The sequence below is a fragment of the Enterococcus lemanii genome, from assembly GCF_016909125.1.
Lineage (GTDB): Bacteria > Bacillota > Bacilli > Lactobacillales > Enterococcaceae > Enterococcus_I > Enterococcus_I lemanii.
The window spans coordinates 1-57671 of sequence record NZ_JAFBFD010000011.1 but is presented as its reverse complement, the minus strand read 5'-3'; the positions used below and the strand labels follow the sequence as shown (position 1 = coordinate 57671).

Annotated in this window: 56 protein-coding genes and 1 pseudogene (1 of these 57 running past the window's edge); 9 read left to right on the top strand and 48 right to left on the bottom strand. The window is 36.6% G+C overall.

The window, feature by feature from the left end; genetic code table 11:
• On the top strand, positions 1-793 hold the 3' portion of the coding sequence (locus JOD14_RS04640; protein ID WP_239576081.1) for a YdcF family protein. 404 nt of this gene lie to the left of the window's left edge; only the last 793 of its 1197 coding nucleotides appear in the window; the start codon falls outside the window, past its left edge; the stop codon is at positions 791-793.
• A 131-nt stretch (positions 794-924) separates the two neighbouring features.
• Here the strand turns inward: JOD14_RS04640 and JOD14_RS04635 are convergent, their stop codons facing one another.
• Both JOD14_RS04635 and JOD14_RS04630 read right to left on the bottom strand, forming a co-directional pair.
• Positions 925-1431, bottom strand: a complete 507-nt coding sequence (locus JOD14_RS04635; protein ID WP_204653647.1) for an HD domain-containing protein — start codon at positions 1429-1431, stop codon at positions 925-927.
• Positions 1432-1540: 109 nt separating this feature from the next.
• Positions 1541-2320 carry a TrmH family RNA methyltransferase gene (locus JOD14_RS04630; protein ID WP_204653645.1) on the bottom strand — a complete coding sequence of 260 codons (780 nt, stop codon included), beginning with the start codon at positions 2318-2320 and terminating at the stop codon, positions 1541-1543.
• Between the two features lie 94 nt (positions 2321-2414).
• Here JOD14_RS04630 and JOD14_RS04625 point away from each other — a divergent pair, with 94 nt between their 5' ends.
• Both JOD14_RS04625 and yidC read left to right on the top strand, forming a co-directional pair.
• Complete coding sequence (locus JOD14_RS04625) at positions 2415-2687, top strand: acylphosphatase (protein WP_204653643.1); 273 nt, start codon at positions 2415-2417, stop codon at positions 2685-2687.
• 109 nt (positions 2688-2796) lie between these two features.
• Positions 2797-3741, top strand: coding sequence for a membrane protein insertase YidC (gene yidC, locus JOD14_RS04620; RefSeq protein WP_204653641.1), 945 nt, complete (start codon positions 2797-2799; stop codon positions 3739-3741).
• A 39-nt stretch (positions 3742-3780) separates the two neighbouring features.
• Here yidC and JOD14_RS04615 read toward each other — a convergent pair whose 3' ends face one another.
• From JOD14_RS04615 to JOD14_RS04535, 17 genes are all read right to left on the bottom strand, one after another.
• Positions 3781-4779, bottom strand: coding sequence for a sugar kinase (locus JOD14_RS04615; protein WP_204653640.1), 999 nt, complete (start codon positions 4777-4779; stop codon positions 3781-3783).
• Positions 4780-4789: 10 nt separating this feature from the next.
• Entirely contained in the window at positions 4790-5536 is a 747-nt protein-coding gene (dagF, locus tag JOD14_RS04610; RefSeq protein ID WP_204653638.1) for a 2-dehydro-3-deoxy-phosphogluconate aldolase, read from the bottom strand.
• 4 nt (positions 5537-5540) lie between these two features.
• The gene (locus tag JOD14_RS04605; protein ID WP_204653636.1) at positions 5541-6656 is read right to left on the bottom strand and encodes a DgaE family pyridoxal phosphate-dependent ammonia lyase; all 1116 of its coding nucleotides are present in this window, start codon (positions 6654-6656) and stop codon (positions 5541-5543) included.
• Entirely contained in the window at positions 6640-7752 is a 1113-nt protein-coding gene (locus JOD14_RS04600; RefSeq protein WP_204653634.1) for an amidohydrolase/deacetylase family metallohydrolase, read from the bottom strand. The genes JOD14_RS04605 and JOD14_RS04600 overlap by 17 nt, the downstream gene beginning before the upstream one ends.
• Before the next feature lie 8 nt (positions 7753-7760).
• Entirely contained in the window at positions 7761-8849 is a 1089-nt protein-coding gene (locus JOD14_RS04595; protein ID WP_204653632.1) for a DUF871 domain-containing protein, read from the bottom strand.
• Positions 8850-9232: 383 nt separating this feature from the next.
• Positions 9233-9937 (bottom strand): GntR family transcriptional regulator, encoded by a 705-nt coding sequence (locus JOD14_RS04590; protein ID WP_204653631.1) that lies wholly within the window; start codon positions 9935-9937, stop codon positions 9233-9235.
• Positions 9938-9984: 47 nt separating this feature from the next.
• Positions 9985-12057 (bottom strand): glycine--tRNA ligase subunit beta, encoded by a 2073-nt coding sequence (glyS, locus tag JOD14_RS04585; RefSeq protein WP_204653630.1) that lies wholly within the window; start codon positions 12055-12057, stop codon positions 9985-9987.
• Position 12058: 1 nt separating this feature from the next.
• Positions 12059-12973, bottom strand: coding sequence for a glycine--tRNA ligase subunit alpha (glyQ, locus tag JOD14_RS04580; protein ID WP_204653629.1), 915 nt, complete (start codon positions 12971-12973; stop codon positions 12059-12061).
• Positions 12974-13250: 277 nt separating this feature from the next.
• On the bottom strand, positions 13251-14048 hold the full coding sequence (gene recO / locus JOD14_RS04575; protein WP_204653628.1) for a DNA repair protein RecO: 798 nt from the start codon (positions 14046-14048) through the stop codon (positions 13251-13253).
• A gap of 36 nt (positions 14049-14084) precedes the next feature.
• Positions 14085-14984, bottom strand: coding sequence for a GTPase Era (era, locus tag JOD14_RS04570; protein ID WP_204653627.1), 900 nt, complete (start codon positions 14982-14984; stop codon positions 14085-14087).
• Between the two features lie 15 nt (positions 14985-14999).
• On the bottom strand, positions 15000-15398 hold the full coding sequence (locus tag JOD14_RS04565; protein WP_338031668.1) for a diacylglycerol kinase family protein: 399 nt from the start codon (positions 15396-15398) through the stop codon (positions 15000-15002).
• Positions 15382-15855, bottom strand: a complete 474-nt coding sequence (gene ybeY, locus JOD14_RS04560; protein ID WP_204653625.1) for an rRNA maturation RNase YbeY — start codon at positions 15853-15855, stop codon at positions 15382-15384. The genes JOD14_RS04565 and ybeY overlap by 17 nt, the downstream gene beginning before the upstream one ends.
• The gene (locus tag JOD14_RS04555) at positions 15845-18055 is read right to left on the bottom strand and encodes an HDIG domain-containing metalloprotein (protein WP_204653624.1); all 2211 of its coding nucleotides are present in this window, start codon (positions 18053-18055) and stop codon (positions 15845-15847) included. Before JOD14_RS04555 ends, ybeY begins: the two co-directional genes overlap by 11 nt.
• A 29-nt stretch (positions 18056-18084) precedes the next feature.
• Positions 18085-19056 (bottom strand): PhoH family protein, encoded by a 972-nt coding sequence (locus tag JOD14_RS04550; RefSeq protein ID WP_204653622.1) that lies wholly within the window; start codon positions 19054-19056, stop codon positions 18085-18087.
• 245 nt (positions 19057-19301) lie between these two features.
• A complete protein-coding gene (locus JOD14_RS04545; protein WP_204653620.1) occupies positions 19302-19751 on the bottom strand; it encodes a GatB/YqeY domain-containing protein in 450 nt (149 codons plus the stop codon).
• Positions 19752-19782: 31 nt separating this feature from the next.
• Positions 19783-19959: a 30S ribosomal protein S21 gene (gene rpsU, locus JOD14_RS04540; protein WP_002356740.1), complete on the bottom strand. Its 177-nt coding sequence runs from the start codon at positions 19957-19959 to the stop codon at positions 19783-19785.
• 128 nt (positions 19960-20087) lie between these two features.
• Entirely contained in the window at positions 20088-20552 is a 465-nt protein-coding gene (locus JOD14_RS04535; RefSeq protein ID WP_204653618.1) for a Fur family transcriptional regulator, read from the bottom strand.
• Between the two features lie 91 nt (positions 20553-20643).
• Between JOD14_RS04535 and JOD14_RS04530 the strand changes: the two genes are divergently transcribed.
• On the top strand, positions 20644-21501 hold the full coding sequence (locus JOD14_RS04530) for a pyruvate, water dikinase regulatory protein (protein ID WP_204653616.1): 858 nt from the start codon (positions 20644-20646) through the stop codon (positions 21499-21501).
• A 79-nt stretch (positions 21502-21580) separates the two neighbouring features.
• Here the strand turns inward: JOD14_RS04530 and thrB are convergent, their stop codons facing one another.
• The 5 genes and pseudogenes from thrB to trxB all read right to left on the bottom strand — a co-directional run.
• Positions 21581-22456: a homoserine kinase gene (gene thrB, locus JOD14_RS04525; protein ID WP_204653614.1), complete on the bottom strand. Its 876-nt coding sequence runs from the start codon at positions 22454-22456 to the stop codon at positions 21581-21583.
• A gap of 1 nt (position 22457) precedes the next feature.
• The gene (locus tag JOD14_RS04520) at positions 22458-23729 is read right to left on the bottom strand and encodes a homoserine dehydrogenase (protein ID WP_204653612.1); all 1272 of its coding nucleotides are present in this window, start codon (positions 23727-23729) and stop codon (positions 22458-22460) included.
• Between the two features lie 126 nt (positions 23730-23855).
• Complete coding sequence (locus tag JOD14_RS04515) at positions 23856-24149, bottom strand: ArsR/SmtB family transcription factor (protein WP_204653610.1); 294 nt, start codon at positions 24147-24149, stop codon at positions 23856-23858.
• 35 nt (positions 24150-24184) lie between these two features.
• Complete coding sequence (locus JOD14_RS04510; RefSeq protein WP_204653608.1) at positions 24185-25909, bottom strand: phospho-sugar mutase; 1725 nt, start codon at positions 25907-25909, stop codon at positions 24185-24187.
• Between the two features lie 367 nt (positions 25910-26276).
• Positions 26277-27206 (bottom strand): annotated as a pseudogene (trxB, locus tag JOD14_RS04505) (thioredoxin-disulfide reductase); the annotation flags it as partial.
• Between the two features lie 182 nt (positions 27207-27388).
• Here trxB and JOD14_RS04500 point away from each other — a divergent pair.
• Both JOD14_RS04500 and JOD14_RS04495 read left to right on the top strand, forming a co-directional pair.
• Positions 27389-28756, top strand: a complete 1368-nt coding sequence (locus JOD14_RS04500; protein ID WP_204653666.1) for an MATE family efflux transporter — start codon at positions 27389-27391, stop codon at positions 28754-28756.
• A 156-nt stretch (positions 28757-28912) separates the two neighbouring features.
• Positions 28913-29389 (top strand): glutathione peroxidase, encoded by a 477-nt coding sequence (locus JOD14_RS04495; protein WP_204653604.1) that lies wholly within the window; start codon positions 28913-28915, stop codon positions 29387-29389.
• A 25-nt stretch (positions 29390-29414) separates the two neighbouring features.
• Here JOD14_RS04495 and JOD14_RS04490 read toward each other — a convergent pair whose 3' ends face one another.
• From JOD14_RS04490 to JOD14_RS04470, 5 genes are all read right to left on the bottom strand, one after another.
• Positions 29415-31193 carry an ABC transporter ATP-binding protein gene (locus JOD14_RS04490; protein WP_204653602.1) on the bottom strand — a complete coding sequence of 593 codons (1779 nt, stop codon included), beginning with the start codon at positions 31191-31193 and terminating at the stop codon, positions 29415-29417.
• The gene (locus JOD14_RS04485) at positions 31193-32944 is read right to left on the bottom strand and encodes an ABC transporter ATP-binding protein (protein ID WP_204653600.1); all 1752 of its coding nucleotides are present in this window, start codon (positions 32942-32944) and stop codon (positions 31193-31195) included. The genes JOD14_RS04490 and JOD14_RS04485 overlap by 1 nt, the downstream gene beginning before the upstream one ends.
• Positions 32945-33006: 62 nt before the next feature.
• Complete coding sequence (locus JOD14_RS04480) at positions 33007-33222, bottom strand: YneF family protein (protein ID WP_204653598.1); 216 nt, start codon at positions 33220-33222, stop codon at positions 33007-33009.
• Between the two features lie 93 nt (positions 33223-33315).
• The gene (locus tag JOD14_RS04475) at positions 33316-34209 is read right to left on the bottom strand and encodes a deoxyribonuclease IV (protein WP_204653596.1); all 894 of its coding nucleotides are present in this window, start codon (positions 34207-34209) and stop codon (positions 33316-33318) included.
• 77 nt (positions 34210-34286) lie between these two features.
• Positions 34287-35192, bottom strand: a complete 906-nt coding sequence (locus JOD14_RS04470; RefSeq protein ID WP_204653594.1) for an AEC family transporter — start codon at positions 35190-35192, stop codon at positions 34287-34289.
• Between the two features lie 163 nt (positions 35193-35355).
• On the opposite strand from JOD14_RS04470, the gene JOD14_RS04465 reads away from it, so the two are divergent.
• Positions 35356-37791, top strand: coding sequence for a transglycosylase domain-containing protein (locus JOD14_RS04465; RefSeq protein ID WP_204653593.1), 2436 nt, complete (start codon positions 35356-35358; stop codon positions 37789-37791).
• 44 nt (positions 37792-37835) lie between these two features.
• On the opposite strand, the gene ccpA is transcribed toward JOD14_RS04465, so the two are convergent.
• Complete coding sequence (ccpA, locus tag JOD14_RS04460; protein WP_204653591.1) at positions 37836-38837, bottom strand: catabolite control protein A; 1002 nt, start codon at positions 38835-38837, stop codon at positions 37836-37838.
• Between the two features lie 198 nt (positions 38838-39035).
• On the opposite strand from ccpA, the gene JOD14_RS04455 reads away from it, so the two are divergent.
• A complete protein-coding gene (locus JOD14_RS04455) occupies positions 39036-40142 on the top strand; it encodes a M24 family metallopeptidase (RefSeq protein ID WP_204653590.1) in 1107 nt (368 codons plus the stop codon).
• 63 nt (positions 40143-40205) lie between these two features.
• Here the strand turns inward: JOD14_RS04455 and JOD14_RS04450 are convergent, their stop codons facing one another.
• From JOD14_RS04450 to hprK, 6 genes are all read right to left on the bottom strand, one after another.
• Complete coding sequence (locus tag JOD14_RS04450; protein ID WP_204653589.1) at positions 40206-40772, bottom strand: YtxH domain-containing protein; 567 nt, start codon at positions 40770-40772, stop codon at positions 40206-40208.
• A 15-nt stretch (positions 40773-40787) separates the two neighbouring features.
• A complete protein-coding gene (locus JOD14_RS04445; RefSeq protein WP_204653588.1) occupies positions 40788-41216 on the bottom strand; it encodes a DUF948 domain-containing protein in 429 nt (142 codons plus the stop codon).
• A 79-nt stretch (positions 41217-41295) separates the two neighbouring features.
• Positions 41296-42210 (bottom strand): UTP--glucose-1-phosphate uridylyltransferase GalU, encoded by a 915-nt coding sequence (gene galU, locus JOD14_RS04440; RefSeq protein ID WP_204653587.1) that lies wholly within the window; start codon positions 42208-42210, stop codon positions 41296-41298.
• Between the two features lie 12 nt (positions 42211-42222).
• On the bottom strand, positions 42223-43236 hold the full coding sequence (locus JOD14_RS04435; RefSeq protein ID WP_338031667.1) for an NAD(P)H-dependent glycerol-3-phosphate dehydrogenase: 1014 nt from the start codon (positions 43234-43236) through the stop codon (positions 42223-42225).
• Between the two features lie 52 nt (positions 43237-43288).
• Positions 43289-44113 carry a prolipoprotein diacylglyceryl transferase gene (gene lgt / locus JOD14_RS04430; protein ID WP_204653585.1) on the bottom strand — a complete coding sequence of 275 codons (825 nt, stop codon included), beginning with the start codon at positions 44111-44113 and terminating at the stop codon, positions 43289-43291.
• Positions 44114-44124: 11 nt separating this feature from the next.
• The gene (hprK, locus tag JOD14_RS04425; protein ID WP_204653584.1) at positions 44125-45060 is read right to left on the bottom strand and encodes an HPr(Ser) kinase/phosphatase; all 936 of its coding nucleotides are present in this window, start codon (positions 45058-45060) and stop codon (positions 44125-44127) included.
• A 134-nt stretch (positions 45061-45194) separates the two neighbouring features.
• Between hprK and JOD14_RS04420 the strand changes: the two genes are divergently transcribed.
• On the top strand, positions 45195-46895 hold the full coding sequence (locus JOD14_RS04420; protein WP_204653582.1) for a M3 family oligoendopeptidase: 1701 nt from the start codon (positions 45195-45197) through the stop codon (positions 46893-46895).
• A gap of 140 nt (positions 46896-47035) precedes the next feature.
• Here JOD14_RS04420 and JOD14_RS04415 read toward each other — a convergent pair whose 3' ends face one another.
• The 12 genes from JOD14_RS04415 to prfB form a co-directional block, all read right to left on the bottom strand.
• Complete coding sequence (locus JOD14_RS04415) at positions 47036-47398, bottom strand: phage holin family protein (protein ID WP_204653580.1); 363 nt, start codon at positions 47396-47398, stop codon at positions 47036-47038.
• The gene (locus JOD14_RS04410) at positions 47398-47709 is read right to left on the bottom strand and encodes a PspC domain-containing protein (RefSeq protein ID WP_204653578.1); all 312 of its coding nucleotides are present in this window, start codon (positions 47707-47709) and stop codon (positions 47398-47400) included. The genes JOD14_RS04415 and JOD14_RS04410 overlap by 1 nt, the downstream gene beginning before the upstream one ends.
• On the bottom strand, positions 47690-49228 hold the full coding sequence (gene liaX, locus JOD14_RS04405; protein WP_204653576.1) for a daptomycin-sensing surface protein LiaX: 1539 nt from the start codon (positions 49226-49228) through the stop codon (positions 47690-47692). The genes JOD14_RS04410 and liaX overlap by 20 nt, the downstream gene beginning before the upstream one ends.
• A 150-nt stretch (positions 49229-49378) precedes the next feature.
• Positions 49379-50056 (bottom strand): phosphate signaling complex protein PhoU, encoded by a 678-nt coding sequence (gene phoU, locus JOD14_RS04400; RefSeq protein ID WP_204653574.1) that lies wholly within the window; start codon positions 50054-50056, stop codon positions 49379-49381.
• A gap of 30 nt (positions 50057-50086) precedes the next feature.
• The gene (pstB, locus tag JOD14_RS04395) at positions 50087-50845 is read right to left on the bottom strand and encodes a phosphate ABC transporter ATP-binding protein PstB (RefSeq protein WP_204653572.1); all 759 of its coding nucleotides are present in this window, start codon (positions 50843-50845) and stop codon (positions 50087-50089) included.
• A gap of 20 nt (positions 50846-50865) precedes the next feature.
• Positions 50866-51672 carry a phosphate ABC transporter ATP-binding protein PstB gene (pstB, locus tag JOD14_RS04390; RefSeq protein WP_204653570.1) on the bottom strand — a complete coding sequence of 269 codons (807 nt, stop codon included), beginning with the start codon at positions 51670-51672 and terminating at the stop codon, positions 50866-50868.
• A 10-nt stretch (positions 51673-51682) separates the two neighbouring features.
• Complete coding sequence (gene pstA, locus JOD14_RS04385; RefSeq protein WP_204653568.1) at positions 51683-52567, bottom strand: phosphate ABC transporter permease PstA; 885 nt, start codon at positions 52565-52567, stop codon at positions 51683-51685.
• Between the two features lie 3 nt (positions 52568-52570).
• The gene (pstC, locus tag JOD14_RS04380; protein WP_204653664.1) at positions 52571-53440 is read right to left on the bottom strand and encodes a phosphate ABC transporter permease subunit PstC; all 870 of its coding nucleotides are present in this window, start codon (positions 53438-53440) and stop codon (positions 52571-52573) included.
• 162 nt (positions 53441-53602) lie between these two features.
• Positions 53603-54457, bottom strand: coding sequence for a phosphate ABC transporter substrate-binding protein PstS (locus JOD14_RS04375; protein ID WP_204653566.1), 855 nt, complete (start codon positions 54455-54457; stop codon positions 53603-53605).
• 273 nt (positions 54458-54730) lie between these two features.
• Positions 54731-55615, bottom strand: a complete 885-nt coding sequence (ftsX, locus tag JOD14_RS04370; RefSeq protein ID WP_204653564.1) for a permease-like cell division protein FtsX — start codon at positions 55613-55615, stop codon at positions 54731-54733.
• Positions 55608-56294, bottom strand: coding sequence for a cell division ATP-binding protein FtsE (ftsE, locus tag JOD14_RS04365; protein WP_204653562.1), 687 nt, complete (start codon positions 56292-56294; stop codon positions 55608-55610). Before ftsE ends, ftsX begins: the two co-directional genes overlap by 8 nt.
• A 96-nt stretch (positions 56295-56390) precedes the next feature.
• Positions 56391-57498 (bottom strand): peptide chain release factor 2 gene (prfB, locus tag JOD14_RS04360; protein WP_204653560.1). Its coding sequence is split into 2 segments (ribosomal slippage): positions 56391-57425 and positions 57427-57498, totalling 1107 coding nucleotides; the frame shifts between segments, so codons are not numbered across the junction.
• Between the last annotated feature and the right edge of the window lie 173 nt (positions 57499-57671).

The window sequence follows — 57671 nt, the reverse complement described above, 5'->3', positions numbered from 1 at the left end:
GAATGCAATCATTGTTTGGCGTCGTGAAAGATTTGCTTTAGGAAATTTATTGACTTTGATTTTGGCTCTTTTTTTAACTTTTTTGTTGATCTATAACCATTTTATCGTAGAAATTCTCCCAGAGTGGTTAGCTATTTTATTTGCTTTTGTCCCGCTCTCGTTTTCCTATTTTGCCATTGTTTTTCTAAATTTCTTAACTATTTCACTAATCTATCAATTAAACCAGCCACCTTTTAAGCAAGACTTTATTATCGTTTTAGGTGCGGGATTGTTAAACGGTGAGAAAGTGACTCCTCTACTTGCAAGTAGAGTCGATCGTGCACTTGAATTTTATTCACACCAAAAAAAACAAGCTGAAAAAGGGCCTAAATTAATATTTTCTGGCGGTCAAGGACCTGATGAAAAAATATCTGAAGCACAAGCTATGAAAAATTACGCCTTACAAAAAGGGATTCCTGAAGAAGATATTATTTTAGAAGATCAATCAACAACGACTTTCGAAAACATGAAATTTTCCAAACAAATCATTTCAAAGAGCCAAATCGCTCAGCCGAAAACTATTTTTAGTTCGAATAATTACCATATTTTTCGAGCAGCGATTTTCGCTCAAATGAACCAATTAAACGCAGACGGTATCGCGGCAAAAACTGCTCGATACTTCTTGCCGAATGCCTTTTTGCGAGAATTTATCGCAATGGTTACTATGAATAAAAAAAGACATCTTGTTTTCTTGCTTTGCCTTTCCTTTTGTCTTGCAATCTTAGCTTTTGTTAGCCATATCAATGTTTATTAATGCTTAATGACAACAACTTGGAAGAGGACTACTGTTCTTTTTTCATGTAAGGCTTGAAAACTGGTCTAAAAAACTAAAAAGAAGATCGCTACTTAATTAAATGAGTAGAGGATCTTCTTTTTGGTCATTTATTAAACGATCGATTGATTTCTTAAAACAAGTTGCTGCCAGCGTATTTTCAAACGACCGACAACTGGACCAGTTGCTTCTTTAATTGCACAATACTTATCAACCATTGTAACAATGTAACTTTCTTTATAGCGTGGAAAAGCAATCGTTGCTCCCCACATGTGTTTAATAATAATATCACGTTCTAAATCAGATAGCTCCGTAATTTTTTCTGCATTTTTCACAGCAATTCTTGGATGCATATAAGCGTGAGAACCTTCATCAAACTTTGTCGTTCGCCAATCATAAAAAAACAAATCATGGAGCAAGCCCGCTCTAGCAATTGCTCGTGCATCCCCATTTACTTTTTTTGCTAATTTGTAACTATAATACGATACGCTAATTGAATGATCTAGACGTGTCGAATGATAATGTTGTACAAAACCAGATAAACTTTGGACTTCTTCGGTTACGAGTAAATCTTCTACATAGGATAAATATTCCGCGTCTTTTTTCCATTGTTTTGTCATAAGTGTGATTCGTCACCTCTAATTAATTTGGGTAGTGCTCATTTAATATGAAGTATAGCACCTTTCAAAGAATTGTCGATAAAAGTTTGCTTGTTTATCAACTTTTTAATCATTTCTTTAAAGAATCCGCACTAACGAAATGATACATTAAAATTCCCCCCGCAACGCCGACATTCAAAGATTCAGCTTTTCCATAGATTGGAATATACAAGTTTTGTTTTGTTAAACGTAAAATTTCTGTTTGCACACCTTGCCCTTCGTTCCCCAAAATGATTGCGGTTTTTGCTTGAATCGGAACGCTCGTATACGTAACAGCCTCTTTGCTTAATTCTGTTCCATAAACTGCATAATCATTCTCTTTTAGCTGTGCAATAAAGTGGCTCAATTCCCCACTTAAAATAGGGAGATGGTAGTTACTACCTTGCATGCTTCGCAAAACCTTCGTGCTATAAATATCCGCTGAGCCTAAACCCAAAAAGACTCCTTGAAATCCCGCCGCATCGGCCGTTCGAATGAGTGTACCTACATTACCTGGATCTTGTACTTGGTCTAATAATAACCATTTCCCAGTAATTTGCGCAGGATATTCTTCTTTTTTGCAGACAACAGCAAGCACTCCTTGTGGTGTTGGCAATTCTGAAACACTCTTTAAAACTTCTTCAGAAACAAGTACGATTTTGACATCAAATTTAGCAAACCATTCAAAATGACTTTCATAAGTTCGTCGTTCGACCAAAATAACTTCGACTTTGGCTTGATGTAATAATGCCTCCTCTACCAAATGAAAACCTTCCAAGAGATACTTTCCTTCGCGATCGCGGTATTTTTTTTGATGGAGTTTTTTTAAATTTTTAATTAATTGATTTTTTACTGATAAAATTTCATCCATATCATCACCCGAAAAGATTATAACATGAACTCTAGAAGATAACTTGTCCAATTATAAAAAAAAAGCTATTATAAGAAAAAGGAGATGACTTTTCATGAAAAAAATTCGAATGAATGTCGCTGGACGCGTACAAGGTGTTGGTTTTCGTTTTATGACAAAAATGATAGCTGATGAGTTAGGTATTACTGGTTTTGCTCGGAACGAAGACGATGGCTCGGTTACAATTGAAGCAGTCGGACCAGAAGAAAAAATCAATCTTTTTATTCAGAAAGTAAAAGCCTCCCCCTCTCCTTATGGTCGGGTAAACCAATTTGAAATCGAAGAAGACTTTCAGATTAAAGAAACGTCACGATTTATCGCTTTATGAAACCATCCGTTTGTAAAGCAAGAAGAGATTTGCTTTGGGTCATTGAAAACGAACCTTTTTTTTAGTATAGTAATTCTTGAGTCAATTTAAATAGAAAAGGAAGAATTCAATGAAAAATTTCAAGAAATGGTTAATGGGCTCCGGCCTTTTAGTAGTTTTACTAACTTTATCTGGCTGCGTTAGCCGCTTAGCCGATGGATCACCAAACCCGGAAGGTCTTATCTATCGCTTTATGATTTCGCCTTTAGGAAACGTTTTAACCCATATTGCGAAAGAATGGCATTTCGGTTACGGTTGGGCAATTATTGTTATTACGATTATTGTACGACTAATTATTTTACCTTTAGGCATCCATCAATCGCACAAAGCAATGGTACAATCAGAAAAAATGCAATATTTAAAACCGCAAGTTGAAATTGCTCAGGCAAATGCTAAAAAAGCGCAAACACGTGAAGAACAAGTTCAAGCACAACTTGAAATGCAAAAAATCTATAAAGAAAACAATGTCTCCATGTTTGGTGGAATTGGTTGCTTGCCTCTACTTTTACAAATGCCTGTTTTTACTGCTTTATTTTATACCGCTCGATATACACCCGGGATAGATTCAGCAACATTTTATGGGATTAACTTAGGACAGAGTAGTTTAATTCTCGTTATCATTGCGGGTGTCGCTTATGCTTTACAAGGTTACATTTCTTTAATTGGTGTACCTGAAGAGCAAAAAAAGACGATGAAAAGCATGTTAATCGTTTCTCCATTGATGATTGTGATGATGTCATTTTCTTCTCCAGCAGGTGTTACCCTTTACTGGGTTGTTGGTGGTATTATTGGTTGTGTGCAAACATTTATCACGAACGTTTTAATGAAACCTCGCATTAAACGGAAAATCGATTTAGAAATGAAAGAAAATCCACCAAAAATTGTCGTAACAGCAAGAGAAGAGGTTACTCCAAGTGTCGCAGAAACAAAAACGCTAAATTCAAAACAAAATGAGCAAAAAAATAATCGCCCGCATCAAGGCCGTAATGCCGGAAAACAACAGAAGCGAAGATAAAAAAACATCTGGGAGAGTTTTAATTCTCCCAGATGTTTTTTATCTTACTAAATCTTGTTCTGGCTGGTTTAATGAACGAAAAATTTGAGCTCTAGTTGTTAGTGGATAGTCCCCTTGAATTGTATGCGCCAAAATCGCATTCGCTACAGAAAATTCAACTGTCTCGTTTAACGACCAAGACTCTAAATAACCTAAAATGACGCCTGCTGCAAATGCATCCCCCGTACCAATCCGATCTAAAGTTGTCAATGGGCGTTTACTTGTTTCAAGCACTTCCGATTGGGTAATCAAATAGCCTTTCATCCATTTTTGATTCTCTTCATACTCGCGTTTGGTACCTGCAAACCATTCAATCTGGTATTCTTTCAGAAATTTTTGAATCAAAACTTCATCCACTAAATCGCTTTTTTCATAACCGAGTAACGTTCTCAAATCATAAGCCGAACCAAAAACAACCTGACAATATGGTAAAAGAGCCTCATAATACATTCTTAATTGTTGCTTTTTTTCAGGTTCTTCATTTAAACTTGAGCGAAAATTGAAATCAAAACAGACTTTTTTCCCTCTTTCAGAAGCTTCTTTCGCTAATTTGATTGCCGTTTGAGCCACTTGAGGAGTTAAACTGAAACAAATGACACAGATATGTAGCAAATCCAAGTCCGCTAAAAACAGCGACCGCGCATAGGTTTCTTTCTTGGTTAAACTAAAGGCACTATTTAATCGATTTTGATAAGTAACTTCCGTTGGACGCAGACCATAGCCCATTTCAGCAAAGTAAGAACCTAGATGTTGGCCACTTTTTATAATAAAATTTGTTTCAATACCTAACCCGCGAATTTTGGCTAGTGCTGCATCACCTAGCCGGTTGTCAGGCACAGCGGTTAACAAAGTCGCTTCCAGATCAAAGTGCGCTAAGTTCGCTAATAAATTGACGCCCGTGCCTGTATACCATATTCGGAGCGAGTCTGTTTGTTCCAACAACAGATATTCTGGCGGTGTCAAGCGTAACATGACCTCGCCAAAAGCACCAACTTTCATACATTTCCTCCTAAATTTCACTCAATATTTTTTTAGAAAGCGCGAATAATTGTTTGACTTGTGTTGGACGCGTATCGCCGGTGAGTGGGTCAATAATCGAGCTATAAATATGTGGGATAACTTGTTTGACTCCTGCTTTTAGCGCAATCTGAATAATTTCAGCAAAATTTTCTAAATCAATTCCACCAGTTGGCTCTAAAATAAAATTCTCCTTCGCGCAGGCTTTTGCTACTGCCTGATACTCTTCTTTACAAGCTAAGCCGTTCATTGGGAAAAATTTAACAGAACTCGCCCCCATGTCTTTTAATAACTGAATGGCTGCTTTAATTGGGATCTTGGCTATTGGACCTGTGCTACTTAATGGACCTGTCGCTATATTAACATAGCCGACTTCGCCTGTTGGTGAAATTAGTCCGTTGACAATCGTTTCATTTTGCCCTAAAAGAGCCCGCGTGATTCCAACACCAGTAAAAACTTGATTTACGTGTTGGGGTTGTATTTCTTTTGCTAAACGTGAGACCATTTGGCTTTGGTTTGGATCACCAGCTCCTAGACCAATTGACAAGGCATTTCTTGTTGCCTTTTGGTATTCTTTCATTGCTTTTATTGCTTCTTCATCTGTTGCATAATTTTTCGACAACACGCCTAAAACAATATGCCCTTCCGCTGCATGATAACATTCGATTGCATTTTCAACAGAGTTTGCTAACACATTTAAACAAATTTTATTTTCAAGATAATTTGGGGTTTGAAGCATTTATTTACTCTCCTTTTTTATTATTTTCATTAAAAATCAGCTTAAATGCTTTAAGAATTTTAGCCATTTCTTCCTCTTTTAGAGCGCGAATATCAAATTCAATTATGCCATTATTTGCTTGGTATTCCCTCGTATAAATTGCCGGATTTTGACTTTTTAACGCAGTGATAACTTGATGTGCATTCCTCTTTCCTTTTATCAAAACACTGGCGCGGTAAATATCACGACCTGCCCCATCGCGGACAATCTTTGCTGATAAATTTTCAAATTGATTTAACTGGTCAACAAAAGGGATTAAGCGGGCTTGCATTTCAGCACCGCTTTCCTTTGACTCTTTTAAATAATCTTCGATGGCTTGGGTAAAACCAAGAATATTCTCTTTGCCAATTTTCATCGCTCGGCCAATTCCTTGACTTTGTAAAGCTACCCAATCCATATATTCCTTTCGACCAATGACAAGCCCTGCACTTGGCCCTTCGATTGCCTTTGCACCTGAATAAATGACTAAGTCCGCTCCTAATTGATAATAAGTTATTAAATCTTCTTCAGCCGCTGCATCAACAATCAAGGGGAGTTGGTATTTTTTAGCGATTTCGGCTGCTTCTTTTACACTTAGCATGCTCTTTTGCACCGTATGATGACTTTTTATATATAAAATCGCAGCCGTTTGATCGGTGATAAGCATTTCTAAGTGCATCGGTGTACAAAGATTTGCGTAACCAGCTTCCACAACTTTCCCTCCACCTTGCGCAACCATTACTTCGACTGGTGTACCATAATCAACATTATGGCCTTTGGGTAAAAGAATTGCTCGTTTGGTAATTTTCTCTGAATAAGGATGGTAGACATGATACAAACTCCCTTGTCCTATAACTGCTGCGACTGACTGAGCAATCCCGGCTGATGCACAAGAAACAATTTGAGCTGCTTCTACTTGCAATAAATTAGCAATGAAGGCGCCCGTCTCTTTAACCAATGAGTCCATTTCAAAAAAATGCTCGCCTCCAAAACGTTGTGCCGCTAAAACATTTTCACTCACTGTTGAAACACCTAATATCGTCATTTTGCCTGACGCATTGATGACTTCTTTTAAATGAAATTTCTCATGATTCACAGTCATAAATATTGCCTCCAATAATTGTTTTTAATGGCTTCATTTGTTCAGATATTATTCGCTGATTGCCATTGGAATCAATTAACATTTTAGGTTCTTTTAAAAATTCAAATAAAGTAAAATCAGCATCAAAATGAAGTTTTATCGCTCCTTTTTGCTTTAAATGAAAGCTTTTTGCTGGCGTCTTAGTTACTGCGGTCAAAATTTCTGACCAAGAATAACCGATAGCATGCATTTTTTCCATTGTTGTTGCTAAATCATAAACAGGGCCAAATTGACGATTACGGATATAAATATCACTGCTAATAGAATGAACTTTCAACTGCTCTTTGAAAGCTGTTTCAGCTACAAAAAAATTAAAACTATCCGTTCCATGACCGAGATCAAAGAGGATTCCTTGTCTATAAGCATGAAATACAAACGGCTTTATTTTCTTAGTCTTTTGATCCAATATACCATTATCTTTGCCATTAAAACAATGTGTTAAAATATCCCCTGGGTCCATTAAATTTAAAATTTCTTCTAGATTCGGTGGGGCTGAACCAATGTGAATCATCAAAGGCAAATTTTCATTTTCTTTTTGAATTTTTTTGGCTAATTGTAAAGGTACAATGCCGTTTTTGCCAATAACGGTTCGACTCAATCGTGCTTTTAATCCGACAATAAAATCTGGATAAGTTTTTAGTTTTTCTTTCACTAATTCTGCCTGGATTTTCGTTAAGTCTGCCAATTCATCTTGGGCGATAATACCCCATTTCGAGATATTTAGTAAAGCATAGACATTTGTTTTGGCTTTTTTAGCATATTCATAAAATTTCCCAATATTATTTGCACCGGTTGTCCCAGCGTCAATAACTGTTGTGACCCCTTTTTTCACTCCAATTTCATCCGGATAGTCATAATACAAAGACATTTCTTCAAAACAATGGACGTGATCATCAATCCATCCTGCACTCAGATATTGATTTGGTTCGATAATCAACATTTTTTTACTTTTTTCAGTAATATTCGATTGTATGGCGGTAATTTTCCCTGCTTGGATACCAATATCAAAAGGGGAACCATCTATTTCCTTTGCATTTTTGATTACTAAATCAAACATTTTAACGCCTACTTTTCTTCAAATTTAAACTTCGACCATGGTTGAATAAATGGAAGCAAAATCAATTCTTCTTCCAAAATTTGGCCAATTTTATTTTTTCGAAAGTCACGATGTGGATGTAAAACAATTTGAAGTTCATTTTTATACTTACCGAAATGATCATTTCCAACTACAATATCTCCAACTTGAAATTCAATGGTTGAATCATGGGGAGGATTATTATAAGTCTTGTATTTTTGGCGAACAGCTGTTGAACGAATGACTTGCTCAGTAATATCTCCTCGACGGTAGTGTTGCTCGTTTAAGACGATTTGTTTTTCTACTTCGTTCGCTTCATCAACAAAAGATACGCGAAAAATAGTTTGATAGCGATTCACATGACCGAGTGCCCGTAACTCTGCTTCTGAAGCATAGGCATTTCCGATAATCACATCGTCAATTAAATTCGTCGCAAATAAATGTTTGGCTGCAACTTCCACAGCCAAATGGCGATGCATTTCCAAAGTCGGTAACCCATCATTAATATCCCATGGGCCAATTGTGCCTATTTGTGAGGTGATAAAAGCGGCTGTGCGAATACCTTCCTTTTTAAAACGCTGGCTACATCGTTCGAAAAAAGTATAAGGTAAAGCCGTTCCTTCTTGGGGATAAAAATTGTGACAACCATATAAGAATGGTCGGTTGGCTTGATAGGTCAAAATATTATCTAAATAAGCCACGTCATTGCTCATATTTAGCTCAATCGCCAAACCAAAAGAATTATAAGTGAGCATTGCTTCTTTACTACCGTCAAAACCTAAATCGAGACGAATCCCATCTGCCCCAAGTTCATGAAAAAAAGTTAAATCATTGTACGATATATTCAGTTGATCAAAAACAGCTGGTGCAACATCTAAAATCGTTTCATAGCCTAATTTTTTGGCAAATGAAATTAAATCTTTAAACTTCGCTTGAACGGCTTCTGCCCCTTTGGAAACTTCTAGCATGCTCATAAAAATCCGTTTAAATCCATATTTTTGTGCTAACGTTAAATACTCTTTGTCGGCCAATGGATCGCTATGATCAGGATAAACCGAAACACCTAACTCTCTTTTCATTGTTGCCTCCTATTTTGCTTAATGGTTCCTTTTTATTTCGTTACTTCAAGTATTGCTTTTTTTAATTATCTATTAAATATACGAAAAAAGAAGTGGTTCTAACAGAAGGACGGATTTCTTATCAGCGCGACTTCTTTTTTCGGTATAACCAGTTTACAACTATTTTAGACGAATGTTTGCTCCAAATTGATTAGCAAATAATGTATTTTTTTTCAATCGCTTCAACAAAACAATTCATGTCCCTCGCACTTAAGTAATAACATTATAATCTTTATAAACGGATAATAACACAGATATTTTTCATTGTAAATATTTTTTGACCATTCTATTTCAAAAACCAAAAAACTCTGACAACAATAAAGTCAGAGTCTTTTGGCTTTTGGTTAAACTTCATAAGTAATTCGATAAGGGTGCTGATTTGTGTTGTAAATTGCTTCAGAATACTCTATCATGTCGCCTGCTGCACTCTTCGAACGTCGAATACGTTTCATACCGATTGTTTCCGTTGTCTGTAAAATTAATTGCTCTTTTTTTGATAAAGCTATTGCAGTAAAATCATCTGAAAAGTCAGAGATAATAAAATCTTTTTGCATCAATAAACGGTATAAAGACTCTTCTAAAAAAGCGGCTTCTTTAATTTCTGCCATCTTGATTGGTAAGTAATGACAAAAATAAATATAAGGTGTTTCATCTAAATAATATAGACGCTCAAAACAAACCACTTGTTTCCCAAAAATCGGATACAAATAATCATCTTTTGCTAAATCAACAACTTTTAAATCAAGAATTTCTTTGCGAATCGTATGGTCAGAGTTTATTAGCACTTGCGTAAAGCTTTCTGCTCTTGATAGACGATTATATGGTCGGTTACTTAGAACGGTTGTGCCACGCCCACTCTTTTTTTCAACATATTCGTCCGTTGCAAGTAGTTCAATGGCTTTGCGAATCGTGATTTTACTAACTTTAAACAATTCTTCTAATTCATTTTCAGTTGGCAACATCGAACCTACAGGATATTTACCAGAAAAAATATCTTTCCTAAGTTGTTCAGCGACCTCCAAATATAGCAATACACGTACTTTTTTCACAGACTCCCCCTCCTCGCATTTTTGTTTTATTGTGGCTAGTTATCATTTTATTTAGTTATTAATTGATCTAGACTAGCAATTAATAGAGCCATTTTAGAAATTTGATTCAATAAGCTTAAGCGATTATTCCGAATTGCTTCATCATCAACCATTACCATTGTTTGATTAAAGAATTGTTCGATTAAAGGACGCAAATTAACTAATGCTAAGTAATTATCGGCTAGTGTATTGGATTTAAAGTTTTCAGAAACCGATTTTACTCCTTCGTACAAGTCTTTTTCTGCTTCATTTTCAAATAAAGTTGGATCAACAGCAAGTGTTTGACCTGGAGCCTTACGTGAAAGGTTGATGACACGTGTTAGAGCCTCAATTGAAACTTTAAAATCAGCATCATGTTGGTGCTCTCTTAAGACGGTTGCAGCTACAAATAACTGACTTAAATCTTGTTGTTGTGAAGCGATGACTGCTTCAATAATATCGTGACGAATTTTTTCAATCCCAAAGAACTGTTTCATTCGAGCTTGAATAAAATCTTTCACTTGTTCTTTTTTAGCCACCAATTGCAAACCGTATTTTTCTTTATTCTCATTAATTGTCGCCACAATTTGTTCAACAAGTGGAATAAGTAAGAAATTCCATTGTTTTTGATGAATAATACGAATTATTCCATAACTTTGACGTCTTAAAGCATAAGGATCGTTGGAACCACTTGGAATCATATCAATCGAAAAGAAGGTTAACAAGCTATCTAACTTATCTGAAATAGCTAATACCGCACCAATATTAGAATTTGGTAAGGCACCTTCGCTTGAAATTGGTAAATAATGTTCTTTTAATGCTTGGGCTACACTTGGTTTTTCGCCTTGTAATAACGCGTATTTCTCCCCCATAATTCCTTGTAACTCAGGAAATTCGCCAACCATGTTTGTTACCAGATCAAATTTATAAATTTCACTTGCTCGTTTTAGGTCGCTCATTTCTTCTGAAGTTAAATGAACATGCTCACCAATGATTTTTGCAATCGTTTGTACCCGTTGCATTTTTTCATAGATTGAACCAATTTTTTCATGGAAAGTGACTTGCTTTAATTTTTCTACACATTCTGCTATTGTACGTTTTTTATCTTCTTGATAGAAAAATTCAGCGTCTTCTAGTCGAGCAACTAAGACCTTCTCATTTCCGCGAATGACATTTTCTAGGTGGTTTTGATCTCCGTTACGTACCGAAATAAAATGGGGTAATAACGCTCCTTGGACATCTCTCACTTCAAAATAACGTTGGTGCTCTTTCATTGAAGTGACTAGCACTTCTTCAGGCACCGTTAAATATTTTTCTTCAAAATTACCAACAAAAGCAGTTGGGTATTCAACCAAATTATTAACCTCATCTAACAACGCCTGATCTAGTGTGACTTGCCAATTGTTCCGATCTGTAATGGCTGCAATTTGTTCAACGATCATCGTTTGACGGTGGGTAGAATCAGCAATGACAAAGACTTCTGCTAATTTTTCTAAGTATTCTTTTGCATTAGTGAAGGTAACATCTTTGCCTAAAAAACGATGGCCGCGAGAAGTACGTCCAGTTGCAACATCTAAAAATTCAAAAGGAACAACTTCATCGCCATAAAGAGCAACTAACCAGTGAATCGGACGAATATATTCAAAATCATATTGATTCCAGTGCATAGTAACCGGGAATGTTAAACTTGTCATAACTTCTTTTAGTCCATCGAGTACTTCAAAGGTCGATTTGCCTTTTGTTTCTTTTGTTACATGAACATAATCAATCCCTTTAATTTCTTTAAAATAAATTGCCTCAGTCGTCAAACCTTGTCCCCGTACAAATCCTTGAGCCGCTTTACTCCAATTTCCTTCTGCATCTAAAGCAATTTTTTTTGCCGGTCCTTTTAATTCTTCGACTTTATCTGCTTGTTTTTCTGCTAAATTAGTCACATAAACGGCGAGGCGACGTGGCGTTGAATAACCTTTTATTTCTTCAAATGCTAAACCATTTTCTTCTAAGAATGCCGCTGTTTTTTCTTGTAATTGGCGCATTGAAGCAATCACAACACGTGCTGGCATTTCTTCTAAACCAATTTCAAATAATAAATCTTTTGCCATTTTATTTGTCCTCCTTTAACCATTTTTGAGCCTCTGCTGGACTTAAAAGCGGATAACCTAATTTTTCTCGTTCATCGACAAAAATTTTAGCGACTGCTCTTGCCATATGACGAATTCTTGCTAAATAACCGGCACGTTCTGTTACAGAAACGGCTCCTCTTGCATCAAGTAAGTTAAAGTTATGGCTACATTTTAAAATATAATCATAGGCTGGGTGAACTAAATGTGCTTCAATACATTTTTTTGCTTCTGCTTCGAATTTATTGAAATTATCAAGCAACATCTCTTGATTACTAACTTCAAAGGAATATTTTGAATGCTCATATTCAGGCTGAGTGAAAATTTCCCCATATTTGACACCTTTCGTCCAGATCAAGTCATAAACACTTTCAACTTCTTGAATGTAAGAAGCTAATCGTTCCATACCATAAGTAATTTCAGCCGTAACTGGTTTACAAGCAAGTCCGCCTACTTGTTGAAAATAAGTAAATTGCGTGACTTCCATTCCATCTAACCATACTTCCCAACCTAAACCAGCACAACCTAAAGAAGGATTTTCCCAGTTATCTTCTACAAAGCGAATATCATGGGCTAACGGGTCAATTCCTAGAAGTTTTAAACTTTCTAAATATAATTCTTGAATATTCTCTGGTGAAGGTTTCATTACTACTTGGAATTGATGGTGTTGATACAAGCGGTTTGGGTTTTCACCATAACGACCGTCTGCGGGACGACGAGAAGGTTCAACATAAGCCGCATTCCAAGGCTCTGGACCGATTGCTCGTAAAAAAGTATATGGGCTCATCGTTCCTGCTCCTTTTTCGGTATCATATGCTTGCATTAGCATACAACCATTGCTTGACCAAAAGTTTTGTAGCGTAATGATCATTTCTTGTACTGTCAGTTTTTGTTTCATTATTCCTAGTCCTCCTAATTAAATGATTTGTCAAAACAAAAAAGCCCTACACTTGTCTTGTAAACAAGTGTAGGGACGAAATTATTCGCGGTTCCACCCTACTTCCGATTCCTCGGCAGCTTCTTTGGTTTGTGCTCTCAATTGCTTATGGTAAAAGGGTCACTATTTGGCTTACACTCTTTCCAAACTCGCTAAAAGGACAAAACTTTTACTTTGTTATTTGATTAACGCACGATTTAGTTTTCTCATTTATCTTAATGGTTTTCAATGGCTTTTGTCAATCCTTTTCGACATTTTTCTCAAGAGTTTTCGGATTTAAAACCGTTTCCCATTGCTTCATCTCATCGATAAATTTTTTGCTCTTTAAGTGAATGCCCACATACTCCTCATAAAGTTGGTCAATTACTTGACGAATTGCCTGTTTCGTCTCGCCTTTTAATTTTAGCTCGTTTAAATTTTCAAAAGAAACATTGGCAAACAAACGGATAAAATGGATGCTAACCGGGTCGGCTTGATAACGATGCTTGTCATTTGAAAAATGCGTTTCACAAAGCAAGCCATGGTATTTTGGTGAAAAAGCAAATTTACCTTGTGTTTGCCCGCAAATTTGGCAGCTTTGCCAGTTTAACGCTACCCCAAAGCGATGTAGGAGTTGAATTTCAAAAATATTGGTAATAATTTCAGCATCTTTTCCCTCATCAATCAATGTCAGAGCCTGAACTAAAAAAGTATAAAGGTTGGGATCATAAATGTGATCTTCGATGGCCGCATCAACTAAATTTAGCAAATAGGTTGCATAAGCTGCTGCAAAAATATCGGCTCGAATTTGCTTAAATGCGTGAATCTCCTTTACACCATTTAAAAAAGAGAGTCCTTCTTCATTGAATTTTCCAATATACGTTGCTTGAGTATAAGGTAAAATTCCTTGAAAAAGAGGATTATTCTTTTGATGTGCTCTTTTTACGTAAAACATTAATTTACCTGACGTTTCCGTAAAAATTTTAACGAGTTTATCTTTTTCTTTATAATCTCGAGAAAACAAGATAACCCCTTTTGATTCTGCAAAATTTTTCATTTCTATCCTCCTTTTTAATTTGAGGATTGGATTGACTTAATACTCTTCTTCGCGGTAACCAAAATCTTTTAAGTGCGTTTGTTTATCACGCCAATCTTTTTGAACTTTCACCCATAATTCTAAAAAGACTTTCTCATCTAATAGGTGTTCAATATCAAGACGTGCTTTCGTCCCAATTAATTTCAGCATCTTTCCGCCTTTACCTATAATAATTCCTTTTTGGCTATCTCTTTCAATAATAATGGTGGCTTGAATTTGAATTTTATTATTCTCATTGCGTTTCATTGAATCAATCGTTACCGCAACAGAATGAGGGACTTCATCGCGCGTGAAAAAGAGTACTTTTTCGCGAATTAATTCAGAAACAATAAAACGTTCAGGATGATCGGTTATTTGATCCTCTGGGAAATACTGCGGTCCTTCTGGCAAATGAGCAATTAAAGTCGCCATTAATCGATCAAAGTTATTCCCTTCTGTGGCAGAAATTGGGACTACTTCAGCAAAATCCATTTGCGCTGCGTAATCTTCAATTTGTTCCAGTAAGGCATCTGGATGGATTTTATCGATCTTATTGATGACTAAATAGACGGGGACTGAACTTTTTTTAAGTCGTTCAATAATTAAATCATCGCCTTTTCCTCTTTTTTGATCGGCATTAATCATAAAAAGAATGACATCTACTTCACGCATTGCACTGTAAGCAGTCTCTACCATAAAATCGCCTAAACGATGCTTGGGTTTATGTATTCCTGGAGTATCAATAAAAACAATTTGCTCGTTTTCTGTTGTATAAACCCCTTGGATTTTATTTCTTGTTGTTTGTGCTTTGTCACTCATGATGGCAATTTTTTGGCCAACAATTCGATTTAACAAGGTTGATTTCCCAACGTTTGGGCGACCAACAATGGCGACAAAACCTGATTTAAAAGCAGTCATTCATGTTCCTCTTTTCTAAAAAAATAATTGATATATTTTAGGTAAAAAAATAATACAACCGACAATTACTGCAAATAAGGCAGTAATTAAGACGGCACCGGCAGCCATGTCTTTAATTTTTTTCCCAATTGAATGAAAGTGAAAGTCAGTCACCATATCCACCACATTTTCAAAAGCCGTATTGACAATTTCCATAATAATTACTAAAAAGACACACAGCAAAATCCAAAGCCATTCCCATTTATTCAACTGAAAGATAAAGCCAAACAAAATCGTGATTATTCCAAGAATTAAGTGGCTACGCATGTTACGTTCATCTTGGAAAACCGTCCGAATCCCTGTTAGAGCAAACTCGATGGACTGAGAAAAATATTTATTTTTTCCAATATCTTCTTTTCTATCTTTGTAGTCCATAAGCATCCAGTATTTCCTTTTGTAGTCCAAACATTATTTTTTCATCACTTTCAGTCAGATGATCGTAACCGTTCAAGTGTAAAAAACCATGTAAAGCTAGAAACCCTAATTCTCTTTCATAACTGTGTCCATAATCATCGGCTTGTTCTTTCGCTCGTTCAACTGAAATCATCAAGTCACCTAAGATTTTAGGCATTTCAAAATCTTCCGAAAAAATAATCGGTTGTTCTTCTTCTGATTCTTCTTCAAAGGCAAAACTAATGACGTCTGTCGGCATATCTTTGTCTCGGTATTGGCGATTAATCACTTGAATGGCTACATTATCCATAAACGTTACGGACATTTCAGCATCATCTGACAACTTTAAATAATTCGCAGCAAATTGAAGAAGTGATTCAATTTTTTCTTGGTCTTTTGTTGAAACTTCATTGGTTTCGTCAAAAAAATTAATCTCCATGATGACTCGCTCTCTCCTGTTCTTCTTTCATTTTTTCGGCTTCTGATTTCATTTTTGGGTACTTAATTCTTGAATGAAACGTACTACAAAGCCCATTAACTAAAGATTTTTGGATAATTTTAATTTCTTTCATCGTCAATCCCGAATCATCTAACTGCCCGTCTAATAAACGATCTTTGATTAAATTGGCTACAAATGTTTCAATTTTTTCATTTGTCGGGTGATCCATTGCTCGAACAGCTGCTTCACAACTATCTGCAATACTGACAACGGCCGCTTCTTTTGTTTGTGGAATCGGCCCTGGGTAGCGGAATTCTTCTTCTGAAACATTTGGGTTTCTTTCTTTAGCTTTTACGTAAAAATATTTCATCAAAGTCGTTCCATGGTGTTGTCGACAAATATCAACAACCATTTGAGGCATCTTGTTTTCTTCTAAGATTTTCGCCCCATCTAAAACATGACCAAAAATAATTTGTTTACTATCATTTGGAAGTAGAAAATTATGTGGATTTTCTGCACCTTGAGGTAAGTTCTCCACAAAAAAGTTGGCGTGCTTTAATTTACCAATATCATGGTAATAACAAGCGACTCGTGTAATTAATGACGCCCCATTAATTTCTGCGACGGCATTGGCACTTAAGTTAGCAACCATCATACTATGATTGTACGTTCCTGGCGCTTCTTCTAATAATTTTTTTAATAATGGATGATTCGGATTACTTAATTCATTTAAAACAATCATTGAGTCATCCGTCAAAAGTAAATCAATATACGGATGTAATGCTGTCGTTAACGTTAAAGACAAGATACTACCTGCCACGCTAACAATCAGATTTAACCACGTTTGATTACTTGAAAAATTCAATCCTTGATAAATAATTAAACTTAAGTTCATAAACATTGGAAATAAAACAACCCAAACAACCGCTGAACCACCTTGTTCGGCGATGCGTTTGCGTTTGACCATTGTTCCCATTAACCCAGAAAATAAATAAGAAATTAAAACAATGGTTAAAGCACTTGTTCCAATGGAATCATAAAAGACGAAAATAGCCATCACAACTTGAAATAAAGCAGACAAAAGTCCTGTTCTTCGATTCATAAAAACGGTCAAAACTAATGGAACAAAAGCTGCTGGGAATAATAATGGAACATATTGTAAGGCATTTGTTTGAAAAAGTTGAAGAAACTTCATTAAAGAAAGACTCAAAACCATCATCGCGGTATAAAAAACAATCGAAATTACGCGGTCTTGCGTATTTTTTAATTGCTTTAAGTGATACAACAACACGCTAATTTGAAGAATGTTGGCTAAAATCATTGCTACTAATGGAAAAATACTTGTATTTTGACTCGTCATACCTAATAAGTTCAACTTATCAATCATCGTAGTATCAATTTGCGAACCTTCACGAACGATTACTTCTCCTTGAAAAATCATCACCGGTTGAACCGCTTCTTTGGCTTGTTTTCTTAGTTCTTCTGTTCGTTTTTCATTTAAGTATGAGTTTGCAATAATCCCTTGATTTAATACATAGCGAATGGCTTGGGTTTGATTGTTTGTTAAGCCTAACAGTTCTGCTTCACTATACGCATTTTGGCGAGCTTCGTTTACCCCAGATGAGCGAATTTGATTATTCATTTGCTCTTTAACTAACCGTAAAGATTCCGTTTCAACTTGTTGTAATTCCGTATCAGAAAGCGAAAAAACAATTTGGTAAAACATATTAGGAATTTTTTGATAAAAAGATAAATCATCTGTGTCAACATTTTCTAACTTTTTCTTAAGCGAAGCAATCTGTTCATCAATTGAGACTAATTCTGGATTGTTGCCTTCTTTCGTTGTTTTCGCTCGTTCTTCATTTTCTTTACTGGCTTCTTTTCTTACTTCTCTAATATAAGAAAACAAATTAGAAATTAACTGTTCTTGTTTTTTTGCTAAATCTTCTTGAAAAGTATATTCTGGAGAAACGGCTTCAGCAGCTAGTTTTCTTTTTTGTTCTGTTGCTGTCGTATTTTCGATTGTTTTATTTGCTCGAATGCTTTGTTCAGCAACTTGCCCTTCCTTATAATCAATCGTTCTTTGTTGGACGTTTGAAAATAGAAGCAAGGAAGAAAAGATAAAAAAAGCCATCAAAATCCCTGCTATGAAAAACTTACCCAATTTCTGGTTAATTTTAGCTAAAGGTTGGATAACCACTCAATCCCCTCCTACTTTCTTTTGTTTCCTTAATTTTTTTCCGCTTGATCATAAGCTTGAATGATTTGAGCGACAACTGGGTGACGAACAACATCGTTTGCATTAAAAGTAACAAACGAAATTTGCTTAATATTAGCTAATGTTTGTTGAGCGTGGATTAGCCCGCTTTGAACACCTTTATGTTTGGGCAAATCAATTTGACTAACATCGCCATTGATAATCATTTTTGAATTAAAACCTAAACGCGTTAAAAACATCTTCATTTGTGCTACCGTTGTATTTTGTGCTTCATCTAGGATAACAAAGGCATCTTCTAACGTTCGACCACGCATGTATGCTAGAGGAGCAATTTCGATGACGCCTCGCTCCATTAAACGGTTTGTGTGCTCGACCCCAAAAACTTGGTACAATGCGTCATAAACCGGTCTTAAATACGGATCAACTTTTTCTTTTAAGTCACCTGGTAAAAATCCTAAATTTTCACCCGCTTCGACTGCAGGACGCGTCAAAATAATTTTTTGAACTTCGCCTTTTTTTAAAGCTTGGATGGCTAGGACTACGGCTAGAAAGGTTTTTCCTGTTCCAGCAGGACCAATCCCAAATACAACATCATGTTTTTTTACTTCAGCAATGTACTTTTTTTGATTGACATTTTTCGCACGAATTGGTTTGCCATGCCGATCTTTTATGATTTCTTCTTCATACATTTCTACAAATTCATCTAACGAGTCACTACGGAGCATCTTTAGTGCCGTAATCACGTCTGGTGAACTGATTTGAATGCCGCGACGAATTAACTCTTGCAATTTTCTTATTACTTGTGCCGCGCCTTCAATGGCTTCCTTTGTGCCTTGTATTTGAATCACTTCACCACGGGTTCGAATAATTGTTTGCGTTGTTTCTTCTATAATCTTGATATGCTTATCATGCGTCCCAAAAAGTAAATGAGTATCATCTTGCTCTTGGAGTTTGATTTCAATCGTTTTTAATTCTTCTGTCAAAAGTGATTACGCTCCTTTATTCAATTTCCTCTTAATGATAACATATTCTGTCAAAAAGAAGAATTGCTTGTGTTTAAAAAGCTAGCGAAATTTATTAAGGAATTTTTTAGTATCTTTCTTTTTTAGCTCTACCCAAGAAATACGAGCCGCTTTTTTAATCCAATAATTTTCAATTTATTCACCAACAGGTTGATAATAAATTAAAAAAGTCGTAAGGGATTAACCCTTACGACTGAATAACTTCATTACAAATTGTTTAATAGTTCTTTGACAACTGCATTAACAAGTGCGCCATCTGCTTTTCCTTTAACCTTTGGCATAACAAGCCCCATTACTGGACCAAAGGATTGGCTAGAAGTTGCATTTGTCTGTTCAATTGCTTGCAAAACAATTTGACGAATTTCATCTTCCGTTAACTGCGCTGGAAGGTATCGTTCAACAATTGCAATTTCAATTTTTACTTTTTCGACCAAATCGTCTCGATGCGCTTTTTCAAATTCGGCTAAAGAATCACGACGTTGTTTCATTTCACGTGCTAAGATGGTTAAATCTTCTTCTTCAGTTAATTCGCGACCAAGTTTAATTTGCTCATTTTGCAACGATGCTTTTATCATACGAATCACCTGCAAAACGTCTTTCTCTTTTGCCTTCATCGCTTGCTTCATATCATCGTTCAATGTGCTGAGTAGTGTCACACTACCAACTCCAATTCTTGCGCTCTAGAAATTAGAATTTTTTACGTTTTCTAGCTGCTTCAGATTTTTTCTTGCGTTTCACGCTTGGTTTTTCATAAAACTCACGTTTACGTGATTCTTGTAATGTACCTGCTTTTGAAACGGAACGTTTGAAGCGACGAAGAGCATCATCAAGAGACTCGTTTTTGCGAACGACTGTTTTTGACATGTTAATCCCTCCCTCCGAGCTTAAAAAGTAACCGTTTATGTAAATTAATAACTCATTAACTTACAACACTGTCCTTTGAAAATTATATCGGAGCCTTGAATTAGTGTCAAGCTGTTCTACAAAAAACTTTATCTTTTTTCAACCGAATCTTCGGTTTTCTTTGCTAAACAGGTTTCGCATTGACCGAATATCTCAAATCGATGACTTTCAATCAAACAATTCGGCAACTGATTTTGAAAATAATCCATCGGGCAAAGATTTAGTTCTTTTGTCGCTCCGCAAGTTGTACAAATAAAATGGTGATGATGATGATCAGACCCCGGAATAACACAATGGAAACGAAAATTCTTTTCAGCATTCAGCTCTGTTTCTTCTAAAATGCCTATTTCAGAAAAATCTTTTAAGTTTCGATAAATGGTATCAAAACTTACACCTGGATTGTCTTGAACTAAAAATGAGTATACTTCTTTTGCTGAAAGGTAACGATTTTCTAGCGCAAGATAACGAATCATTTCTTCTCGATTCTTTGTTTGTTTTTTTCCGCTTTTTTTTAACATTTCTAATGCTCTAGTAATGGCTATTTCATTCTTCATCTATCTTTCTCCTAACTCAACGAAATCATCGAATGAATCAATCCGTTTTATGGTATAATATCTATGACTAAATTACAAGTGAGGGATTTTTATGAGTGAAGATAACCAGAATAAAACTGTTATTTTTTTTATTATTTCCGACTCTGCAGGTGAAACTGCTTCAAAGCTAGCCCAAGCCACTATGGCTCAATATCCAACCGTTGATTTTGAAATATTCCGTCGCACATTCATCACAACAAAAGAGGCCCTAATTAAATCTTTGGTTGATGCAAAAAAACACGATGCCATTATCTTGCACACCTTAATTAATGAAGATTTAGTGAAACTAGCACACGATTTTTGTGAAGCAAGTGAACTTTACCATTTCGACGTACTCACTCCGCCTGTTCTTGAAGTACAACGAAGATCTGGTGTAACGCCAACGCGCGAACCAGGTGCTCTACATCACTTAAATAAAAATTATTTTAAACGAATTAAAGCAATGGAATTTGCTGTAAAATACGATGATGGCAAAGACCCACGTGGTTTTTTAGAGGCCGATGTTGTCTTACTTGGGGTTTCTAGAACTTCAAAAACGCCACTTAGTCTATTTTTAGCAAACAAAAATTTAAAAGTAGCCAACCTTCCCTTAGTCCCACAAGCACATATTCCAAAGCAACTTTGGGAAATCGATCCTAAAAAAATCGTTGGCTTAACCAATGACCCTGAAGTCTTAAATGGTATTCGTAAAGAACGGATGATTGCTTATGGGTTAAATCCTGATACCGCTTATTCCGATATTGAAAAAATTAAATCTGAACTGGCTTTTGCTCATGATTTATATGAAAAATTAGGTTGTGTAGTCATTAATGTCGCTAGCTTATCCATTGAAGAAACTGCATCAATGATTTTAAATGCTTTAAACTTGGAAGACCATAGTTATTATATTACCGAGGATAACGCGGACTAGTTGTTTAATCAAATAAAAAAATTGCTTTCATAATTTTCTTAAAGAAAAATGAAAGCAATTTTTTATTTTTTATAGCCCCCTAAAAAGCTTGGACACCTTCTCGATCAATTGACAATCGTTCAATGGTTGCATTCTTATCTAATGCTTGCAATGTTTTCATTAAGCGCGTCGTTTTATCTTCTGGCGATAGAATTAAAACCGTTGGACCGGCTCCACTTAGGAAACAACCATAAGCTCCTTCATCTTTACCTAATTGGCGAATGGAAGCTAAATGAGGAATGAATTTTTGGCGGTAGCGTTCATGCCAACGATCTTCTTCCATCATTTTTCCCGCTAAAGGTAAGTTCCCATTAATTACAGCAGCAATCATTACATTTGCAATGGCACTCGCTTCAACAGCTTGAGAATATGTGAAAGATTGAGGCAAGACTTCGCGGCTTTCAGTTGTTAATAACTCTGTATTTGGAATGAAAGCGATGATATCACATTCTGGAAAATAGTGTTTCACATAGCTTACTTTATCTGTTTTCTTTTCTGAAAAATAACAAGCTACTACAAAATCTCCACAAATTGCTGGAGCAACGTTATCTGGATGGCCTTCGATTTTCGTTGCAATTTCAATTTTTTCTTTTTGTGATAAATTTAAATTGCCTAAGCGATTAGCCAGTTCAATTCCAGCTACAATGACCGATGAACTACTACCTAGCCCGCGAGCTAAAGGAACATCTGATTCCATCTTTATTTTATGAGGAGCCAAGTCTGGAGCCAGTGCTAATGCCGTCGTAATCATTAAATTCGTTGCATCACTTGGAATATCGTTACCCAAGTCATGGATAATCTCCCATTGATCGGATGGTTCTAAAACTTCAATAAAGAGATAAAGAGATAAAGCAATGCCACATGAATCAAAGCCTGGACCTAGATTTGCACTCGTTGCCGGTATTCTGATTTTCATACTAGACCTCCATTAATTGTAGCGGTTGATGATGTTCACCATAATTGGTTAACTCAGCTAACAGTTCCGCTAATTGGGCCTCTGTTAATTGCTCCGTTACTACATAAAGTGCGACTTGATTCGTTGCTTCTTGTACCTGGGCGATTGTTTTAGGGAAAGTCGTTTGTAATTCCGCTTGCACTTCACTAATTTTTCGTTCAATCTGAGGACTTAAACTAATAAAATAAGCATTTGTTTTTTCAGGATCTTTTTCTAAGTGAACCGGTTGTTGATATGGATTAAAACGAGCGGTCGCTGAGCCGTCAAGCTGTCGATCAACAATTGTTAAGACGTCTGCTAAAACACTTGTTCCAGTAGGTAAGGCTCCTGCTCCTGGTCCATAATGGAACGATTCACCAATCCCATCGCTTTTCAAGAAGATACCATTTAATTCATTTTTCACACTTGAAAGAAGATGAGTATCAGGTACAAAAGTTGGTTGAACACAAGCCGTCAAGTGATGGTCTTTTTTGATCAAGCTACCTAACAGCTTGATCGTGTAACCAAGTTGTTGCGCACCCGAAACATCTAATGGATGAATTTGACGAATCCCTTGAATGGTTAGCTGCTCTAAAGTTAAATTTACGCCAAAAGCAAACCGAGCTAAAATAATCAATTTATATGCAGCATCTATACCATCAACATCGTTTGTTGGATCTGATTCTGCAAAGCCGGCTTCTTGTGCCGCTTGTAGAGCCTGCTCATACGTCCAAGCTTCTTCAAACATTTTAGTCAACATGAAATTCGTCGTACCATTTACAATTCCGGTGAGTTGTTGAATATTATCTGCAAAGTAACTCGTTGCTAATGTCCTTAAGATTGGGATGGCACCTGCGACACTTGCTTCGTAATATAACCCGACTTGATTTTCTTTGGCAATTGTTATTAGTTCCAACCCTTCTTGAGCAAGCAAATCTTTATTGGCAGTCACGACATGTTTCTTGTTTTCTAATGCTTGTTTAATAAATTCTTTAGCTGGGTGTACTCGGCCCATTAATTCAATAACAATTGAGATTTCATCATCTTCTGTGATTTTTTTGACGTCTGTTACTAATTCAAAGCCGTATTTATTTGCAATTGTCGTTTTTTCTTCGCCTTCACGAACGAGTACTTTGGATACAATTAACTTTATTCCTTTTTGCGCTTCAATCTTTTGCTTTTGGCTTGTTAGCATTTCTAAGAAACCTTGTGCAACAACTCCTAAGCCTAAAATCCCAATTTTAACTTCTTTCATAAAAGCCTCCTGTTTTTAAAATCATTTATTAGATTTCTTTCATTTTTCTTTAATAATACTTCTAAGCATATCAAAAAACAGGCCAAAAAAAAAGAGGGAGAAGTCATTTCTCCCTAATTTTCAACATTAATGGCGTACATGCTCCACTATTTGTGCCAGAATACCAAAAACATGGTCATCATCTAAACGATATAAGACCGTTTTTCCTTCTCGGCGGGATTTTACCAGTCGATGATCTTTTAACAGTTTTAATTGATGTGAGACGGCGGATTGTTCCATTTCGATGGCTTCAGCAATTGCCGTTACATTTCGTTCTCCTTCTTCTAGGAAAAGTAATATCTTTACTCTAGTGACATCACCTAATACCTTAAAGAGGCGACTAACTTTTTCAATTTCATTATTCGTTGGTAAATTTTGCATCCGCTACCTCCATCTAAAATAACAAGAGTTTCACCTTAGCCAACAATTTCATTAATTGCATTTTCTAGTGCTGCAATCTTTTCATCTGCGGCTTTCGTTGACTCAGATTTAACGCCAATATAGAATTTAATCTTTGGTTCCGTTCCTGAAGGTCGAACCGCAATCCAGCTTTCATCTGCTAAAACATATTTTAAAACATCCGACGGTGGCGTTGTTAATTTTTCTATTGCGCCGTCTGTGCTTACTTTTGTTTGTTTTTTGAAATCTTCTGTTTGAGTCACGGCCACTCCGGCAAACGCGGTTGGTGCTTTTTCTCGGAAGGTTTTCATTAATTCCGCAATTTTAGTCGCGCCTTCTTGACCACTCATGGTAACAGAGATTGTTTTTTCTGCATAATAACCATATGTTTCAAAAATCATTTGTAAAGCATCATACACTGTTTTCCCTTGCTTCTTATAGTATGCAGCCACTTCGGCAAATAAAACTAATGCTTGAATGGCATCTTTATCACGAACAAAAGGTTTCACTAAATAGCCATAACTTTCTTCAAAGCCAAACATAAATGTATGTGAGTGGTCTTCTTCAAATTGTTGAATTTTTTCAGCAATAAATTTAAAACCAGTTAAGACATTAAACATTTCCACGCCATAACTTTTTGCAATCGCCGTTGGTAATTCACTAGATACAATTGATTTTAAAACGGCCGCATTGGCAGGCAAGGTTTGCGCTTCTTTATGTGCCTCTAAAATATAGTGAATTAAAATGGCCCCGATTTGATTTCCTGTTAGCACTTGGTATTCACCGTCAGGTAAACGAACCGCTGCACCAAGACGATCGGCATCTGGATCTGTCGCAATCAAAAGATCGGCTCCTTCTTTTTTACCAAGGGCGATCGCATATTCAAAAGCTGATATTTCTTCTGGGTTAGGTGATTTCACGGTACTAAAGTTTGGATCAGCTTGTCCTTGAGTCGGTTCAATCACAAACTTATGAAAACCCGCTTGTGCTAATGCGCGCTCACCTAGCATGCGACCGGTTCCATGCAGTGGTGTATAAACGAGTTTTAATTGATCGCCCATTTCATCAATTAACGCCTGATTAATCGTAATTGTTTTTACTTCAGCTAAATAAGCGGTATCGACTGCTTCACCAATGATTTTTAACAAGCCTTGGTCTTTAGCTTCTTGCTCAGATAAGACTGGAATTTCTAAAGGATTTTCAATTTCACGCACAAAGCTAGTTAAAGCATCCGCATGCGCTGGTGGCATTTGCCCCCCATCTTCACCATAAACTTTATAACCATTATAGTCAGCTGGATTGTGTGATGCGGTGATCATAATCCCAGTAAATGCATTTAAATGTCGAACCGCAAAAGATAGCTCTGGCGTTGGTCGTAAGCTTTCAAAGACATAAGAAGTAATGCCATGTTGTGCCAACGTGCAAGCTGCTTCTATCGCAAATTCTGGTGAAAAATGACGTGAATCATAAGCAATTGCTACGCCACGTTGTTTATTTGTTTCTCCTTGTGTTTCCATAAAACGGGCAAGCCCTTCAGTCGCTTGACGAACCGTATAAATATTCATACGATTAATACCTGGTCCTAAAATCCCACGCATCCCCGCTGTACCGAATTCTAGCGGTGTATAAAAAGCATCTTCTAATTTCGCTTGGTCTTTGGCTAGTTCTACTAATTGTTTTTTTAAGTTTTCTTCTAACAAATCACTTGTTGCCCATTGCTCATAAGTTGTTTTCCAATTCATCGTTAAGCCCCTCTTTCAAATTCACTCTTTTAAGCAATTATAGCATTGTTAAGGAAAGACTAAAAGACTCACTTCAAATTCTCATAGTTTTTCTAACGTGGTATTGATCGTCTTTGAGTACAGAAGGACGTGGCGTAATACGATCCGTTTCAATTTTCCTAATACCTTCTACCAAAAGCTGTTCACTTAGAACCTGAGCGTCGTTACCAATCAATCGCCAAATTTAAGCAAGAATGGTTGCTTTTACAAAAAAATTAGACAGCAAAAAAACAAAGTACGATGCGATTTAAAAATCGAGGTACTTTGTCTTTTGTCTACAATCTGAGAGGCTCTCTTAAAAATAGGCTCTGTTGGTTAAAACGTATTATTATTTATCTTTTTGTTCTTCTAAATAATTAAATACTTGTTGCCCAGCGATACTGCCATCACCGACTGCTGTTGTAATTTGACGCAAGTGTTTTTCACGAACATCTCCAACAGCATAAACACCTGGAATATTGGTGCGCATCAACTCATCTGTTAAGATCCAGCCGTCCTCGTTTGTGATTCCCGTGTTTTTGAATGCTTCGGTCAAAGGATCTAGTCCTACATAAATAAACATACCATCTGCTGTTTCTTCATGACATTCATCGGTTTTTACGTTTCGAATTTTGGCACCAGTCATCATCATTTGGTTGCCTATGATTTCTTCAACGAAGGAATCCCACATAAATGAAATCTTTGGATTTGCAAACGCGCGCTCTTGAATAACTTTTTGTGCACGTAATTCGTCACGACGATGGACAACGACAACTTCTGAAGCAAATTGCGTTAAAAATAGTGCTTCTTCAACTGCTGAATCGCCTCCACCAATCACAAGTAATTTTTTAGAACGGAAAAAGGCTCCATCACACACTGCACAATAAGAAACCCCACGACCTGCAAATTCTGTTTCACCTTTTACACCTAAGTGACGGTGCTCACAGCCCGTTGCAATAATAACGGTTTTCCCTTGGTAAACTTCACTATCGGTTACGATTTCTTTGTAGTCACCTAAATCTTTTAATTCATTCACAATTCCATAGGCATGTTTTGCGCCAAATTTTTCAAGTGGGCGGAACATTTTGTCTGCTAAGTCTGGTCCCATAATTCGATCAAATCCAGGGTAGTTCTCAACTTCTGCCGTATTATTTAATTGACCACCTGGCGCCCCTCTTTCTAATAATAGTACTGATAAATTTGATCTAGAAGCATAGAGTGCGGCAGTCATTCCTGCTGGCCCTGCTCCTATTACGATTACGTCAAACATAAAAATTTCCCTCCATTGTTTTTCTAAGACTTACTTTAGACCTTCTTTGACATTTCGTCTAATCATTTGCTTGGTAAAAAATAGCTCATTTCCTTTGATATTTCTTGACTTTTTAGACTAATCTTGTAAAATTGCCAAGACATCACAATTATTAACTATAAGAGAGGAACTTAATTTTGGCAAGAAAAAAAATGATTATTGCCTCCGACCGTGAACTAATTTTTTTAAGTTGGCCGATTTTTGTGGAATTGTTTTTACGCGTCGTCATAGGTAATATTAATGTTTGGATGATTTCACACTACTCTGAGCCCGCGGTGGCATCGGTTGGTGCGGCAAATCAACTACTTAATTTAATGGTTTTTGTTTACGGTTTCATCACAATTGGTACACAAATTATCATCGCACAATACATTGGTGCAAAGAAAAATAGTGAAATTAAAACGGTCATTAATACAGCAATTTTTGGCTCACTTGCAATTGGCTTAATGATTAGCTTTGCATTTGCGATTTTTTCACAAGATCTTTTAAGATTTATGAACCTCGATGCACAGTTAGTCGCCATCGGGAAAAGCTATTTGCAAATTTTCGGCGGTAGTCTGATTGTTTCTGCCTTGACAGCCGTGATCGTTGCGATTTTACGAACGCACGGGCATACCCAACCTGCCTTATTTGTACCCATGACCGCTAGTATTCTATCTGTTATTGGTAACTATTTTGTTCTTTACCAGCCTTTTGGATTGCCAAGTTTCGGCGTAAGTGGCTTAGCTTTTTCAAGTGTCGTTGGAAACGTGATTGGACTTTTCATCTCGATTTATTTATTAAAACATTATATCGGTTTTTCAATTTTGTCTTTACGTCTTAAAAATATTTCATGGCCAATTTTAAAATCGATTTTAACTTATGGTTTACCTTCGTCTGGTGAGTCACTTTCTTATCAAGGAGCACAAGTCGTCGTGACAATGATTGTCGCTTCTTTAGGTTCAAGTGTCTTAATTGCCAAATCTTACATTAGTGCCATTACACAATTTGTTTATTTAATTGCTTCCGCTCTTAGCCAAGGCAATCAAATTATGATTGGGCGAAATGTGGGTGCCCAACAATTTGATCGAGCGTATCAACGTGGGATGCGTACAACCGTAATTGGTGTGGCCACTACTTTGATTATTTGTGTTCTTACTTATTTATTCATTGAACCAATTATGGGGATCTTTACAACAAATCCTGAAGTCATTCATATTGCCAAAGAAGTTTTCTTAGTTGAAATTGCTTTAGAATCAACACGCGCAGTCAATATGATTTTAGTAGGTTCTTTAAATGCAAGTGGCGATGTGAAATTCCCACTCATTTGTAGTTTACTTGTTTTGTGGGTCATTAGTTTACCATTTTCTTATTCACTCGCCATTTGGGGTGGGTTTGGCCTAGTCGGCGTTTGGATCGCCTATGCAATTGACGAAGGACTTCGAGCGGCCTTAATGATTCGGCGTTGGCGCTCAGGTATTTGGAAGTCAAAGGCCGTCGTTCAGGATGAAGCTAGCTATGACGAAGCCCTCGCTCAATAATAATCATTAATAAAATGAACATACCCAGGTAACGATGCGCTAATTATTAAGCCATCGTTACCTGGATTTATTTTTTCTGCCGCACTTTTTTCAAAGCAAAATAATTTCTATTATTTAAATCTCAGGCTATACTAGAAAAAAGGAGGTTTTTTAAACATGAATATTTATCAATTTGACGCAACCCTAGAAGATGGTACGCATTACTCTCTAGAAAAAGAGAAAGGGAAAGTCATTTTAATTGTGAATACTGCTTCAAAATGTGGGCATACGCCACAATTTAAGGAGCTTGAAGCACTTTACGAAAAATACCAAGATCAAGGTTTTGTTGTACTCGGTTTTCCTTCAAATGAATTTCACCAAGAACTAGCAACGGGGCAAGAAGCAGCGGAAGCTTGTCGATTACAGTATGGCGTAACTTTCCCGATGCATACATTAACGACTTTAAAAGGGGAACAAGCGGATCCTTTATTTAAATTTTTACAAACACAAACAACCGATGAACTATCCGGTGATATTAAGTGGAACTTCACTAAATTTTTAATTGCTCGTGATGGACACTTTGCTGCTCGCTTCGCCCATCGCACCGCACCATTTGAACTAATTCCAACAATTGAAAAATTACTAGAGGTGTAAAAAAAGAGTCTAAAAAGACTCTTTTTTACACCTCACTACTTTGTAATCGATACATATCTGCATATAAACCCGCTTGTTCTAGCAAAGATTCATGCGTGCCTCGTTCTACGATTTTCCCTTTCTCTAACACTAAAATTAAGTTTGCGTCTCGAATCGTTGATAGACGGTGTGCAATCGCAATGGTTGTCCGACCTTGACGCATATTGGCTAGCCCCATTTGAATTAAGCTTTCCGTTTCTGTGTCAATGTTGGCGGTTGCTTCATCTAAAACTAAAATTTTAGGTTGGGTAACCATCGTCCGAGCAAATGAAATTAATTGTCGCTGCCCGCTTGAATAACTCGCTCCTCGCTCAATAACTTTTGCATTATAAGTATTTGGTAAAGTTGCAATAAAAGAATCTGCTTGAACAAATTTAGCAGCCGCCACGACTTCTTCTTCCTTAATAGTAGGATTAAGCAGGCGAATATTGTCGGCGATATTGCCATAAAACATAAAAGCATCTTGTAAAACGAGCCCCATTTTCTTGCGTAATTCCTCAATTGGAAACTCACGAATATCGTGGCCATCAATCAAAATTTGGCCTTCTTCAAACTCATAAAAACGCATTAACACATTAATAATTGAGCTTTTTCCACTACCAGTATGGCCGACTAAAGCAACTGTTTCACCAGGATTAACGGTAAAAGAAATTTTATCTAACACTTTATGCTCACCATCATAAGAAAAACAAACATCTCGAAACTCTATTTTCCCTTGCGTAATTTCACAACTGGCATCTTGGTTTTGCGCAGGTGTAAGCTGTGTTTCATCCATAACTTTTAAAACACGACTTCCTGCAACAACGCCATCTGTAAAAGTACTCAAAAAATCCATCATTTGCGTCATCGGGTTAAAAAAAGCTTGGATATAAGTGACAAAAGCATAGATTAAACCGACTTCTAGTGGTGATTCCAAGGCTTTAAATCCAAATAGCGTTAATGAAACGGCTACGGCTAAAGCATACAGCAAACTAATGACTGGCCCTAGTAATAATGAATTTACTTTAATCATTGCCTCGCGTGTCGCTAAATACTCATCATTCGTTTTTTCAAATTCCTGCAAAAAGCGTTTCTCTTGACGAAATTGTTGAATAATTTGCATACCTGAAATGGATTCATTGAGCTTCGTATTCAGTTGACTTAGTTTTTCACGCATTTGTCGGTAAATTTTCGAACTAAATCTTTGGTAGTACCAAATAATTAAGCCTAAAACTGGCAAAAATAAAAGTGTCATTAAGGCAATTTGGGCATTGATTTGAAACATCGCAATAAAAGATGAAGTCACTGCAAAAACGCCAGTAATGACCATTAAAAAAACATGCCAAAATTCAAATAAGGTTTCTGTGTCATTTGATACCCTTGAAACAATTGCGCCTGCAGGGGTTTGATCAAAATAACGCATCCCTAACGTATGAAGTTTTTCAAATAATTTCACCCGAATATTTTGATAACTGCGTAAAGAAGCATCTGAATATAAGTACCATTGAAAAAACCAAATAATAGCCTTTAAAATGGTGCCGAGTAGATATAAAGCGGCAAAAAGCCAAATGATTTGACTCGTTGCCTTTTGTGGTTGTAAATATCGGTCAATTAACGTTTGTAAAATACGTGGTAACAAAATATTAATGGTCGCTAATCCAAGTGAAAATAAAATAGCAATTGAAAAAGTCTTACGAAAAGGACGAGCATAGGCAAATAAGCGTTTGATAATGGCTCTTTGTTCTTTAAAAGATAACGCTTTTGACCATTGTGATGGTTGCTGCATTAACGTTCCCCTCCTTCAATTTTTGCTTCTAATTGTTGTTTTTCCCACATTTTAGCATACCACCCCTGATTCTCGAGGAGTTCTTCATGGGTTCCGCGTTCAACGATTTTCCCTTCTTCTAAAACTAAAATTTCATCCGCATGCATGACGCTACTTAAGCGGTGAGCCGCAATGATGGTTGATTGTTGCTGACGTCTTTCTTTTAAGTTTGATAGAATCATTTCCTCAGTCTTAGCATCTACCGCGGATAAAGCGTCGTCTAAAATTAATAGTTCTGGCGCCATAATTAATGCCCGTGCAATCGATAAGCGCTGTTTTTGCCCACCAGATAATGACACGCCTCGTTCACCAACTAACGTATCATATTGTTCGGGAAACCCTAGAATATCTTCATGAATTGCGGCAAACTTCGCGGCATCTTCAATTTCTGTTTGTGTTAATTGAGGATTTGTAAAACGAATGTTATCCCCCACGCTCATTGAAAATAAAAAATGATCTTGTGGAACATAACCAATCGATAAAAGAAGAGCATCTAAGGTGTAATTTTTAATCGATTCGCCATCATAAAGGATCGTGCCCTGATAATAATCGTACTGACGCATTAAAAGTTTTAACAAGGTTGTTTTTCCTGCACCGGTTTTCCCAACAATTCCTAAAACTTCTCCTTCTTTTAAGTTAAAGTGAATATCTGTTAGTGTGTCTTTGGTTTTTTCATCATAAGAAAAGTGATCAATCGCTACAGATAAAACACCTTTTGCTAGCTGTTTTCTAGCATTATATGGTTCTACAATATGCGTTTTTTCTTTTAATATTTGTGTCACTCGATCATAACTGGCATTCCCTCGTTCCAAAACATTAAATAAACGACCAATGGCAAACATTGGCCAAACTAGCATACCGATATAACTGACAAAAGTCACCAATTGACCAATCGTAATTTGGCCGTTCATAATAAATTGGCCCCCAACTAAAATGGTTGCGACATAAGCTAGCCCAATAATGAGTGTAATGACTGGGTCAAAAAGCGCCTCTAAGAAATTGGTACGGCGATTTTTTTTGATGGATTGACTTACTTTTTCTGAAAATTCAGCGATATCTTCTTTTTCTTGGCCAAAAGTTTTAATTACTTTTATCCCTGTAATACTTTCTTGAGCTTTGTCGTTAATTGCTGAAAAAGCTTCTTGTGATTCGCGAAACGCATCATGTAATTTTGAACCTAAAACTCTTGATGCCACTGCTAAAAGCGGCAGTGGAATTAAAGCAATTAAAGTCAAGCGCCAATCGACAAAAAGAACCATTGCTAAAATCGTCATACCACCTGTAATAATTGAATCGGCAAAAGTTAAGATACCAGCACCTGCGACATTTTGAATGGCTGACAAATCATTCGTTGCATGGGCCATTAAATCGCCTGTTCGGTGGCGCTGATAAAACAAGTGATCCATTTGCGTAAAATGATGATAGAGTTGACGCCGCAAGCTACGTTCTAAACGGGCAGCACTTCCCCAGATATTCACGCGCCAAACAAAACGAAACACATACTGCGCAACCGCCGACAATACCAATACCCCTATCCAAGCCAACATACTGTGAAGATTCATTTGGTCTTGGGCAATCTTGTCAATAATAATGCCAATGACTTTTGGTGGAACTAATTGAACAATTGCAACAATTATTAGTGCCGTCACGCCAATGATATAATGTTTTTTTTCTTCTTTAAAAAACCAAGCTAACTTTCTAAAAATTGACATCTTTCTCCTCCTTTTTTTGCGTTAAAAAAAACAGGCCTTTCAGCCCGTTTCTCATAAAATCATTATTTTTGATTTTTCATTTGTTGTAACATTTGACGAATTTTCTTCTCAGATGGCTTTTGGCCCATTGACATCATCATCGTCCGTAACATGTCTTCATTAATTGGTGGGTTTTTCTTTAAGTAATCTTGCATGTATTTACGCGCTAAGAAGAATCCACCGACAGCACCAATTAAGACACCGATTGCAATAAATAAAATAGCTAATCCCAAGTTCATTGTAACACTCCTTCCTCAAGGGTACTCTCAATGAAATATTTTACTAGATAATCAGCAAAAAGAAAAGTAGCAATTCCATCTTTCTCATTTACGCTAAACTTGAGCTGCAATTTTAGTGAGTAAGTCAGCATCAAACGATTTTTCTTTCAACATAGCAATTTCAAAACCATAAGGTGCTTTTTGATTTTTTTTGTCTTCACCAACGTATGGTGTTTCTAAAATTTTTGGCAATTGTGCCAGTTGTGGATGGTGAACCACTTTATTCAATGCTTCAAAACCAATTTCACCAAAACCGATATTCGCATGACGGTCTTTGCGAGCGCCTTGAATATTTTTAGAATCATTAACGTGAATGACTTTTAAGCGATCTAGCCCGATCACTTGATCAAACTCGGCCAACACGCCATCAAAATCTTCTTTGACGTTATAGCCTGCATCGTGAATGTGGCACGTATCTAAAGTGACCGATAGTTTTTCGTTTAACTTCACGCCATCTATAATTGTCGCCAACTCTTCAAAATTTCGACCTAATTCCGTTCCTTTTCCTGCCATCGTTTCTAAAGCGATTTGTGGAATTTGCTCTTTCGTTAGAACTTCATTTAAACCTTCGATAATTCGAGCAAGTCCAGCTTCGACTCCCGCACCAACATGCGCACCAGGATGCATCGTGATTTGTGTTGCGCCTAGTGCTTGTGCGCGTAAAATCTCCGCTCTTAAAAATTCAATTCCAAAACTGAAATTTTCTGGTTTAATTGTATTTCCTAAATTAATAATATATGGCGCATGAACGACAAGGTTACTTAGGCCATGCGCTTTCATATAGGCCGTTCCTTGTTCAATATTCATTTCTTCAATCGGTTTTCGCCGCGTATTTTGTGGCGCTCCTGTATAAATCATAAAAGTTGAAGCGCCATAACTCGCTGCTTCTTCTGCTGCGCCTAGCAACATTTTTTTGCCACTCATTGAGACATGAGATCCTATCAACATCAAATTTCCTCCTCGTTTGTTACAAGTCTTGTTCAGTATGCGCAACTCAAATGAAAAACGCAACTATCTTGCTTAGTTTATTGATAAACCAGTAAAACAGTCGTCATAAGCGGCAAACTAATTAAAAAGCTAATTGATGCACTCACACCCATCCATTCTTCTTTGACGCCATCTTGTACCGCTAACATAATACTAAATAATGGGATCGGCGAAAAGGCCAATAAACTTAAAACCATTTTAGTTAATGCTTGAATCGGCAGAAAATATAAGAGAATAAAAATCAACATCCCCAGTCCAAAGCGAATGAATAAGACACGTAAAACTTCTGCCATCATGGTCTTTGGCAAGCGTAATTCCATAAATAACCCAATCATAAACATTGATAAAAAGATGTTTGCATCTGCAATTGGGCTAATGAAACTTAATATATTTTCTGACACGTCTACCGCGGTTACTTTTAGTAAGAGCATCACTACATAACAGACAAATGGAACCGAAGAAAAAAGTTGCTTGAGAATACTTTTCAAATGGACTGGTTCTTCTTTGTGCACCATCTGGTCAACAACAATTTTTGTACCTCCTGAAAGCATGATGCTATTTCCTATGTCAAACATCAAAACAAGTGGTAAACCTACTGGAATCGTACTTTGAATAAAAGGAATTGCAAAATTTCCAATATTAAATCCAGAGGCTCCATATAGATAAAAAAGTTTTATTAATTTTTCTTTTTGTTTAGCAAGAAAATAGGCTAAAATTAACTGACCGATTGTCCAAACCAAGCCTAAAAAAACAAGAAAAGCCAGTTCTTTTTGTAAAATTAGGCGGGCTAAATTAATAATAATCACTGCAGGCAACGTGACATTCATCACAATTCGACCTAAAACATTCCCATCGCTTTTATTTAATAGCCCGACCCTTTTAGTGACAAAACCTAGTACGATCATCCAAAATAAAATAACCGATTGTAATACCACAGCCCCCATCACTTCTCCCCCATTCCTTTTTCCTTAAACGACTACTTCCTATCTTACTTGAAAAAACTGACAATTTAAAGCTTCTCTATCAATTCCGTAACAATTGTGTTCAAGGGCTTATTTATTTGATATAATTAGCTCGGTCTATATTGATAAAACTGAGGTGAAAATTTTGCCACAAAAAAAAGAGCAAAGTACAAAAAAGAAAAATTGGCTTTACTTAAATGTAACATTACGAGTCTTTTATTCCATATTTTTAATCGGGGTTGCATTATTATTATTTGGAGGGGCCTTAGCGGGGGGAATCGGGCTAGGTTATTTCACTTTTCTCATTGAGCAAACGCAACTGCCTTCGAAACAAGAAATAAAAAAAGATTTAGGCGATGTATCTGAAACATCCCAACTCGTTTATTCAGACGAAAGTCTAATTGCGACGATTCAATCAGATTTACGTCGAGTTCAACTTTCTCCTGAAGAAATTTCTCCGCTGATAAAAAAAGCCGTCGTGGCTACAGAAGACGAATATTTTTACGAACATCACGGGGTCGTACCCAAAGCGGTAATTCGAGCTTTAGTATCTGAAGTAACAGGTATGGGAAGTAGTGGTGGCTCCACCTTAACGCAACAATTAGTCAAACAGCAAATTTTAACGAGCGAAACTACTTTTAAAAGAAAGGCAACTGAAATGCTATTAGCGATGGAAGTTGAAAAGAACTTTTCTAAAGAAGAAATTATTACGATGTATTTAAACGTTTCGCCTTTTGGCCGCAATAATCGTGGCCAAAATATCGCAGGTGTTCAAGAAGCTGCGATAGGAATTTTTGGGGTAAACGCTAGTGAAGTCAATTTAGCCCAAGCTGCTTTTATTGCTGGTTTACCGCAAAGCCCAATTACTTATAGTCCATACTTAAATACTGGAGAAATGAAAGATTCTGAGTATCTAGTCTATGGTCTTCAGAGAAAAGATTTTGTGTTGTTTAGTATGTTTCGTAATCACGACATTACCCAAGAAGAATACGAAGAGGCGCTCGCTTATGATTTGACCGCTGATTTTCTTCCGACAGCTAAAGCCGACACGAACAATCAAGGCTATTTATACTACGCTGTGATGGACCAAGCCAGTGAAATTGTTGCCAAGCAATTAGCCAAGAGTAATAATCTCTCAGACGAAAACTTTCTTAAAGAAGACATTCATCAACAGTACCTAGATAAAGCGAGAGAAAAACTAGCTTACGGTGGGTATACCGTTCACACAACGATTGACCCAAAAATTTATGAAGCCATGCAAGCAACCGTAACGAACTACGGATACTTACTCGATAACTGGGCAGGTGCGCATATTGAGGTTGGAAACGTCTTACTAGAAAATAGCACCGGTAAAATTCTAGGCTTCGTGGGTGGTCGAAATTATAACGCCAATCAATTTAATCATGCCTTTAGTTCCAAGCGTCAAGCCGGTTCAGCGATAAAACCTGTACTGGTCTATGGTCCAGCAATTGACCAAGGGCTGATTGGAACGCAAACAAGAGTCTCAGATTTCCCGACTAGTTGGGGAAATGGTGAAGACGCCGGAAAACCAATTTTAAATGCTTTGAATGCTGGTTCAAAAACGTTTCAAACGGTTCGTGAATCAATTGTTCGTTCAGATAACATCCCAGCCAATCATATTTATCAAAACACGCTTTCAAAAATGGGGAGCGCCAGTTCTGTTTATGATCAGTATTTATCCAAGATGAACTACCCAGAGACACCTGTCTGGCAGTACCAATCTGCCCCTTTAGGCGTAGCTGAAATCTCAACCTTGGAGCAAACAAATGGTTTCCAAGCTCTAGCCAATAATGGAACGTATCTTGAAGGATATTTGATTGAATCAATCATTGATTCTGATGGTGTTGTTTTATATCAACACGAAGCAAACCCTGTACCAGTCTTTTCAAAAGCAGCCGCTTCGATTACTGTTGATTTAATGCGAAGTGTCATCACAGATGGTTTTACGACTGATTTTAAAAGTAGAGTCAGCAATCTAAATTGGCAATTAGGTAACGCCGATTGGGTTGGAAAGACCGGAACAACCGATGAAAATGTGGACTCCTGGCTCGTTGTCTCTACGCCAGGCATTACTTTAGGTAGTTGGTCTGGGCGTGAAGATAGCAAACCTTCTGATGCCTCTGGCGGACAAAGAACAGCAAATTACATGGCGCAATTAGTTTACGCCATTTATCAAGCAAATCCTGACATTATCAAAACAAGTGATACCTTCCAACTCGATCCTAGTGTTAAAAGTTTTAACGTTTCTAAGTTTTCTGGGACAAAGCCAGGCGGGACGATGACCATTAACAATACAACATTTACTGCTCCAACAGAAACGGTCACTTCTTATTGGGCTAAAAATGGACCTGCGGATATTAGCTTTAAGTTTGGTATTGGTGGAACAGATGCCAACTACAATGATTACTGGAAATCTGTTATTCCAAAACCAAAAGTTGAAGAGAAAAAAGACGATAAAAAAGAAACCGAAAAGAAAAAAGATGACGTTTCTGATGAGAAAGAAAAAGAGAACAATAAAGAAGAGAACAAAGAAGAGACAACAGAAAAGAAAAATGAATAAGCAAAAAAACGATTCGAAAATTTTACCTTCGAATCGTTTTTGACTTATTTTGTTGAATTTCTTTTCGCAATACCATATGGTAATACAATTGTTTTTTCTTCAACTTCTTCTTTATTCATTAGCTTTGTCAACAAACGCATAGAAACAGCACCAATATCATATAATGGTTGCGTAACGCTTGATAACTTTGGACGAGCAACTTCTGTTAAAAGTGAGTTATTACTTGTAATAATCTCAAAGTCATCTGGTACTTTGATTCCTTGGTCAATTAAACCGTCTAAAATACCAATTGCTAATTCATCATCTGTTACATAGGCTGCCGTTGCCCCACTATTTAATAATCGTTCAACTAAAGATAAACCATCTTTAAATGAGTAAGGTGACTCGAATACTAAACCTTCTGAGTATTCTAAATTATTTTCTTTTAAGGCTTCTTTATAACCAGATAAACGATATTGCCCATTGATTGCATCAATTAATGCCCCACTAATAAACGCAATTTTTTTATTGCCATTTTTAACTAGAAGTGAAATCGCATCTTTGGTCGCTTCTTTGTAATCAATGTTTACGCTACCTACTTGTTGATCAGGATCAATAGAACCGGCTAATACAACTGGTGTTTTTGAACGAGAAAACTCTCCTCGAACCTCATCTGTAATTCGGTGTCCCATAAAAATTACACCATCGACTTGTTTTGCCAATAAGTTATTTAAAACATTGACTTCTTTAACACTATCTCCGTCAGAGTTAGCTAAAATAATATTATATTTATACATCGTTGCAACATCATCGATTCCTCTAGCCAATGATGCAAAGAACATATTGCTTACATCAGGAATAATTACGCCAACCGTCGTTGTTTTTTTACTTGCTAGTCCACGAGCAACTGCATTGGGACGGTAATCTAAGCGGTCAATTACTTCTAATACTTTTTTACGAGTAGCTGGTTTTACATTTGGGTTACCGTTAACCACTCGTGAAACAGTCGCCATTGAAACGTTGGCTTCTCTAGCGACGTCATAAATGGTAATTGTTTGTTTATCCATTTTATTATCTCCTCATTTAATCATTTTCTGAAAATCTTGTTTACATTTCTTAGTTAGAATAGCAAACTTCCGAGCAATTTGCAACCGTTTTAATTCTATTTTCATGAAAATTATTCATTATTTCTTTCTAAAAATGATTCTAGGAAGATTTGAAGAAAAATGGTAGTATAGAAATGAACTTTAGAAAGAAGGGAATTTATGAACCGAGAAAAAATAAACGAATTAAAACAATGGATGTTAAAAAAAGAAATTGATTTAGCTTACATTAGCTCACCACAATCAATTGCTTATTTTACTGGTTACGAAAGCGAACCACATGAACGCGTATTGGCACTGTTTATTAGTTTAGAACAAGAACCGTTCTTATTTACTCCTGCATTAGAAGTAGAAGCTGCCAAAAAAAGTCCATGGCAAGCAGATGTGGTCGGCTATTTGGACACTCAAGATCCTTGGGATATCATAAAAAAAGAAATTCTCAAACGTTACGGAAACCCTAGAGAACTTGCTTTGGAAAAAAATGCTCTTTCATTGGAACGCTTTGAATTATTATCTAAACTTTTGAATCAAACAACTTTTTCGAATAATTTAACGCCAATCATTCAAAAAATGCAATTGATTAAAACCCCTGATGAAATCAAAGGGTTAATCGCTGCTGGAAAATGGGCGGATGTTGCTTTTGAAATTGGTTTTTCAGCAGTAAAAAATGGTAAGACCGAACAAGAAATTGTTGCAGAGATTGAATACCAATTAAAACGTCAAGGTGTAAAACAAATGTCATTTGACACGATGGTTTTAGCTGGACCAAACGCTGCTGATCCACATGGCGAACCAGGTGGAAAAGTTATTCAAAAAAATGAACTGGTTTTATTTGACTTAGGGGTCGTTTGGAATGGTTATTGCAGCGATGCGACGCGAATAATTGCTTATCACAAGCCAACTGAACTACAAAAGGAAATTCATCAAATTGTACTTGAAGCGCAACTAGCCGCTCAAGAAGCCGTTAAACCTGGAGTAACGGCTAGCCAACTCGATCAAATTGCTAGAAAAATCATTAAGCAAGCTGGTTACGGCACATTTTTCAATCATCGTTTAGGCCATGGTATCGGTACAAGTGTTCATGAATTCCCTTCAATTGTAACAGGTAATGATTTGGTACTTGAAGAAGGTATGTGTTTTTCAATTGAACCTGGTATTTATCTACCTGGTCAAGTTGGTGTTAGAATTGAAGACTGTGTCTATGTCACTAAAGATGGTTGCAAACCATTCACACACACACCAAAAGAGTTACTCATTGTCCGTGATTAAAATTCAAAACACCGCTAGTTACCTCAAGCACTATCAAAAACTTGAGATAACCAGCGGTGTTTATTAAATTGATTGGTCGTGTTCATCTTCTGGATTATTTTCTTCTAAAACTTCTTTTAATTCTTCCAACTCTTGAAAATAAACTTCTTCTGACGGTTCTTCTGACAGTTCTTCTATCGCTGCTTCCGGCGTTGCTTCTTCCATAAACTCATCTGCTAACTCGATTACAATGTCTTGTCCATCTTCTTCATCTGAAAGCACTTCAGCCATTCCATCAGAAAAAGCTTGCTTTATTTCTTCGACTTCTTCTTTTATTTCAGCCATTGAATCTTCTGAAAATCCAGCAACCTCTTCGGCCGTTTCAGAGATATTTTCTTTTAATTGTTTCCCTAATTCTTCCAGACGTTTAGCGTAAATAGCCATTTTTTCTTTTGCTAAATCCGTAAAATCTTGACTTGTTTCTTTAGAGGCATCTTTATAATCGGATGCTTGATCTAATAAATCATCCACTTGTTTTGCTAATTTATCTCGTAACTCTTTCCCTGATTCAGGAGCTAATAATAATGCTGTTACTGCCGCTGCGGTCCCTCCAATTAATGCACCTAATAAAAATCCACCTTTTTTGCTCATCTTAATCCTCCTTATCTAATCTTTTGCTGTTCTTTTTTCTTTCATTTTCTTAATGGCTGATTGACTAACTTTTCCTAGAATACTTGCTTGAGTCGCGGTCTTACCTAACGCCGAAAAGCGTGAGACCATCAAACGACTCGATTGATTCAAGTCTGAAACACTAAGACTCAAATCAGCAATGGCTGTAAATAATGGGTCAACTTTTTCAACTTTTTGATTGACATCTAACAATAAAGAGTTGCTTTTCACAAGTAAACCTTCCACTTCGCGCGATAAAATATCGACGTCGCGCGTTACTACTTGAATCGTTTTATTTACTTCTGCGACGGTGGTATCAACTTTTAATAATGTTTTACTTACTTGCAACAACACTCGAATGATAAAAAAGACAAGTGCTGCAAATGCAATTGCTGCAATCAAAGCAGCAATTTCTCCTCCAGACATAAACATCCCCCTTCCTATTCTAATAAAAAAACCCATTACAGCTAACAAAATATTTTGCTAAGTAATGGATTTTTAAGCTTTATTCGACTTCGTCCTTCAATGGTTCAATCGGAGGATTTTTGTCAGCTAATTCCTTACCTAATTGAATAATATAATTCGTTAAATCTTGTTTTACTTCCGGATGCTTCAAGCCATACTCAATACTCGTTTTCATGAAGCCAAATTTATCTCCTACGTCATAACGCGTTCCTTTAAACTCATGGGCAAATACTCGTTGTGTCTTGTTTAAAGTGTCGATTGCATCGGTTAGCTGGATTTCACCACCGGCACCTGGTGTTTGTTCTTCCAATACTGAAAAAATTTCTGGCGTCAGTAGATAACGACCAATAATAGCTAAATTACTTGGCGCTTCTTCGGCTTTTGGTTTTTCGACAAAATTCTTAACATTAAAAAGACCTTCTGAAACTTCTTCGCCAGGATTGATAATACCATATTTAGACGTTTCTTCTTGTGGTACTTCCATCACGGCAATGGTTGAAGCGTGGGTCTTTTCATAATCATTCATCAGTTGTTTTGTTAATGGAATCTCATCATCCATCAAGTCATCACCTAACATTACCACAAAAGGTTCTCGGCCCACAAACGCTTTAGCCTGAAGAACCGCATGACCTAAGCCCAGTGGATGTTTTTGACGAACAAAATGCAGGTTAATATCCGTGGTTTCTTCGACAAGTTTTAATAAATCTGCTTTCCCTTTTTCTTTTAAGTTCGTTTCTAATTCTAAATTCGCATCAAAATGATCTTCAATCGGGCGTTTGGCTTTGCCTGTAACAATTAAAATGTCTTCAATTCCTGATTTTAGTGCTTCCTCAACAATAAATTGAATCGTTGGTTTATCAACAATTGGTAACATTTCTTTAGCCATCGCTTTCGTTGCTGGTAAAAACCTCGTCCCTAAACCTGCAGCAGGGATGACCGCTTTTCTAACTTTCATGCAATTTTCTCCTCACTTAAACTCATTTTCAACTTTTCCATCACGCAACATAATTTCTTTGGCTGCTTCTTTGATGTCTTGATTTTCATATAAAACACGGTAGATTGTTTCAGTAATTGGCATCTCAACTTGTAACTGGTGGGCCAATTCAACGGCCGCCTTTGTGGTAGAAACACCTTCCACAATCATCCCCATATTCGCTAAAACTTCGTCTAATTTTTTACCTTGACCGAGTAAGTTCCCGGCGCGCCAGTTTCTTGAATGAACACTTGTACAAGTAACAATTAAATCGCCCACGCCACTTAAACCGATAAAAGTAAGTGGGTTTGCTCCCATTGCAACCCCTAGGCGACTAATTTCTGCTAAGCCACGTGTCATAATGGCTGCTTTCGCATTATCACCAAATCCTAGCCCTGCAATTGCTCCGGCTCCTAAAGCAATAATATTTTTTAAAGCCGCTCCTGTTTCCACGCCAACTACGTCATCATTTGTATAAATACGGAAATAATCATTCATAAATAAATCTTGGACATATTTGGCAGACTCAAGTACCTGACTAGCAGCAGTAATCGTTGTAATATCGTGAACAGCCACTTCTTCTGCATGGCTAGGGCCAGAAAGAACAATAATTTCGCGGCGTTTGTCTGCAGGTATTTCTTCGGCTAACACTTCAGAAATTCGTTTGTGACTTCCTTGTTCAAGTCCTTTTGACGCATGAATAATATAAGGCGCTTTTTCAATTAAAGGAACCAATTCTTTTGCCACACTTCGAATCGCTTTTGTTGGGACAACAAATAAGATGGCGTCGACTCCTTGAACCGCTTCTGCTAGAGATAAAGTCGCTTGAATTTCTTTAGGTAAAACCAAATCTGGTAAATAACGATGGTTGGTATGTTGCGTGTTTATTTCATTTATTTGATCCGCGTCTTTTCCCCATAAGGTTACCTCATGACCATTTTCTGATAAGACTTGGGCTAATGCTGTTCCCCAAGATCCTGGGCCTAAGACTGCAATTTTTTGTTTCACAATCGAAACCTCCTTAAATAACTTTGTCTTCTCTTTCATCATTCGTTCATCCCTAGATAATTCTTTGATCTGATCCGTATGTACGATTATAAGCTTTCAAATTAGGATTACTCTTTCGACGCCAAATCACTAACAAGATTGCCCCTAAAAATAAGACAAATGATAACGCTTGAGAGACACGAATCTCACCAAAGAGATACAGACTATCGGTGCGCATTCCTTCAATCCAAAATCGACCAAAACTATACCAAATCAGATAGGCTAATGCAATTTCTCCTTGTTTAAACAAAGTTGTATACTTACGTAAAAGAATTAAAATGAAAAAACCAAGCACATTCCAAACGGATTCGTATAAGAAAGTCGGTTGTCGAAAAGCCCCTTCAATATACATGTTCTCAATAATAAAATTTGGTAATTGTAATTTTTCTAAAAAAGCACGAGTCGTTTCACCACCATAAGCTTCATGGTTCATGAAATTCCCCCAACGCCCAATCCCTTGAGCAAGCAAAACGCTTGGTGCAGCAATATCTAAAAAGGTCCATGGCTGGATAAAATTTTTCCGACAAAAGAAATACAACCAAATTCCACCGGCAATTAAGCCACCATAGATAGCAATCCCGCCTGAACGAATATTTAAGATTTGGATTGGATCAGCTAAATAGGTTTCTAATTCAAATAATACATAATACAATCGAGCGCCGATAAAAGCCACCGGTAACCCAACTAACATAAAATCAGAAACATCATCTTTTTTTAAATTTACTCGAATGGCTTCTCGAGTACTTAACCACATGGCTATTACAATTCCTGATACGATAATTAAAGCATACCAGTAAATTTCTATGCCAAAAATTTCAAATGCAACGCGATTGACCATTTTTCCACTTCCTAATTTTCTGAATTTTCTTCAATTAAACGCGTTAAGCGATTTTCAAATTCTAACGTTGCGTCGTATCCCATTGTTTTTGCTCGGAAGTTCATTGCAGCAACTTCGATAATAATTGCGACGTTTCGTCCCGTTTTAACTGGGATTTTAATTTGAGGTATATCAACTTCGCCCAATTGAACGACTTCATCAGCTGATCCCAAACGATCATACTTTTTATCTTTTGACCAATTCTCTAAATAAACGACAAGTTGAACTTCCATTGAACCACGGACAGCACTTGCTCCAAAGAGCGTCATGACATCAATGATTCCAATCCCCCGAATCTCAATCAAATGTTCTAAAATTCGTGGTGGCTCGCCAATTAATGTCAACTCATCTTGCTTATAAATATCTACGCGATCATCAGCAATTAGGCGGTGCCCTCTTTGAATTAATTCTAGAGCAGTCTCACTTTTCCCAATCCCACTATCCCCTTGGATTAAAACACCTAACCCATAGACATCTACTAAAACGCCGTGAACGTTTGTCCGAGGTGCCAGCTGTCCTTCTAAATAGCTGGATAGTTCACCCATTAAACGTGAGGTCGAAATTTTAGAGCGCAAAATAGCGATACCATGTTCTTCACAAGCTTGCAGCATCTCACTTGAAACTTCTAAACCTCTAGAGATAATAAATGCGGGCGTGTCTTCTGAACACATGCGACGAATAACCATTAAACGTTCTTCTGCCATCATTTTTTCCGCAAAAGTGATTTCTTTACTTCCAAACAATTGCACACGATTATGTGAATAATAATTAAAATAACCGGTTAATTCTAATCCCGGACGAGAAATATCGCCGGTCGTAATATTACGATTTAGTGCCTCCTCGTCACCAGTAACAACTTCAAGACCTAATGCTTGAACCAATTCACTGACTTTGACAACTTCTGCCATTTGTTTTCCTCATTTCTATTGTATACTTATTTCTCTATTTTATCATTGTATGAAGAAAGTTACTACTAATGTAAAAAATTCTCTCATCTTTTTTGTTATTTATGCTATCATGAAATAAAGGAGGTTTTTTAAAAATGAAATTTACAGACTATCAATATACGCGTCCAAACTTTGATGCATATAAAAAAGATTTTTTACAAACTTTAAAGATATTAAAAGAAGAAACGCATTTAGAAAAAGCACAAGGGGCCTTAGACCACCTCAACGAGCTCAGAGGACAAATTGAAACAGCCTATAATTTAGCACTTATTCGTTATTCTATCAATACAAACGATACTTTTTATGAAGCAGAAGATGCCTATTGGAACGAATACCAACCGCATTTTCAAAACCTAGATTTTGAATTTTATCAAGCACTATTAAACTCACCTTTATTAGATGATTTAAAAACTATTTATCCAAAAACACTTTTCTTATTTGCGGAAAGTCGCGTCAAAACATTTCATCCTGATTTAATACCGCTTTTCCAAAAAGAGAACCAATTGAATTCAGCATACTCAAAATTAGTTGCTTCTGCTCAAATCCCTTTTGAAGGAGAAGTCCGAACGCTTTCGCAACTGACACCTTTTACACAAAGTACAGATGCTGAAATGCGTAAAAAAGCGACTGAGCAAGTTACCGCTTTTTATGCTGAAAACGAAGCAAAATTCGATGATATTTATCATCAAATGGTACAAGTTCGTGCACAAATTGCTAAAAAACTTGGCTTTTCTAACTATGTTGCTTTTGCAGACGTCTTAATGAATCGTTGGGATTATGACCGCCCAATGATTGAGACATATCGCCAAGAAATTTTAAATAAAATCGTTCCTTTAACGCAAAAATTATACGAGCGTCAAGCGAAAAGGAATCAGTTGGAACATCTGTCTTTTCATGATTTGCCTTTAGTGTATCCAAATGGAAATGCTACCCCTAAAGGAACACCTGAAGAATTAGTCGAGTCCGCACGTAAAATGTACCACGAACTCGCTCCTGAAACTGGTGAGTTCTTTGATTTTATGGTTGAAAATGACCTCTTAGATTTATTAAGTAAAAAAGGAAAGCAAGCAGGTGGCTACTGTACCTACATTCAAAATTACGCTTCACCCTTTATCTTTGCTAATTTTAATGGAACTTCTCATGATGTGGATGTTTTAACACACGAAGCCGGGCACGCTTTTCAAACTTATGAATCACGTTGGATCAAAGAACCTGAAATCGTCTTTCCTAACTATGAATCTTGTGAAATTCACTCCATGTCGATGGAATTTATCGCTTGGCCATGGATGGAACAATTCTTTAAAGAAGAAACAAATAAATATAAATTTGATCATTTAGCGAGTGCTTTACAATTTCTACCCTATGGTGTGTTAGTCGATCACTTCCAACAAGAGGTCTATGAAAATCCTGATTGGTCACCAGAAGAAAGAAAAGCTTGCTGGCGAAAATTAGAAAAACAATACTGTCCTGAACGTGACTACACCCTTTTCCCTGCCTTAGATAACGGCATTTACTGGTTACGTCAAGGCCACATTTTTACTTCACCGTTTTATTATATTGATTACACCTTAGCACAAGTCTGCGCCTTCCAATTTTGGAAGAGATTCAATATCGATGCCGATACCAACGCTTGGTCTGACTACTTAAAAATTTGCCAAGTTGGCGGGACAAAAACTTTCTTAGAGATTCTAGCAATCGCCCGTCTACGCTCTCCATTTGAGCCTGGTGCATTAGATGATACGATTAAACAAGTTGAAAATTATTTAGATTCAATTACTGAAACAGAATTACTCTAAATAAGGCAACACTTGTTAAATCCTGTAATCTTCTGTTGATAAGAAAATTGTTACTATTTATTTTTTATCCGCGAAGGAAACTTAAAAACTTATCAGTAAAAAACCCGAATGAGACGATAAAAAGGCTCATTCGGGTACTTTTAATTATTTAATCTTTTTGTAGAAAAATGTTGGCTTACGACTAAATTAACAAAAGAGAAGATAATCGCCGCTAAAATTGAAGCGCCAAATGAGGAAAAACCAAAATTTGTGCTTCCAACAATTTGCGCCGTCCATTGTAAAATTAGCGCATTAATAACAAAACTAAATAAACCAAATGTTAAAATAGTTAATGGGAAAGAAAAGAAAACTAAAATAGGCTTGATTAAAGTATTTAGAAGCCAAAGGACGAAACTTGCTACTAAGGCAATCGCAAAATTTTTAACAAAAATCATTTCCGGAAAAATAACAGTTAAAGAAATGAATGTTAACATGTACATTAAAATTTTACGAGTAAAGGTCATTAAAAATCACTCCAGTTATCATCATCAACTTTTTCAGCTTCTTTTCTTTGGCTAGGTCGTATGTTAACATTGGTTCTTTGTTTACGCGTGTATTGATTGTCATGACCGTAGGAATTCGATGATTTATCAGGCGCTGGGATAATGATCGCCAATAAAATGTATAGTAAAATTGGCGAGCCCATCCCCATTAGCGAGATAAAGACATAAACAATTCGAACAATCGTTGGATCAATACTAAAATATTCCGCAATTCCAGCTAAAGTACCAGATAAGACAACATTCGTTCTTGATTTAGTTAGTTTTTTTTGCATCGGTGCTCCCTCCTACTTCGGCATCTTTTAGATAAATACTTCCTGTTGTTGTAGATAGATCTAATTGAGCCATTTGTTCTTTTATGCGACGAATTTGAAGCAATTTATTCATTTGTTCTTTTTTTTCGCGCACCATTTCATATTCACTTAAACGATTATGGATATTTCCAAAGCTCGTTTTCATTTCTCCTTCAAAACCGACTTCATTTGACCAAGCAACTTTTACATCGCCATTGACAGTTGTTGCTTTTACTCGACTCATTTGATTGTCATTAAAAGAAAGACGAATATCACCATTGACTAGCGAAACACTCAAGTTATTTGGAGCGGCCGTTAAGCGAACAGAGCTGTTCACTGATTCAATAATCGAATCTAAAATATTTCCTGATAAAATCGAAATATTACCGTTCACGCCATCGATTTCAACCATTGAGGCATTGATATTATTTATTTTGGTATCCCCATTGACCGACTTAATATATAAATCTTTCACGTCAAATTCATTGACCAAAACATTCCCATTTAGCAATTTAATCGAAGCATAGTCATAAGTTTTTCTAGGTAAGTACATAACGAGATCGATACGAACACGTTTATTTGGCACTTTAAAAAGTAAACAATCTTCTGAAATCATAATTTCACTTCTTCTTTCAAAAGATTCAAGCGGTGTTTCTTCTTCCATTTTACCATATAATTTTATATTTGCTTCAATCTTAATCGCCTCTTGATCCCAAAAATTAACGGCAATATCACCATTGGCTATTTGAAATTCTAAAATGGATGCTGTAGCATTTTCAAATAAGTATTCTTTATCAAATTTTGTCGTTGCCACTCCTGGAAATTTAATATTGATATCTTTCCATTCCACATTGTCTTCGACTGTTTGAGCAACTGATTTAATTGTTTTCTTTAAAAATTTGCCCATTTGTGAAGTCACATCTACGACTTTTTCGCCAACTTGGCTAATTGTTTCATTTGCTTGTTCTTTCCAGTCTTCTGGAATTTCAATTTTTCGCGTAAACTCTTCTTTTTTTTGTGACCACTGAGAACGACGAATATTTTTTAATTCTCCTTCTAATTGGGCTTTTTCTTCTAATCGTTCCGCTAAGAAAAGTTCGTATTCTTTTATCCCTTCCTCTAAATCTAAGCGAATATTTAATTCTTCTTCGGTTAATTGATCAAATTCTTCTTTTGTGTTGATTTCCATTAATGCTTCACGCAAATCGCTTAAAGTGAGTTTTGTCTCTTCAATTTCAACATTTAGCTCGTCTAACTCAGCAGACGCTTGATTCGATTCTTCTGCTAAGCGTTCTAAAATTTCCTCTAAATTCTTCTTATCTTCTTCTTCACTATCTGCTATATCATCCATTGATTCATTTGAGGTCTCAGTTATATTCACTTGGTTTTCTTCTATCGTTTCTTCTTTTCTTTTTCCAATTTCTTCGAGTAAGTCCAAGGCTTCTTCCGTCGAAAGCACACCTTTTTTTACCAATTCCAAAATTCTTTCTCTTTCATTCATGGAAATTGCCTCCTTGAGCAAAATATTATTACAAGTTACCTTGTACCCTTATTATGCCTGTCTACTAAACGATTGTCATAGGTCTTAAGTACCAAATTTCAAAAAAGCCTCTGAAGTTTTGTTAGTCTTCAAAGGCTTTTGCAATTTTTATTATAGTGTTTCTGTTCGATTTGTATTTAGTTCACTAATTTTCCCAGTTGCAAGATAAACAATCCATTCACAGATGTTTGTTACATAATCACCAATTCGCTCAAGGTATTGCGCAACACTTAAATAATCAGTTCCAATTACAACTAATTCTGGGTTGTTTTTCATGGATTGGATTGTCTGGTAATAAATATCGCGGTAACATTGGTTAACCTTATTGTCCATTTGAGCAATCATCTTTGCATCTTCTTCATCGGTTTTAACGTAAGCAATCAAAACATTATCGACCATTTTCTTAACATAGTCAGACATTTCATTGATTGCTTTTTCAATCTCAAGCATTCGCGTTTCACCTTTTACACGAATCGTTGACTTCGCAATTGAAACGGCATGATCACCCATTCTTTCTAAATCTGAACTTGCTTTCATCACAGTAATAATTCTGCGTAAATCCGTTGTCACTGGTTGTTGTAATGCAATCATTTCAAAACTTTTTTTCTCAAGACGAACTTCTAGTTGGTTAACTAATTCATCTTGTTGAATCACTTCTTGTGCTAATTTCCGATCATGTTTGATATACGCTTGAACGGAACTATGAATGGCTTTACTAACAAGCATCCCCATCTCATAAAACTGATTATGTAAATTTAATAAATCTTCTTCAAATTGGCTTCTTAACATCGAATATCCCTTCTTTCATTAAAGTTTGATTTAACCAAAACGCCCTGAAATATAATCTTCGGTTTCTTTTTTACTTGGATTTAAAAAGATTTTTTTCGTATTATCTGCTTCGATTAAATCACCATTTAAGAAAAAGGCTGTTTTATCAGAAATACGAGAAGCCTGTGACATGTTATGAGTCACAATAATCATTGTATACTTATCTTTTAAATCAAACAAGGTGTTTTCGATTTTACCAGAAGATACTGGATCGAGTGCACTTGTTGGCTCATCTAATAATATAATTTCAGGATCCACTGCTAAAACACGCGCGATACAAACCCGTTGTTGTTGCCCACCAGATAATGACAACGCACTTTGATGTAATTTATCTTTTACATCATCCCAAACAGAAGCAGCTTTTAAACTTTCTTCAACGACTCGGTCTAAAACCGCTTTGTCTGTCTCTCCTTTTAACTTCAAACCATAAATAACATTTTCATAGATTGAAAACGGAAATGGATTGGGTTGTTGAAAAACCATACCAATTTCTTTCCGAAGTTCTACCACATCTGTCTTTGGACTATAAATATCTTTTCCTTTATACATGACACTTCCTGTGATTGTAACACCTGGGATTAAATCATTCATGCGATTTAAAGAGCGTAAAAACGTCGACTTCCCGCAGCCAGAAGGGCCAATTAAAGCGGTAATTTCGCCTTTATTAAAGCTCAAATCAATCCCATTTAAAGCTTCTTTCTTTCCATAGTATAAATGCAAATCTCTTGAGGAAAGGAGTATTTCTGTCATTTAATCATTCCCCTACTTTCTTAACCAAAATGTCCTGAAACATAATCTTCGGTTGCTTGAATTTTTGGTCGGGTAAAAATCTTGCTTGTTTCATCGTATTCAATGGCATGCCCTAAATAAAAGAAAGCAGTATAATCACTAATACGAGCCGCTTGTTGCATATTATGCGTCACAATCACAATTGAATAATCTTTTTTTAGATTCACAATTGTTTCTTCAACTTTACTCGTTGAAATTGGATCAAGTGCACTAGCTGGCTCATCTAATAGTAAAATGTCTGGCTTCATTGCAATGGCCCGCGCGATACATAGGCGTTGTTGTTGTCCACCTGACAACGCATGGGCACTTTTATGAAGATTGTCTTTGACTTGTTCCCAAAGAGCCGCTTGTTTTAAACTTGTCTCTACAATTTCATCTAGTTTCTTCTTATCTTTTTCCCCGTGTCGTTTTAAGGCAAACGTAATATTCTCATAAATTGATTTACTAAATGGATTTGGTCTTTGAAATACCATTCCAATACGTTTTCTCATTTCATAAACGTCAACTTGAGAAGAATTAATATTGACCCCTTTATACATAATTTCACCGGTTACTTTTGTATTCGCAATTTCATCGTTCATGCGATTTAAAGAGCGTAAATAAGTCGACTTCCCACAACCTGAAGGGCCAATTAAAGCGGTCACTTTATTTTTTTCAAATTGCAAATCGACGCCTTTAATCGCTTCGTTATTCCCATACCAAACATGTAAATCATTCGTATGCAAAATCACTTGATCTGCTTGCTCCATTTTGAGGATATTTCGTTCCTCCCAATTATACTTCTCCATTATATCCTCCTTAAGCCGATGTTAATTTTTTATGCAGTTGCTTTCCTAATGCTCGAGCGCCAAAGTTAAATGCTAAAACGGCTAAAATTAAAACAGCAGAGGCACCGGCTGAAACGGCTGCTCCATCAGGCATAGTTCCTTCTGTGTTGACTTTCCAAATATGAACCGCTAAAGTCTCCGCTTGTCGGAATAACCCAATTGGACTTGAAACACTTAATGGATTCCAATTAGTAAAGTCTAGCGCAGGAGCACTTTGACCAGCTGTGTAAATTAAGGCCGCTGCTTCACCAAAAATTCTTCCAGAACTCAAAATTACACCGGTTAAAATCCCAGGTGTTGCCTCAGGAACGACTACACGTAAAACCGTTTCCCAACGAGATAAGCCGAGTGCTAACCCAGCTTCTCTTTGAGTAAAGTGAATCGCTTTTAAAGATTCTTCTACATTTCGCGTAAGAAGTGGTAAGTTAAAAAAGGTCAAAGCTAGGGCACCTGAAAGAATCGAAAAGCCATACCCAAATTGAATGACGAAAACTAAGAAACCAAAGAGACCTACTACGACTGATGGAAGTGAGCTTAAAATTTCAATTGCTGTTCTTACAACATCCGTTACCCAGTTTTTCTTTGCATATTCAGATAAATAGATACCCGCACCTAAAGAAATTGGAAAACTAATTAACATTGTGATAAACAAGAGATAAAAAGAGTTAAACAATTGAACGCCAATTCCGCCCCCTGCTTCATAAGATCGCGATGGCTGTGTCAAAAATTCCCAATTAATATGCGGAAGCCCTTTTGCTAATATATAAAGTAATAAAGAGGCTAAAATTAAAACAATCAAGCTTGAAACGAAGTATAAAATCCCAGTTGCTAATTTATCAGCTTTTTTTGCATTCATTAATTAAAACCTCCCTTTCTTACCAATTAGGCGGATAGCTAAGTTAAAGACTAAAGACATGCTTAACAAAATTAAAGCTAGTGACCACAAGACATTGTTTTCAACCGTACCCATGATGGTATTGCCAATCCCCATTGTTAAAATCGAAGTCAAAGTCGATGCTGGCGTAACTAAACTAGTTGGGATTAAAGCGGCGTTTCCAATAACCATCTGAATTGCCAATGCTTCACCAAACGCACGCGCCATTCCAAAAACGACAGCGGTCAAAATACCTGGCACTGCCGCTCTTAACACGACTTTATAAGTTGTTTGCCAACGGGTTGCGCCTAAAGCTAGCGATGCTTCGCGGTAATGACGTGGTACTGATTTTAGGGCATCGACTGTCATTGTGGTAACTGTTGGTAAAATCATTACAAATAAAACAAACGTCCCCGCTAAAATACCAAAGCCTGTTCCACCAAAAATCGATCGAACAGTTGGTACAACGACAGACAAACCGATAAAACCATAAACGACAGAAGGGATTCCTACTAGTAGTTCAATAACTGGTTGCAAGATTTTTTGGCCTTGCTTTGGTGAAATTTCAACCATAAAAATAGCCGCACCAATTGCAAAAGGAGTAGCCACAATTGCCGATAAAAAGGTTACAAAAAAAGAACCTAATATCATAGGCAACGCGCCAACTAATGGCTGACCATTTTCACCAATTTGGCTTGGGTTCCATACGGTTCCAAATAAAAAATCAAAAAGGTTGACTTTATTTACAAAAAACGTAGCGAGGCCTTTACTGGCAACAAAGTAAAATATCGAAACAACAACAACGACAATTAAAAAAATACATAAAAAGCTGATGAACTTCCCACGTTGTTCCATTCTGGCTCTTTTTGATTTTTTAGTTAATTGCTGATTTACATCTTCCAAGAGAATTCCTCCTCAAATTTATTTGATTCTTGGCTAGTTTAGCTTTTACATATCAATCTTTCGTTAAAGCAATGTAAATTTTTTGTAAAGTTTGTAAATTGTTAACAAAAAACTTTACTCGATTACGTTTCCTTGCCAATCTCTTTGTACTTGCATTCTAGATACTGGAATATAACCTAATTTGCCAACAATACTTTCTTGCACTTCATCGGATAAAATATATTCCAAGAAGTCTTTTGTCAGACCGGTTGGTTCGCCGTTTGTATACATATGCTCATACGACCAGATAATCCACTGATTTGTCATTACATTTTCATCGGTTGGCTCAATCCCATCAATCGCTAACGTGTCGACTTCTTCGGTTACATAAGAAAAAGCTAAATAACTAATGGCTCCTGGCGTATCTGCGACAATTTGACGAACCATTCCCGTCGAATCTTGCTCTTGTGATTGTTTTGCGGTCTCTCCTTGCAAGACCCAACGCTCAAATGTATTTCGTGTGCCACTACCGGATGCTCGATTTAACAAAACGATTGGTAGATCATTGCCGCCAACTTCTTGCCAGTTTATGACTTCACCTAAAAACACACGTCGTAAATCGGCCATTGAGATATTTGTTAAACCGACTGCTTGATTTATAATTGGGGTAATTCCAACAGCGGCTACTTGATGATCGATTAACTTAGAGGCATCAATCCCACTTTTTTCTTCAGCAAAAACATCGGAGTTCCCAATTTCAACGGCACCGGCTTGTACTTGACTTAAACCTGTCCCACTTCCTCCTCCTTGAACGTTAATAAAGCGTCCGGGATTATTTGTTTGAAAAGATTCTGCAGCTGTTTCAACTAATGGTTGTAATGCCGATGAACCGACTGCCGTAATTGACTCGCCGCGATCAATCCAGCTTGAACAGCCAGATAGTAAAATTAAAAAACTAATGGTTGAAAGAATCCAGATTGGTTTTTTCATATTCAATAAAGCTCCTTATTTTTAAAAGTATTTGATGACTTGCACATATTCTTCATTTTAACATTTTCTTAAAGTATTGGAAAATATAATTACAAAATCTCATCACTTCTTTACTTTTTTTAAAACGCGTTTTAAAAAAATCCTTACGGTGATTAATAAAAAGGATTCAAAGGCAAAGAATCCTTTACGTTCACTGATCCCAAAGTTTTTTTTAAAATAAAAAAACTTAGATACAAATGAATCGTATCTAAGCCTTTTGTTCGAATTCTTAAACTATATTTTTAAGAAACGACGCATCGAAATTACTGAACCAAGCGCCCCTATTAAAATACCCAAAATTGCTAAAATAGCACTAATTTGAAGGGCGAATATACCTGGTGTAATTAACGCATAGTTTGATCTTAAAAAGACAGGGTTAGCAATTTTATAAAATTCAGGATATCCAAAAACAATCGCAAGAACAGGAAGGACTGAACCTAGCAAACCAATCCAACCACCTTCTAAAAAGAAAGGCCATCGAATATAACCGTTCGTTGCACCAACTAAGCGCATAATTTGAATTTCTCTTTGACGCGACAAAATTGTGATTCGAATTGTATTTGAGATTAAGAACATTGCGACAAATAATAACAACCCTGAACCAACTAATCCCCATGTGCGGACTGCTTGCGCAATACCAAAAATTTTATCTGATAAATCTTCACCATAAGTGGCTTTGTGAACCACTTTTGTATATTTTTGTGCTTCTTTTGTAATTTCCTTTACATATTGTGGCTCCGTTGCTTGCACAATAAAGACGTCAAGTAATGGGTTGTCTTGGTCAAACAATCCCCAAACATCGCCATAAGCCTCTTTAATTCGATTCAACTCTTCTTCTTGACTTGAAAAACGAACAGATTCTACATTAGGCAATGCTTTAAGATTTGCTTCTAATTCATCTTGTTCTTCTTGCGTTGTCCCATTTGCGATAAATACAGAAACCTCAACGTTATTTTCCATATCTTCTGCTAATTTGACTGTATTTAAAATAACAACCAAAAATAGGCCTAACAATGAGAGCGTAATCGTAACCGCACTAATCGAAGAGATTGTCATCCAGCCATTGCGGCGTAAACTCTTCATACTTTCTAATAGATGTCTGAAAAAAGTTCTAATCATCGTAGCCATACTCTCCTTCTGCCTGGTCGCGAATAATGCGTCCGTTTTCGATTGCGATTACTCGATGGCGAATCGTATTTACGATGGTACTGTTGTGTGTAGCCATTACAATCGTTGTTCCTTGTGCATTTACTCTTTCAAGAAGTTTCATAATTTCCCAAGAGTTTTCTGGATCTAAGTTTCCAGTTGGTTCATCTGCAATCAACACTTTCGGGGTATTAACAATCGCTCGAGCAATCGATACGCGTTGTTGTTCGCCACCGGATAGTTCACTTGGAAAGACCCGAACTTTATGTTTTAAACCAACCATATCCAAAACTTCCATCACACGTTTTTTCACTTCGCGCGGTTTTTTTCCAATTACTTGCATCGCATAGGCTACATTTTCATAAACTGTTTTTTTAGGCAATAGTTTATAATCTTGGAAAACAACGCCCACTTCACGACGTAAATTTGAGACCTCTCGATTTTTGATTTTAATTAAATCGTAGTCCGCTATTTTTAATATGCCTTTTGTTGCTTTTTCTTCGCGATACATTAACTTAATAAACGTTGACTTACCGGCACCACTTGGACCGACAACGTAAACAAATTCTCCTTGTCCAATTGAAACCGTGAGATTGCGAATCGCAGTTGTACCATTTGGATACTTTTTCATGACATCCTGCATTTCAATCATAGATATTCTCCACCTTTATTCTTTCGTACTCAAGTATTATAGCATGGTAATATTGCAATCAGCTTTCATAAAATTACAATTTGATTGCATTTCAAGCTATTTACCATTTAAACGCCATTTTAAATAAGCATCAATGAAGCCATCGATTTCGCCATCCATGACTGCTTGCGTATTACCAGTTTCATAGTTCGTACGATGATCTTTTACCATCGAGTATGGGTGAAATACGTAGGAACGAATTTGTGAACCCCAGCCAATCTCCATTTGATCTCCTCGTAGTGCAGCTGCTTCTTGTTCTTGCTTTTCTTGCTCTAGCTGATAAAGCTTCGCCTGTAGCATTCCCATTGCTTGTTCGCGGTTTTTCAACTGTGAACGCTGTGCTTGACTCGCTACGACCACCCCTGTTGGAAGGTGGGTAATTCGGACCGCCGACTCCGTTTTGTTGACATGTTGGCCCCCTGCACCACTTGCCCGATACGTATCAACTTTTAAATCATCAGGATTGATTGCAATTTCAATCGATCCATCTAATTCAGGCATGACATCGACTGAACAAAAAGAAGTGTGTCGCCGTTTTGCTGAATCAAACGGTGAAATACGTACGAGTCGGTGCACCCCTTTTTCAGATTTTAAATAACCATATGCATTGTGGCCTTTTATAAGTAAAGTGACACTTTTAATTCCTGCTTCCTCACCCGCTTGGTAGTCTAACATCTCAACTTTAAAACCTTGACTTTCAGCCCATCGTTGGTACATTCGTAAAAGCAAACTCCCCCAGTCTTGTGACTCTGTTCCCCCAGCACCAGGGTGGAGCTCTAATATGGCATTATTCGGGTCATAAGGTTCATCCAATAATAAAGATAATTCATACAAATTCATCTCATCTTTTAAGTGCGCCAGTCCATTCATTAAATCTTGTTCAATTTCAGAATCCGCTTCTTCTAGTAACATCTCTAGTAAAATTTCAAGTTCTTCAACTTTTTCTTCTAAGCGATGAAAACTGTCATATGTTTCTTTATCAAGGTTATTTTTATTAATTACCTTTTGTGCTTCTTCACTATTGTCCCAAAAACCAGGTTCAGCCATACGATGTTGTGCTTCTGCAATCTCTTCTTCTAGTTTTTCTAGGTCAAAGAGACCCCCTAAAACTAATTATTTTTTCTTTTAATTCAGCAATTTGATGACGAATTTCTGCTAATTCCATCGATTTTCCTTCTTTCTATCTTTTTATTTATTTTTTCATAAAAAAGGAGGGGACTTTAGTCACGCCTCCTTTTTATTTTTGAGTGAACTAGGAAACTCTAGTCCCTCTGTATTCGTGGGTTCGCAGTTTTGAATCCCTCAAAAGTCCCCCACATTTTTCCGTTTACTATTAAT

Bases quoted from the DNA above. Each gene is read 5' to 3' on its own strand.
- JOD14_RS04500 (WP_204653666.1), top strand. From the start codon at position 27,389: ATGATTATTGCCTCCGACCGTGAACTAATTTTTTTAAGTTGGCCGATT.
- rpsU (WP_002356740.1), bottom strand. From the start codon at position 19,959: ATGTCAAAAACAGTCGTTCGCAAAAACGAGTCTCTTGATGATGCTCTT.
- JOD14_RS04630 (WP_204653645.1), bottom strand. From the start codon at position 2,320: ATGGATGAAATTTTATCAGTAAAAAATCAATTAATTAAAAATTTAAAA.
- pstB (WP_204653572.1), bottom strand. From the start codon at position 50,845: ATGACAGAAATACTCCTTTCCTCAAGAGATTTGCATTTATACTATGGA.
- JOD14_RS04535 (WP_204653618.1), bottom strand. From the start codon at position 20,552: ATGAAGAATGAAATAGCCATTACTAGAGCATTAGAAATGTTAAAAAAA.
- JOD14_RS04490 (WP_204653602.1), bottom strand. From the start codon at position 31,193: ATGCAGCAACCATCACAATGGTCAAAAGCGTTATCTTTTAAAGAACAA.
- JOD14_RS04455 (WP_204653590.1), top strand. From the start codon at position 39,036: ATGAACCGAGAAAAAATAAACGAATTAAAACAATGGATGTTAAAAAAA.
- JOD14_RS04615 (WP_204653640.1), bottom strand. From the start codon at position 4,779: ATGAAAGTTGGTGCTTTTGGCGAGGTCATGTTACGCTTGACACCGCCA.
- JOD14_RS04520 (WP_204653612.1), bottom strand. From the start codon at position 23,729: ATGAAAGAAGTTAAAATTGGGATTTTAGGCTTAGGAGTTGTTGCACAA.
- hprK (WP_204653584.1), bottom strand. From the start codon at position 45,060: ATGGCAGAAGTTGTCAAAGTCAGTGAATTGGTTCAAGCATTAGGTCTT.
- recO (WP_204653628.1), bottom strand. From the start codon at position 14,048: ATGAAAAATTTTGCAGAATCAAAAGGGGTTATCTTGTTTTCTCGAGAT.
- JOD14_RS04515 (WP_204653610.1), bottom strand. From the start codon at position 24,149: ATGCAAAATTTACCAACGAATAATGAAATTGAAAAAGTTAGTCGCCTC.
- JOD14_RS04495 (WP_204653604.1), top strand. From the start codon at position 28,913: ATGAATATTTATCAATTTGACGCAACCCTAGAAGATGGTACGCATTAC.
- liaX (WP_204653576.1), bottom strand. From the start codon at position 49,228: ATGAATGAAAGAGAAAGAATTTTGGAATTGGTAAAAAAAGGTGTGCTT.
- ybeY (WP_204653625.1), bottom strand. From the start codon at position 15,855: ATGGAGATTAATTTTTTTGACGAAACCAATGAAGTTTCAACAAAAGAC.
- lgt (WP_204653585.1), bottom strand. From the start codon at position 44,113: ATGGTCAATCGCGTTGCATTTGAAATTTTTGGCATAGAAATTTACTGG.
- JOD14_RS04625 (WP_204653643.1), top strand. From the start codon at position 2,415: ATGAAAAAAATTCGAATGAATGTCGCTGGACGCGTACAAGGTGTTGGT.
- JOD14_RS04485 (WP_204653600.1), bottom strand. From the start codon at position 32,944: ATGTCAATTTTTAGAAAGTTAGCTTGGTTTTTTAAAGAAGAAAAAAAA.
- JOD14_RS04530 (WP_204653616.1), top strand. From the start codon at position 20,644: ATGAGTGAAGATAACCAGAATAAAACTGTTATTTTTTTTATTATTTCC.
- dagF (WP_204653638.1), bottom strand. From the start codon at position 5,536: ATGCTTCAAACCCCAAATTATCTTGAAAATAAAATTTGTTTAAATGTG.
- pstA (WP_204653568.1), bottom strand. From the start codon at position 52,567: ATGAATGCAAAAAAAGCTGATAAATTAGCAACTGGGATTTTATACTTC.
- JOD14_RS04480 (WP_204653598.1), bottom strand. From the start codon at position 33,222: ATGAACTTGGGATTAGCTATTTTATTTATTGCAATCGGTGTCTTAATT.
- ccpA (WP_204653591.1), bottom strand. From the start codon at position 38,837: ATGGATAAACAAACAATTACCATTTATGACGTCGCTAGAGAAGCCAAC.
- JOD14_RS04635 (WP_204653647.1), bottom strand. From the start codon at position 1,431: ATGACAAAACAATGGAAAAAAGACGCGGAATATTTATCCTATGTAGAA.
- phoU (WP_204653574.1), bottom strand. From the start codon at position 50,056: ATGTTAAGAAGCCAATTTGAAGAAGATTTATTAAATTTACATAATCAG.
- JOD14_RS04565 (WP_338031668.1), bottom strand. From the start codon at position 15,398: ATGGACTACAAAGATAGAAAAGAAGATATTGGAAAAAATAAATATTTT.
- pstB (WP_204653570.1), bottom strand. From the start codon at position 51,672: ATGGAGAAGTATAATTGGGAGGAACGAAATATCCTCAAAATGGAGCAA.
- JOD14_RS04510 (WP_204653608.1), bottom strand. From the start codon at position 25,909: ATGAATTGGAAAACAACTTATGAGCAATGGGCAACAAGTGATTTGTTA.
- JOD14_RS04600 (WP_204653634.1), bottom strand. From the start codon at position 7,752: ATGTTTGATTTAGTAATCAAAAATGCAAAGGAAATAGATGGTTCCCCT.
- JOD14_RS04415 (WP_204653580.1), bottom strand. From the start codon at position 47,398: ATGACCTTTACTCGTAAAATTTTAATGTACATGTTAACATTCATTTCT.
- thrB (WP_204653614.1), bottom strand. From the start codon at position 22,456: ATGAAAATCAGAATACCGGCAACGAGTGCAAATCTAGGTCCAGGCTTT.
- JOD14_RS04420 (WP_204653582.1), top strand. From the start codon at position 45,195: ATGAAATTTACAGACTATCAATATACGCGTCCAAACTTTGATGCATAT.
- JOD14_RS04375 (WP_204653566.1), bottom strand. From the start codon at position 54,457: ATGAAAAAACCAATCTGGATTCTTTCAACCATTAGTTTTTTAATTTTA.
- yidC (WP_204653641.1), top strand. From the start codon at position 2,797: ATGAAAAATTTCAAGAAATGGTTAATGGGCTCCGGCCTTTTAGTAGTT.
- JOD14_RS04475 (WP_204653596.1), bottom strand. From the start codon at position 34,209: ATGTTGATAGGATCTCATGTCTCAATGAGTGGCAAAAAAATGTTGCTA.
- glyQ (WP_204653629.1), bottom strand. From the start codon at position 12,973: ATGAAACAAAAACTGACAGTACAAGAAATGATCATTACGCTACAAAAC.
- pstC (WP_204653664.1), bottom strand. From the start codon at position 53,440: ATGGAACAACGTGGGAAGTTCATCAGCTTTTTATGTATTTTTTTAATT.
- ftsX (WP_204653564.1), bottom strand. From the start codon at position 55,615: ATGATTAGAACTTTTTTCAGACATCTATTAGAAAGTATGAAGAGTTTA.
- JOD14_RS04605 (WP_204653636.1), bottom strand. From the start codon at position 6,656: ATGACTGTGAATCATGAGAAATTTCATTTAAAAGAAGTCATCAATGCG.
- JOD14_RS04595 (WP_204653632.1), bottom strand. From the start codon at position 8,849: ATGAAAAGAGAGTTAGGTGTTTCGGTTTATCCTGATCATAGCGATCCA.
- era (WP_204653627.1), bottom strand. From the start codon at position 14,984: ATGACTGCTTTTAAATCAGGTTTTGTCGCCATTGTTGGTCGCCCAAAC.
- JOD14_RS04410 (WP_204653578.1), bottom strand. From the start codon at position 47,709: ATGCAAAAAAAACTAACTAAATCAAGAACGAATGTTGTCTTATCTGGT.
- galU (WP_204653587.1), bottom strand. From the start codon at position 42,210: ATGAAAGTTAGAAAAGCGGTCATCCCTGCTGCAGGTTTAGGGACGAGG.
- JOD14_RS04445 (WP_204653588.1), bottom strand. From the start codon at position 41,216: ATGTCTGGAGGAGAAATTGCTGCTTTGATTGCAGCAATTGCATTTGCA.
- glyS (WP_204653630.1), bottom strand. From the start codon at position 12,057: ATGGCAAAAGATTTATTATTTGAAATTGGTTTAGAAGAAATGCCAGCA.
- ftsE (WP_204653562.1), bottom strand. From the start codon at position 56,294: ATGATTGAAATGCAGGATGTCATGAAAAAGTATCCAAATGGTACAACT.
- JOD14_RS04470 (WP_204653594.1), bottom strand. From the start codon at position 35,192: ATGGGGGCTGTGGTATTACAATCGGTTATTTTATTTTGGATGATCGTA.
- JOD14_RS04450 (WP_204653589.1), bottom strand. From the start codon at position 40,772: ATGAGCAAAAAAGGTGGATTTTTATTAGGTGCATTAATTGGAGGGACC.